The sequence below is a fragment of the Chitinophaga sp. RAB17 genome (assembly GCF_052114225.1).
Taxonomy (GTDB): Bacteria; Bacteroidota; Bacteroidia; order Chitinophagales; family Chitinophagaceae; genus Chitinophaga.
On the sequence record NZ_JBFREI010000002.1, the window covers coordinates 634,386 to 691,784 of the forward strand.

55 protein-coding genes and 3 tRNA genes (2 of these 58 running past the window's edge) are annotated in these 57,399 nt (G+C 43.6%); 28 read left to right on the forward strand and 30 right to left on the reverse strand.

Going from position 1 to position 57,399, the window contains the following annotated elements; genetic code table 11:
- Positions 1-291, forward strand: partial view of an NAD(P)H-dependent flavin oxidoreductase gene (locus AB4Z08_RS08590; protein ID WP_441573317.1) — the 3' portion only. The gene continues 648 nt to the left of window position 1, outside the view; 291 of the gene's 939 nt are visible here — the last part of the coding sequence; its start codon lies off the left edge, out of view; its stop codon occupies positions 289-291.
- A 120-nt stretch (positions 292-411) separates the two neighbouring features.
- On the opposite strand, the gene AB4Z08_RS08595 is transcribed toward AB4Z08_RS08590, so the two are convergent.
- The 4 genes from AB4Z08_RS08595 to AB4Z08_RS08610 all read right to left on the reverse strand — a co-directional run bounded on the left by AB4Z08_RS08595 (position 412) and on the right by AB4Z08_RS08610 (position 4,847).
- Entirely contained in the window at positions 412-1,722 is a 1,311-nt protein-coding gene (locus AB4Z08_RS08595) for an ABC transporter permease (protein WP_441573318.1), read from the reverse strand.
- A gap of 16 nt (positions 1,723-1,738) precedes the next feature.
- A complete protein-coding gene (locus AB4Z08_RS08600; protein ID WP_441573319.1) occupies positions 1,739-2,683 on the reverse strand; it encodes an ABC transporter ATP-binding protein in 945 nt (314 codons plus the stop codon).
- A gap of 56 nt (positions 2,684-2,739) precedes the next feature.
- Positions 2,740-4,299, reverse strand: coding sequence for an NAD(P)/FAD-dependent oxidoreductase (locus tag AB4Z08_RS08605; protein ID WP_441573320.1), 1,560 nt, complete (start codon positions 4,297-4,299; stop codon positions 2,740-2,742).
- Between the two features lie 161 nt (positions 4,300-4,460).
- The gene (locus tag AB4Z08_RS08610) at positions 4,461-4,847 is read right to left on the reverse strand and encodes a DUF3127 domain-containing protein (protein WP_079469647.1); all 387 of its coding nucleotides are present in this window, start codon (positions 4,845-4,847) and stop codon (positions 4,461-4,463) included.
- Between the two features lie 552 nt (positions 4,848-5,399).
- Between AB4Z08_RS08610 and dnaA the strand changes: the two genes are divergently transcribed.
- The 3 genes from dnaA (at position 5,400) to AB4Z08_RS08625 (ending at position 8,335) form a co-directional block, all read left to right on the forward strand.
- Positions 5,400-6,833, forward strand: coding sequence for a chromosomal replication initiator protein DnaA (gene dnaA / locus AB4Z08_RS08615; protein ID WP_079469646.1), 1,434 nt, complete (start codon positions 5,400-5,402; stop codon positions 6,831-6,833).
- Between the two features lie 388 nt (positions 6,834-7,221).
- Positions 7,222-7,310 (forward strand) — tRNA-Ser (locus AB4Z08_RS08620).
- A 575-nt stretch (positions 7,311-7,885) separates the two neighbouring features.
- A complete protein-coding gene (locus AB4Z08_RS08625; protein WP_441573321.1) occupies positions 7,886-8,335 on the forward strand; it encodes a hypothetical protein in 450 nt (149 codons plus the stop codon).
- A gap of 61 nt (positions 8,336-8,396) precedes the next feature.
- Here AB4Z08_RS08625 and chrA read toward each other — a convergent pair whose 3' ends face one another.
- Complete coding sequence (gene chrA, locus AB4Z08_RS08630; protein WP_441573322.1) at positions 8,397-9,728, reverse strand: chromate efflux transporter; 1,332 nt, start codon at positions 9,726-9,728, stop codon at positions 8,397-8,399.
- Between the two features lie 574 nt (positions 9,729-10,302).
- On the opposite strand from chrA, the gene AB4Z08_RS08635 reads away from it, so the two are divergent.
- From AB4Z08_RS08635 to AB4Z08_RS08670, 8 genes are all read left to right on the forward strand, one after another.
- Positions 10,303-10,692 (forward strand): hypothetical protein, encoded by a 390-nt coding sequence (locus AB4Z08_RS08635; protein ID WP_441573323.1) that lies wholly within the window; start codon positions 10,303-10,305, stop codon positions 10,690-10,692.
- A 188-nt stretch (positions 10,693-10,880) separates the two neighbouring features.
- Entirely contained in the window at positions 10,881-13,277 is a 2,397-nt protein-coding gene (locus tag AB4Z08_RS08640) for an ABC transporter permease (protein ID WP_441573324.1), read from the forward strand.
- A gap of 166 nt (positions 13,278-13,443) precedes the next feature.
- A tRNA-Pro gene (locus AB4Z08_RS08645) sits at positions 13,444-13,517 on the forward strand.
- A 97-nt stretch (positions 13,518-13,614) separates the two neighbouring features.
- On the forward strand, positions 13,615-14,097 hold the full coding sequence (locus AB4Z08_RS08650) for a hypothetical protein (RefSeq protein ID WP_441573325.1): 483 nt from the start codon (positions 13,615-13,617) through the stop codon (positions 14,095-14,097).
- Positions 14,098-14,416: 319 nt separating this feature from the next.
- A complete protein-coding gene (phnA, locus tag AB4Z08_RS08655; protein WP_441573326.1) occupies positions 14,417-15,664 on the forward strand; it encodes a phosphonoacetate hydrolase in 1,248 nt (415 codons plus the stop codon).
- Positions 15,665-15,758: 94 nt separating this feature from the next.
- The gene (phnY, locus tag AB4Z08_RS08660) at positions 15,759-17,234 is read left to right on the forward strand and encodes a phosphonoacetaldehyde dehydrogenase (protein ID WP_441573327.1); all 1,476 of its coding nucleotides are present in this window, start codon (positions 15,759-15,761) and stop codon (positions 17,232-17,234) included.
- Positions 17,235-17,375: 141 nt separating this feature from the next.
- Entirely contained in the window at positions 17,376-18,698 is a 1,323-nt protein-coding gene (locus AB4Z08_RS08665) for a DUF5690 family protein (protein ID WP_441573328.1), read from the forward strand.
- A gap of 5 nt (positions 18,699-18,703) precedes the next feature.
- Positions 18,704-19,822 (forward strand): 2-aminoethylphosphonate--pyruvate transaminase, encoded by a 1,119-nt coding sequence (locus AB4Z08_RS08670; RefSeq protein ID WP_441573329.1) that lies wholly within the window; start codon positions 18,704-18,706, stop codon positions 19,820-19,822.
- 93 nt (positions 19,823-19,915) lie between these two features.
- On the opposite strand, the gene gcvH is transcribed toward AB4Z08_RS08670, so the two are convergent.
- Positions 19,916-20,299, reverse strand: coding sequence for a glycine cleavage system protein GcvH (gene gcvH, locus AB4Z08_RS08675; protein ID WP_441573330.1), 384 nt, complete (start codon positions 20,297-20,299; stop codon positions 19,916-19,918).
- Positions 20,300-20,592: 293 nt separating this feature from the next.
- Between gcvH and AB4Z08_RS08680 the strand changes: the two genes are divergently transcribed.
- Complete coding sequence (locus AB4Z08_RS08680; protein WP_441573331.1) at positions 20,593-21,168, forward strand: hypothetical protein; 576 nt, start codon at positions 20,593-20,595, stop codon at positions 21,166-21,168.
- On the opposite strand, the gene AB4Z08_RS08685 is transcribed toward AB4Z08_RS08680, so the two are convergent.
- Genes AB4Z08_RS08685 through AB4Z08_RS08705 form a run of 5 tightly spaced genes read right to left on the reverse strand, consistent with a single transcriptional unit; the run spans position 21,169 to position 28,932 of the window.
- On the reverse strand, positions 21,169-21,927 hold the full coding sequence (locus AB4Z08_RS08685) for a LytR/AlgR family response regulator transcription factor (RefSeq protein ID WP_441573332.1): 759 nt from the start codon (positions 21,925-21,927) through the stop codon (positions 21,169-21,171).
- 12 nt (positions 21,928-21,939) lie between these two features.
- Complete coding sequence (locus AB4Z08_RS08690) at positions 21,940-23,046, reverse strand: sensor histidine kinase (RefSeq protein WP_441573333.1); 1,107 nt, start codon at positions 23,044-23,046, stop codon at positions 21,940-21,942.
- A 59-nt stretch (positions 23,047-23,105) separates the two neighbouring features.
- Positions 23,106-24,524, reverse strand: a complete 1,419-nt coding sequence (locus tag AB4Z08_RS08695) for an efflux transporter outer membrane subunit (RefSeq protein WP_441573334.1) — start codon at positions 24,522-24,524, stop codon at positions 23,106-23,108.
- A gap of 26 nt (positions 24,525-24,550) precedes the next feature.
- Positions 24,551-27,724, reverse strand: a complete 3,174-nt coding sequence (locus tag AB4Z08_RS08700; RefSeq protein ID WP_441573335.1) for an efflux RND transporter permease subunit — start codon at positions 27,722-27,724, stop codon at positions 24,551-24,553.
- Positions 27,725-27,759: 35 nt separating this feature from the next.
- The gene (locus AB4Z08_RS08705; protein ID WP_441573336.1) at positions 27,760-28,932 is read right to left on the reverse strand and encodes an efflux RND transporter periplasmic adaptor subunit; all 1,173 of its coding nucleotides are present in this window, start codon (positions 28,930-28,932) and stop codon (positions 27,760-27,762) included.
- A 521-nt stretch (positions 28,933-29,453) separates the two neighbouring features.
- Between AB4Z08_RS08705 and AB4Z08_RS08710 the strand changes: the two genes are divergently transcribed.
- Positions 29,454-30,896, forward strand: a complete 1,443-nt coding sequence (locus AB4Z08_RS08710) for an RICIN domain-containing protein (protein WP_441573337.1) — start codon at positions 29,454-29,456, stop codon at positions 30,894-30,896.
- A gap of 42 nt (positions 30,897-30,938) precedes the next feature.
- Here the strand turns inward: AB4Z08_RS08710 and AB4Z08_RS08715 are convergent, their stop codons facing one another.
- On the reverse strand, positions 30,939-31,445 hold the full coding sequence (locus tag AB4Z08_RS08715; protein ID WP_441573338.1) for a GNAT family N-acetyltransferase: 507 nt from the start codon (positions 31,443-31,445) through the stop codon (positions 30,939-30,941).
- Between the two features lie 158 nt (positions 31,446-31,603).
- Here AB4Z08_RS08715 and AB4Z08_RS08720 point away from each other — a divergent pair, with 158 nt between their 5' ends.
- The 3 genes from AB4Z08_RS08720 to AB4Z08_RS08730 all read left to right on the forward strand — a co-directional run bounded on the left by AB4Z08_RS08720 (position 31,604) and on the right by AB4Z08_RS08730 (position 32,944).
- The gene (locus AB4Z08_RS08720; protein ID WP_441573339.1) at positions 31,604-32,482 is read left to right on the forward strand and encodes an MBL fold metallo-hydrolase; all 879 of its coding nucleotides are present in this window, start codon (positions 31,604-31,606) and stop codon (positions 32,480-32,482) included.
- Between the two features lie 126 nt (positions 32,483-32,608).
- Positions 32,609-32,682, forward strand: a tRNA-Pro gene (locus AB4Z08_RS08725).
- A 73-nt stretch (positions 32,683-32,755) separates the two neighbouring features.
- Entirely contained in the window at positions 32,756-32,944 is a 189-nt protein-coding gene (locus AB4Z08_RS08730) for a GIY-YIG nuclease family protein (RefSeq protein WP_441573954.1), read from the forward strand.
- Positions 32,945-33,080: 136 nt separating this feature from the next.
- Here the strand turns inward: AB4Z08_RS08730 and AB4Z08_RS08735 are convergent, their stop codons facing one another.
- Both AB4Z08_RS08735 and AB4Z08_RS08740 read right to left on the reverse strand, forming a co-directional pair.
- A complete protein-coding gene (locus tag AB4Z08_RS08735; RefSeq protein WP_441573340.1) occupies positions 33,081-33,485 on the reverse strand; it encodes a hypothetical protein in 405 nt (134 codons plus the stop codon).
- A 347-nt stretch (positions 33,486-33,832) separates the two neighbouring features.
- Complete coding sequence (locus tag AB4Z08_RS08740) at positions 33,833-34,807, reverse strand: quinone oxidoreductase family protein (protein ID WP_441573341.1); 975 nt, start codon at positions 34,805-34,807, stop codon at positions 33,833-33,835.
- Positions 34,808-34,894: 87 nt separating this feature from the next.
- Here AB4Z08_RS08740 and AB4Z08_RS08745 point away from each other — a divergent pair, with 87 nt between their 5' ends.
- From AB4Z08_RS08745 to AB4Z08_RS08755, 3 genes are all read left to right on the forward strand, one after another.
- Positions 34,895-35,842, forward strand: a complete 948-nt coding sequence (locus tag AB4Z08_RS08745) for a GlxA family transcriptional regulator (protein WP_441573342.1) — start codon at positions 34,895-34,897, stop codon at positions 35,840-35,842.
- A gap of 234 nt (positions 35,843-36,076) precedes the next feature.
- The gene (locus AB4Z08_RS08750) at positions 36,077-36,649 is read left to right on the forward strand and encodes a Crp/Fnr family transcriptional regulator (protein WP_441573343.1); all 573 of its coding nucleotides are present in this window, start codon (positions 36,077-36,079) and stop codon (positions 36,647-36,649) included.
- Positions 36,650-36,732: 83 nt separating this feature from the next.
- Positions 36,733-37,923 carry an MFS transporter gene (locus tag AB4Z08_RS08755; RefSeq protein ID WP_441573344.1) on the forward strand — a complete coding sequence of 397 codons (1,191 nt, stop codon included), beginning with the start codon at positions 36,733-36,735 and terminating at the stop codon, positions 37,921-37,923.
- Positions 37,924-38,059: 136 nt separating this feature from the next.
- On the opposite strand, the gene AB4Z08_RS08760 is transcribed toward AB4Z08_RS08755, so the two are convergent.
- Together AB4Z08_RS08760 and AB4Z08_RS08765 are read right to left on the reverse strand one after the other, a co-directional pair.
- Positions 38,060-38,272 carry a helix-turn-helix domain-containing protein gene (locus AB4Z08_RS08760; RefSeq protein ID WP_441573345.1) on the reverse strand — a complete coding sequence of 71 codons (213 nt, stop codon included), beginning with the start codon at positions 38,270-38,272 and terminating at the stop codon, positions 38,060-38,062.
- Positions 38,273-38,275: 3 nt separating this feature from the next.
- Positions 38,276-38,755, reverse strand: coding sequence for a DUF2975 domain-containing protein (locus AB4Z08_RS08765; RefSeq protein WP_441573346.1), 480 nt, complete (start codon positions 38,753-38,755; stop codon positions 38,276-38,278).
- An 888-nt stretch (positions 38,756-39,643) separates the two neighbouring features.
- Here AB4Z08_RS08765 and AB4Z08_RS08770 point away from each other — a divergent pair.
- Positions 39,644-40,468 carry a hypothetical protein gene (locus AB4Z08_RS08770; protein ID WP_441573347.1) on the forward strand — a complete coding sequence of 275 codons (825 nt, stop codon included), beginning with the start codon at positions 39,644-39,646 and terminating at the stop codon, positions 40,466-40,468.
- A 337-nt stretch (positions 40,469-40,805) separates the two neighbouring features.
- Positions 40,806-42,854, forward strand: a complete 2,049-nt coding sequence (locus AB4Z08_RS08775; RefSeq protein WP_441573348.1) for a phage tailspike polysaccharide lyase family protein — start codon at positions 40,806-40,808, stop codon at positions 42,852-42,854.
- 352 nt (positions 42,855-43,206) lie between these two features.
- Here the strand turns inward: AB4Z08_RS08775 and AB4Z08_RS08780 are convergent, their stop codons facing one another.
- From AB4Z08_RS08780 to AB4Z08_RS08800, 5 genes are read right to left on the reverse strand one after another with little or no spacing between them, the layout of a single operon-like run.
- Positions 43,207-43,629 (reverse strand): organic hydroperoxide resistance protein, encoded by a 423-nt coding sequence (locus tag AB4Z08_RS08780; RefSeq protein ID WP_441573349.1) that lies wholly within the window; start codon positions 43,627-43,629, stop codon positions 43,207-43,209.
- 36 nt (positions 43,630-43,665) lie between these two features.
- Positions 43,666-44,700, reverse strand: a complete 1,035-nt coding sequence (locus AB4Z08_RS08785; RefSeq protein WP_441573350.1) for an alpha/beta fold hydrolase — start codon at positions 44,698-44,700, stop codon at positions 43,666-43,668.
- Positions 44,701-44,708: 8 nt separating this feature from the next.
- The gene (locus AB4Z08_RS08790; protein WP_441573351.1) at positions 44,709-45,503 is read right to left on the reverse strand and encodes a DUF1223 domain-containing protein; all 795 of its coding nucleotides are present in this window, start codon (positions 45,501-45,503) and stop codon (positions 44,709-44,711) included.
- An 11-nt stretch (positions 45,504-45,514) separates the two neighbouring features.
- A complete protein-coding gene (locus tag AB4Z08_RS08795; protein ID WP_441573352.1) occupies positions 45,515-45,985 on the reverse strand; it encodes a hypothetical protein in 471 nt (156 codons plus the stop codon).
- A 7-nt stretch (positions 45,986-45,992) separates the two neighbouring features.
- Positions 45,993-46,931 carry a heme-binding domain-containing protein gene (locus tag AB4Z08_RS08800; protein WP_441573353.1) on the reverse strand — a complete coding sequence of 313 codons (939 nt, stop codon included), beginning with the start codon at positions 46,929-46,931 and terminating at the stop codon, positions 45,993-45,995.
- A gap of 253 nt (positions 46,932-47,184) precedes the next feature.
- Between AB4Z08_RS08800 and AB4Z08_RS08805 the strand changes: the two genes are divergently transcribed.
- Both AB4Z08_RS08805 and AB4Z08_RS08810 read left to right on the forward strand, forming a co-directional pair.
- Entirely contained in the window at positions 47,185-48,207 is a 1,023-nt protein-coding gene (locus AB4Z08_RS08805) for a sensor histidine kinase (RefSeq protein WP_441573354.1), read from the forward strand.
- Entirely contained in the window at positions 48,188-48,949 is a 762-nt protein-coding gene (locus AB4Z08_RS08810) for a LytR/AlgR family response regulator transcription factor (protein WP_441573355.1), read from the forward strand. Before AB4Z08_RS08805 ends, AB4Z08_RS08810 begins: the two co-directional genes overlap by 20 nt.
- Before the next feature lie 21 nt (positions 48,950-48,970).
- On the opposite strand, the gene AB4Z08_RS08815 is transcribed toward AB4Z08_RS08810, so the two are convergent.
- The 4 genes from AB4Z08_RS08815 to AB4Z08_RS08830 all read right to left on the reverse strand — a co-directional run bounded on the left by AB4Z08_RS08815 (position 48,971) and on the right by AB4Z08_RS08830 (position 50,694).
- Positions 48,971-49,201 (reverse strand): hypothetical protein, encoded by a 231-nt coding sequence (locus tag AB4Z08_RS08815; RefSeq protein WP_441573356.1) that lies wholly within the window; start codon positions 49,199-49,201, stop codon positions 48,971-48,973.
- 33 nt (positions 49,202-49,234) lie between these two features.
- Positions 49,235-49,402, reverse strand: a complete 168-nt coding sequence (locus AB4Z08_RS08820; protein ID WP_441573357.1) for a hypothetical protein — start codon at positions 49,400-49,402, stop codon at positions 49,235-49,237.
- A gap of 122 nt (positions 49,403-49,524) precedes the next feature.
- Positions 49,525-50,088 (reverse strand): Crp/Fnr family transcriptional regulator, encoded by a 564-nt coding sequence (locus tag AB4Z08_RS08825; protein ID WP_441573358.1) that lies wholly within the window; start codon positions 50,086-50,088, stop codon positions 49,525-49,527.
- A 192-nt stretch (positions 50,089-50,280) separates the two neighbouring features.
- A complete protein-coding gene (locus tag AB4Z08_RS08830; protein ID WP_441573359.1) occupies positions 50,281-50,694 on the reverse strand; it encodes a BrxA/BrxB family bacilliredoxin in 414 nt (137 codons plus the stop codon).
- Positions 50,695-50,881: 187 nt separating this feature from the next.
- Between AB4Z08_RS08830 and AB4Z08_RS08835 the strand changes: the two genes are divergently transcribed.
- A complete protein-coding gene (locus AB4Z08_RS08835; protein WP_441573360.1) occupies positions 50,882-51,655 on the forward strand; it encodes a helix-turn-helix domain-containing protein in 774 nt (257 codons plus the stop codon).
- 40 nt (positions 51,656-51,695) lie between these two features.
- On the opposite strand, the gene AB4Z08_RS08840 is transcribed toward AB4Z08_RS08835, so the two are convergent.
- Complete coding sequence (locus tag AB4Z08_RS08840) at positions 51,696-52,157, reverse strand: YybH family protein (protein ID WP_441573361.1); 462 nt, start codon at positions 52,155-52,157, stop codon at positions 51,696-51,698.
- Positions 52,158-52,244: 87 nt separating this feature from the next.
- Positions 52,245-52,901: a GIY-YIG nuclease family protein gene (locus AB4Z08_RS08845; RefSeq protein WP_441573362.1), complete on the reverse strand. Its 657-nt coding sequence runs from the start codon at positions 52,899-52,901 to the stop codon at positions 52,245-52,247.
- A gap of 305 nt (positions 52,902-53,206) precedes the next feature.
- Here AB4Z08_RS08845 and AB4Z08_RS08850 point away from each other — a divergent pair, with 305 nt between their 5' ends.
- A complete protein-coding gene (locus AB4Z08_RS08850) occupies positions 53,207-53,674 on the forward strand; it encodes an ester cyclase (protein WP_441573363.1) in 468 nt (155 codons plus the stop codon).
- 97 nt (positions 53,675-53,771) lie between these two features.
- Here AB4Z08_RS08850 and AB4Z08_RS08855 read toward each other — a convergent pair whose 3' ends face one another.
- Positions 53,772-54,368, reverse strand: coding sequence for a thioredoxin fold domain-containing protein (locus AB4Z08_RS08855; protein WP_441573364.1), 597 nt, complete (start codon positions 54,366-54,368; stop codon positions 53,772-53,774).
- 85 nt (positions 54,369-54,453) lie between these two features.
- Here AB4Z08_RS08855 and AB4Z08_RS08860 point away from each other — a divergent pair, with 85 nt between their 5' ends.
- Positions 54,454-55,332 carry a LysR family transcriptional regulator gene (locus AB4Z08_RS08860; RefSeq protein ID WP_441573365.1) on the forward strand — a complete coding sequence of 293 codons (879 nt, stop codon included), beginning with the start codon at positions 54,454-54,456 and terminating at the stop codon, positions 55,330-55,332.
- Between the two features lie 5 nt (positions 55,333-55,337).
- On the opposite strand, the gene AB4Z08_RS08865 is transcribed toward AB4Z08_RS08860, so the two are convergent.
- Positions 55,338-55,754, reverse strand: coding sequence for a hypothetical protein (locus AB4Z08_RS08865; protein ID WP_441573366.1), 417 nt, complete (start codon positions 55,752-55,754; stop codon positions 55,338-55,340).
- 302 nt (positions 55,755-56,056) lie between these two features.
- Here AB4Z08_RS08865 and AB4Z08_RS08870 point away from each other — a divergent pair, with 302 nt between their 5' ends.
- A complete protein-coding gene (locus tag AB4Z08_RS08870) occupies positions 56,057-56,233 on the forward strand; it encodes a hypothetical protein (RefSeq protein ID WP_441573367.1) in 177 nt (58 codons plus the stop codon).
- 231 nt (positions 56,234-56,464) lie between these two features.
- Here the strand turns inward: AB4Z08_RS08870 and AB4Z08_RS08875 are convergent, their stop codons facing one another.
- Positions 56,465-57,399 carry the 3' portion of a phosphatidylinositol-specific phospholipase C gene (locus tag AB4Z08_RS08875; protein WP_441573368.1) on the reverse strand. The gene runs 31 nt beyond the window's last position, so 935 of the gene's 966 nt are visible here — the last part of the coding sequence; the start codon falls outside the window, past its right edge — the gene reads right to left on this strand; the stop codon is at positions 56,465-56,467.

A 57,399-nucleotide genomic window follows, 5' to 3' on the forward strand; every position in this document is an offset into this window, starting at 1 on the left:
GAAGGTGATACTATGCTTAGTTTAAAGAAACTCACCCCGGTACGTTTGATCAAAAACAATTTCTATCAGGCCATTAAAGAAGCCGAAGACAACGGGGCAGATGTAAATGCGCTGAAAGCACTGCTGGGGAGGGCGCGGGCCAAAACCGGTATGTTTGAAGGTAACCTCGAAGAAGGGGAACTGGAAATAGGCCAGGTGAGTGCACTGATACATGAAATAAAACCGGCTGCCCTTGTGCTGGAAGAGATATGGACAGAGTTCCAGGCAACGATAAAGCGATTAAGCTGTTAGCCATTAGCTTTTAGCTGTTAGCAAAATGCAGCGGAGATTTATGAGGAAGGAATACCAGTTGCTCTCCCCATAAATCTCCGCTGCATTTTGCTAACAGCTAAAAGCTAATGGCTAACAGCTCTACGGTTTCCTCACCACCCACTTCATCGCTTCTTTTAACGTGATTTTCTTGCCATACATCAATATACCGGTACGGTATATTCTGCCGGCTGCCCAGGTAGTGAGTATAAAGCCCCCTATCAGGCAGATAAAGGACAGCGCCAGTTGCCAGTAAGGTACGGTGCCCGGCACGCCATAAGGCAGCCTGGCCATCATCACCATGGGCGATGTGAAGGGGATAATGCTGCCCCATACTGCCAGCGGGCTACTGGGGTCCTGTACCGCCTTCATCATAATCATGATACCAATGATGATAGGTACAGTTACCGGAATAGTGAGTTGTTGTATATCGGTGGCGTCTTCATTAGCGAGACTGCCAATAGCGGCGTACAAAGAAGAATAAAACAGGTAGCCGCCCAGGAAATACAAAACAAAACAAGGAACGATCAGGCTCCACTGGATGCTGCCTACCACCTCTCTCATCTTGTGAATCATTTCTATCTGATCGGCCTGGCTGGCCTGGGCCATAGCGCCGCCCTGCGCTGCTGCCTGCATACTTTCCGGTGAGAAGAACAACGGAATGAGGGAATAAATGGCCGTAACAAGAACACCCCATATAAAGAACTGTAACAGTCCTACTGCAGCAATGCCGATAATTTTGCCCATCATGAGCTGAAAGGGTTTCACACTGGAAATCATGACTTCTGCAATACGACTTACCTTTTCTTCCATCACGCCCCGCATAACGGATGTACCAAACAACAACAGGACAATGTAGATAATGAAACCGCTGGCATAGCCTACGCCATAGGCCACCCAGGAATTACCTTTTTTCTCTTCCTTACCGTTTTTAAAGGTGACTTCCACATTAGACCGGATCCCATCCATTTTGGATTGATCAATCCCCTGCAGTTCCAGGCGTTTCTTTTCAATAATATCATTGATATCCTTGTTGATATTGCTTTCAATGGTAATGCTGGCCTGACCGCTGCTATAAAATTCGAAGCCGGAAGGACGGCCGATGTCAAACTGTGGAATGTACAGCAGGCCTTCATAGCCTTGTGCTTCGTAGTGCAGTTTGAGGCTGTCGATGTTTTGTTGTTGAAGATATTTGAAATACACCCCTTTTGTATCGGGGAATTTGTTTTCGAATAATCCGCTTTTATCCACTACAGCGATGCGTCTATGTTCGCTGGAAGAGGTGGCCAGGATGATGGGCACAATGATCATGGCCGCAAAGGCCACTGGTACGAGCAAAGTGGTGACGAGGAAAGATCTTTTACGGACGCGGGTAAAAAATTCTCGTTTTATGATGAGCCATATTTTTTCCATAAAGTAAGCAGAATAATCAGATCAGTGGAAGAGCAGCCACGTTGGCGGTGGCATTTTCAGTTTGCTGTACCTGGGTGATAAATACCTCGTTGATGGAGGGAAGGATTTCTTCGAAATAAGTGACAGGGATATCCTGGCGGATAAAATGCAACAGGATATCGTTGGTGGTGCTGTCTTCATTCATTTTCACCGTAAACGCCTTATCATGTGTTTGCACAATATTAAAGTGCCAGGTGGCCATTTGAGCCGGATTAGGCATGGTACCCAAACCTACTTTGAAGAGGCCTTGTTTAAAGTCCTGCTGTATTTGTTGCACGCCGCCATCCAGGATCTTACGGCCTTTGTTGAGCAGCATGATATGATCGCAGATTTCTTCCACCTGTTCCATACGGTGTGTAGAAAAGATGATGGTAGTACCTTGCTGGCTGAGATTGAATATTTCCTGTTTGATCAGGTTGGAATTAATGGGATCCAGGCCGGAAAAGGGTTCATCCAGTATCAGTAGTTTGGGTTGGTGCAGGATGGTAGAAATGAACTGAACCTTCTGTTGCATGCCTTTACTGAGTTCATCTACTTTTTTATTGTACCAGGAGTTGATATCGAACTTATCGAACCAGTATTTGATTTTCTCTACTGCTTCTTTTTTACTGAGTCCTTTCAGTCGGGCGAGGTAGAGGGTTTGTTCGCCTACCATCATTTTTTTATACAGCCCTCTTTCTTCCGGCATGTAGCCGATGTACTGTACATCGTTTTCAGGGTCGAATTTTTTGCCGTTAAAAAGTATCTGGCCTTCATCGGGGTAGAAGATGCCGGTAATCATGCGTAGTAGGGTTGTTTTACCGGCACCGTTGGGTCCCAGTAATCCGAAGATGCTGCCCTGTTGTATATCAAAGCTAACATCATCCACCGCTTTATGGGTTTGATAATGCTTTTTCAGGTGTTTAACTTCGAGTAGGTTCATGGTGAAAAATTAATGATTAATCCGCAATAATTAATCATAATATGCTACCCGGATATTTATCGTAGTTTATCGGCAATAATGGCGGCCACGCGTTCTCCGTCCATAGCGGCAGATACGATACCTCCGGCATACCCGGCGCCTTCTGCGCAGGGGTACAGGCCAGCTACCTGTGGATGTTCGAGTGTGTCGTTGTTGCGGGGAATACGTACCGGGGAAGAGGTACGTGATTCTGTTGCCACGAGTACTGCATTCTCTGTATAGTATCCTTTCATTTTACGGCCAAATGCTTTAAAGGCGCCTGCCAGGCGTTGGTGTACTACTTTGGGCAATACAGTACGCAGGTCGGTGCTTTGCAGGCCGGGTACATAAGAGCATGCGGGCAGAGTGGCTGATACTTTTTTGGCAACGAAGTCGGTCATTCTTTGTGCCGGCGCTATGAAGTTACCGCCACCGGCGATGTAGGCCTGTTTTTCAACTGCCTGTTGAAAATACATGGCAGCGAGTGGTCCGTGGTGTGCAAAGGGAGCAAAGTCAGATTCATCTACAGTAACCACCATACCGGAGTTGGCGAAGGGGTTATTACGTTTGGATGGCGACCATCCATTTACCACCAGTTCACCGGGATCTGTGGCTGCGGGGGCGATAATGCCACCGGGGCACATACAGAAAGAAAATACGCCGCGGCCATCTACCTGTTCTACCAGGCTATAGCTGGCGGGGGGCAGGAATTCGCCACGTACATCACAATGATACTGGGCGCTGTCGATCAGTTCCTGCGGGTGTTCTATCCGGACACCGAGGGCGAAGGGTTTTGCTTCCAGTAAAATGTTTTGTTGGTGCAGCATGATAAATATATCACGTGCGGAGTGGCCGGTGGCCAGGATTAATTGTTTGCCTTCGAAGATTTGTCCGGAGGCGGTTTGTACGCCGGTAACGGCGCCATCTTTCATTTGTATGGCGGTTACTTTTTGTTCGAAGTGTACTTCTCCTCCGCTGTTGATAATTTGCTCCCGCATGGCAGTGATGATATGTGGGAGTTTGTTGGTACCAATATGTGGATGCGCATCGATCATAATTTTATCTTCTGCGCCGAAGTGAACAAATATGTTGAGTATGCGGTTAATGTCACCACGCTTATTGGATCGGGTGTATAGTTTACCATCGGAGTAGGTACCGGCGCCACCTTCGCCGAAGCAGTAGTTGGAGTCGGGGTTTACGATACCGGTTTTATTAAGTGCGGCGAGGTCTCTTCTTCTTGCGCGTACATCTTTACCGCGTTCAATGATAACAGGCTTCAGGCCTGCTTCTATGAGCCGGAGTGCAGCAAAGAGACCTGCGGGGCCTGCGCCTGCAATCAATACCCGTGGGGCATTGGCTGGCAGGGAAGGATATACCGGATGGGTATGTTGCCTTTCGGTGAATGGTTCATTTACAAATACCTGTAGGGTAAGAACAAAGAAGGCTTGTCTGGAACGTGCGTCTATAGAGCGTTTCAGCAGGTTGAATCCTGTAATGTCTTTGGGTTTTACACTCAGAGCTGCAGCGGCGTGCTGTATGATATGTGTAGAAGAGGCGGCATCTGCCGGCAGTAATTTGAGAGATATTTGTTGTATCATATTAGCGGTTAGGTGGTTATCCTAAAACTGCTGCAAAGATAGCTAATAAGGTGAAAAGCGAAAGGCATAAAGCAAAAAGCTATTGAAGCGAAGACAGTAGCGATTTTACACGCTTCCATCTTCGCTTCAATAGCTTTTTGCTTTATGCTTTTCGCTTATGCTTAAAAAGGCAGATCATCACCACCATCACCTCCGCCAGCAGGCATCTGAGGTGTATTGTAGTTAGGCTGAGGATCTGTGCCCGGAGCAGGTGCTGCCATTACAGATTCCATACGCCATGCATCCAGGTTGGTGATGTAATTTACTTTACCATCTTTTTCCCATCTGGTGCCTTTGATATTGAAATAAACTTTAACGTTTTCACCTTCATTGAACCGGTCAACAATACCAGTGCGGTCTTGCACCGACTGAAACTTAATGTAGTTGTTGATAACACGGCCATTGATGTCATCGGACTTCTCTATAACGAACTCTCTTGTCTTAAAAGTTTCGCTACGTTGTACCGTGTTGTACTTCACAATCAGCTTTCCGGTAATTTCAAAACTCATAGAAAAATTATTTTAAATTCAGAAGGGTCAAAGATAAGGTATTCGCCTTAGTGCGTGCAAATATTTTTTATTAATCCGGTGCGCGCGGATATAAATAAATTGTTTCATAATAACTATCCCCGAATACATTTTTTTAAATGGAGATACTAACATAGTTTTGCACCCTCTCCGGAAAAAGTGTGAATATCTCGGCTTTTATCAGTGAACGATTTTTTTTGAGAGAAAGGATACAATATTATTTTATCAATTATATATCCATATTTATGATAAAAAGGAGAATGAAGAAGATAAAGGTGCTGTTAATCAATGGGGTTTATAGTATTGAAAACCTTGTCACGTCAGGGCTGTAAAGCCACGGCAGTAGTGGAAAGAGGAGTTTTGGTACTCTGTAATCAGGAGAATATAAACAAGGGTAGATAAATTTTTTTTTTCAACATTTTCTACAGATATTCGTCATCCTGTCTGAAAATTTTTCAACATCCTGCGTTGGGGAATTTCGAATTCGAGAACTAAGCATCCTTAATTAAGAAACAACTAATTTTTTTTATCTCAATGAATAAAACTTGCGAACAAGTTTGGGAAAAGTGTCTTAATATAATTAGGGATATAGTAGAATGGCAGCCGTTTAAGACATGGTTTGAACCTATTAAACCCATTAAACTTGAAAACAATGTTTTAACCATCCAGGTCCCCAGCCAATTCTTTTATGAATACCTTGAGGAGCATTACGTGGGATTGTTAGGAAAAACCATCAAAAGAGAATTAGGCAAAGAAGCCAGGTTGGAGTATCGCATTGTAGTCGAGAACGGTACACCACATCAGCATCCCAGGACAGTAAACATGCCTACGCAGTTTACAAAACCTCAAAAAGACAATGAAGTAGATTTTCCTTTAACGATTCACAACCCGGTTAAGAATCCCTTTGTTATTCCGGGTATTAAAAGGGTACAAATTGACTCGCAGCTAAATCCCAACTATACGTTTGATGCGTATGTAGAAGGAGACAGTAATCGTGTGGCAAGACGTGCAGGTAAAACGGTGGCTGAGAAGCCCGGTGGTACCTCTTTTAATCCGCTGGTAATATATGGCGGTGTAGGATTGGGAAAAACCCATCTTGCACAGGCAGTGGGCAATGATGTGAAACGTATACATCCTAATAAAGCGGTGTTGTATGTAAGTGCGGAGAAATTCATTAATCAGTTTATAGATCATTCCAAGAATAACATCATCAACGATTTTATTCACTTCTATCAGTTGATAGATGTGTTGATTGTAGATGATATCCAGTTCTTTGCCCGTGCAGAGAAAACACAGGATGCTTTCTTTGCTATCTTCAACCATTTACACCAGTCTGGCAAGCAGCTGATCTTAACGTCTGACAAGGCGCCCAAAGATCTGGATGGTGTACAGGAAAGGTTGCTGAGCCGCTTTCGCTGGGGCCTGAGTGCAGACATACAGATTCCTGATTTTGAAACCAGGATGGAAATCCTGGAAATGAAAATGCGGAATGATGGACTGGAAATGCCGAAGGAAGTAGTGAAGTATGTAGCATACAATATTCAGACAAATGTACGCGAACTGGAAGGCGCTCTCATTTCATTGCTGGCACAGTCATCTCTGAACCGCAAAGAAATAGACCTGGAGTTAGCGAAGCGCGTGCTGAAATCTTTTGTAAAAACTTCTTCCAAAGAAATTACCATCGAAAGCATACAAAAAATGGTGTGCGAATATTTTGATGTGCCTTATGATAAGCTGCTGCAAAAAACACGTAAACGTGAAATTGTACAGGCCAGACAGATTACTATGTATCTCGCTAAATCATTTACCAAAAATTCCTTGAAAACAATCGGTGAACATTTTGGTGGCCGTGATCACACTACCGTGATTCATAGCTGTCAGACAGTGAAAGACCTGATGGATACGGATAATAACTTCCGTGACAGCGTAATTGAATTGCAACAGAAAGTACAACTGGCCGCCATGTAAGGCCCCTCCCCATAAACCTATTTTACGGATGCCATTCTGAAAAGAATGGCATCCGTATTTTTATCCTGTACCACACTTGTTATATATTGTTTATTTTATATTCGATTGGCGCAACTCCTTTCGGTCATCACGCCCGGAGACGATATGTCTGAAGCAGCCGGTGAGCCGCTTTTTTAACGATCATTTATCTGTTTTATATACCAGCATTCGAAAATGAGAAATAGCTTCGTGTCGCTGAAAGTCCTATGGATAAAGGGATTGATAAACGCCATATTAGTGGGTAAGGTATCCCCATACCCAGCTTTTTGAAAAAAAAACAGAAAAAAATGAAAATGCTTTTGGAGAATATAAAACTTTTCCTATTTTTGCAACCCCTTCAGGGAAATACGGAGAGATGCCTGAGTGGCCGAAAGGAACGGTTTGCTAAACCGTCATACGGGTTAAACTGTATCGAGGGTTCGAATCCCTCTCTCTCCGCAGAGATTAAAAGCCTTCAAGTCGTAAGATTTGAAGGCTTTTTCCATTAGGGCTTTTTCTGCTGCGTACCCTCTCCCTTATGCCACTATCAATTTCATTGACTTTTCTTTTCACTCATGATTATTTGCGGATAATATCCTAAGATCCGGAGCTGGTATTTCGCGCCAGGAATTTTCCTTGGTTGATCTTTTATCTGATACAGTTTCGCGTCAGGAATTTTCCATGTAGATATTCAATGACCAGGTAGCTATTCTTATCCTCTTCAAAGTAGTCCGGTAGTTTAGCCATAGGAATATGATTACCTATTTTGGTAATATTTTCTTTTAGCACAATAGCGGATTCCTGTGCATCATCTACGGTATAGTGTTAACTAAAATGTGAACTGTTTTTTGCTGCTGGTCCGGCGAAATTTATCAACAAGGTGTGGAGCATTACCACCGGTTAAGTTTGTACTACTGTAGGACCTGTTGTGTCAGTTGTGTCGTCTGAAGATTAATGTCATGGCTGGTTTGGTAGGCCCAATGGATATGGCATTGTTTTCTATACAAGTACCGTAACCATAAAAAAGTAACCATATGAGTACGTTCAAAACAGCTATCCATCACTTTTTCAAAAATTATGAAAAGGGCTTTCAGGATGCTCTTAAAGGAGAAAGTGTGGATGCGGAAAAAGTAGCAGCTCAGTTCGCAGCATATTTTATAGAAGCCAGCCCCAAGGGAGTGATGAGCGCCCATAATGATAAAAAGTTTATAGCATCCATTCCGGAAGGATATGAACACTATCGACAAATCGGCACGCAATCCATGAAGATCGGAGAACAAACAATTACTTTGCTGGATACCTTTCATGCCATGGTAAAGATTCATTGGCTTTCTACCTATCTCCGGAAGGATGGTAAAAAGGTGGCTATTGATTTTGATGTGATTTATTTCCTGCAGAAAATAGGAGATGAACCCAAGATCTTTGCTTTTATTGCCGGAGATGAAGAAGGTTTGTTGAAGGAGAATGGTTTACTGCCGGAATAAAAAGCTGACAAGCCTTGCTGCCAGGCAATAGCAAGGCTTGTTGTTTAGTATCACTTATTCGCTACCATACTCCCCGTAGTAAATAATGCAGCAACCCATACCCCATACTTAATCCAATCAGGTATAAAATATTCAACTTGAATTGGTGCATCAATACCAGCGAAACCAGTATCCAGGCAAATGCCAGGGGATCCAGTTTGTTGATCATGATGCCATCCGGGAATAATACATCTTTACCCAGGTAAAGGGTAAGGTTCAGTATAACACCCACTACTGCAGCGGTGATTAGTCCCAGTGTACTTTCAATCATGGCATTGCCATGTGTTTTTTCAATTAAAGGCGCTCCTATGAAAACAAGCAGGAAACAGGGTAAAAACGTGAAGTAAGTTGTGACGAGCAATCCCACTGTTCCCATCCATAAAGACCCGCCAAAATGGTTGTATCCTGCCATAAAACCCACAAAAGACAATACGATGATCAACGGACCCGGTGTCGTTTCTGCCAGTGCAAATCCGTCCATCATTTGCAGTTTACTCAGCCAGTTCAGTTTCGTAACGCTGAATTGTGCCACGTAAGGTAGCACTGTATAGGAGCCGCCAATGGTCACGAAGGCCGTTTGTGTAAAGAAGAGACTCAGGTGTTTCCAGAAACTAAAATCGCTGAGGAACAAAAAGAACAGGAGAAAAGGGAATAACCAGAGAAGGAGGCCCGCCCCCAGCAGTTGCAATCCCGGCTTTATTTTTAATCCACTGTCGGCAGTCAGCGTATTTTTATTCAGCACATATCCGCTTTCATCAGCTGTTGCTTCGGCTTGCGATGGCTTTACCTGTAATGCAGCAGGACGTATCAGTCTGCAGCCGATAGCGAAAATGATAGTGCCTCCAATGATGGTAATGAGCGAGGTGTTGAAAAAGAAGATGCACACAAAAGCTACTACAGCCACAAAATAATGCAGCGGACCATGCAAAGCTTTCTGTGCTATTTTAAACATCGCCAGCACGATGATCGCAATCACTGCCGGCTTTAAACCTGCAAACAGGGCGGTTACCCAGGGGATGCTGCCAAATAATACATAAGTGATGCTAAGTGCCAGCAGTATAAACATAGACGGTAATACAAACAATATTCCGGCTGCCAGCCCTCCCCGCTTTCCATGTAACAGCCATCCAATGTAAATGGACAATTGTTGTGCTTCCGGCCCGGGCAGTATCATGCAATGATTGAGGGCGTGCAGGAATTTACTGTTGCTGATCCATTTTTTCTTATCCACCAGGTAGTCGTGCATAATGGCTATATGCCCTGCGGTGCCGCCAAAGCTGATCCATCCTAATTTGAACCAAAATTTCAACGCTTCTTTAAATCCCGGGTGAGGTGTTATTTTTTGTTTTTCCATATAAAATTAAATGCCTCCCTTCCTGCACAGTAAAAAGTACGGACATAGTATCGCCGTATTGAACACTATGCGTGGTCAGTTACCGTCAGATGTAAAAGGGGAAGGAATTATCCGGCAATAAGTGCCGGTTTTAAGATTGTTTTGATAATAAAAAATGTGCTGTCTTCCAGCGGTGATGATATGATGCAAAGATATGTTTAAAATGGCTTCTGTACAAGGTTTTAGACTGTTTATTTGTGGTGAAATGAGATGCTTTTTAGCCTGTAAAATGCATCTGGTGATCTCGGGGTAATCCTGGTTGGTGCGCGGCGAAATTTGAGGGCTCTTTTGCTTTTTTTGAATTGCAGGAGAGGGTGTGTTTAAATATTACTTCCTGTAGCAGGCGTGATACTAACATTGAATGGAACGCTGAGTAGCAGGGATCGGGGAAATATTGTTCCGGGAGTATCATGCGGAAGGTCGTTGTGAGAGAGGGTTTATTGCCTTTTAAGGAGATTTTAAGCTCCGAAGAGCGGCGTTATTGTTCGCTGGCAAGGAAATTGGTTTACTGCCGGTATTAAAACAATAAACACACATGAAAAAGTTAATTGCTGCAATCGCTATCCTGCTGGCGGTATCTCCGGCCTTCGCACAAACAGCTACGCCTAAACAAGCCCCTGCTCCAGCCGCCGCACCTGCACCCAAAGCATTGCCTGCTCCTGAAAAGCGCGCAGTTGCTTATACCGATGAGTTAAAGGCTAAATTACATCTCACCGATGATCAATACCAGAAAGTGCTGGCGGTAAATACAGAATGTATACGCCGGAAGGATGCCCTGAAAGCAAGTGGCCAGAAAGGCGGACCGGGTTCCAAAGAGATATCTGCCTACCGCAAACAGCAGTACCAGACAATCCTGACACCAGATCAGCTTACACAGCTGAAAGCTATTAATGCACAGAACAGCGGAAAGAAGAGCGCCGAATAATAGATTAGCATTATCGTTTTAAAGGGAGTAGTATATGCTGCTCCCTTTTTTGTGCGCCTTAAAACCGAACGATTTATGTATTGCAATCGGACATGTTATTTATATTTACATGTGTAAGGGCGTTATTTTTAATGTTTATATAACTGGCATTTTATTGGCCCCCGCGAAAAGGAATAATTCGTTATTGTATGTTCAGGAGCTATCTGAAATCAGCCTTCCGGAATCTTTTCCGGCATAAATTATTTTCCGGGCTTAACATTTTTGGGTTGGCCACAGGGATGACCTGTAGCATACTTATTTTTCTGTGGGTGCAGGATGAATTAAGCTATGATCAGTTTAATGTGAATGCCGGCAGTATTTACCGGTTAACCGGCCAGGTGTCTGGTATTAATGCGGCGGTGGTGCCCGTGCCAATTGGTACCGTCATTAATGAGGGCATTCCGGCTATTAAGCGCGCTTCCCGTATTTCAGCGTTGCAAAGCATGGTAACAATAGGCACCCGGAAATTTGAAGAGAAGAACATCTATTATGCTGATACCAACTTCCTGCGCATTTTCAGCTTCCCGGTATTGCAGGGCGATACCAGGAGTTTATTAGTGCGACCTGATGGTGTAGTACTAACGGAGAGTGGCGCGAGGAAATATTTTGGCAGTGCCGACCGGGCGATGGGACAAACCCTGCACATTGATAATGACTATAAAGGGAACGATTTACAGGTGACCGGTATATTAAAAGATATTCCCCATAATTCGCACCTGCAGTTTGATATGCTGGTGCCTATAGAGTTATATGGCAGGACCATTAATGCGCAGCAGGCCTGGGCTAATTTTGATGTGTATACCTATCTGGAAGTGAACGATCATTTTCATGCTACCCCAGCAGCATTGGCATCGCTGCAGCAACAGATCATGAATGTTTACCAGAAGAATGATCATTCCGGCACCAATGGGAAACTTTTCCTGCAACGTCTGTCAGATATACATCTGCACTCCAGTTATATGCTGGATGTAGCGGGGCAGGGTAGTTATGCGCATGTCAGCATCTTCTCGCTGATCGCCATTTTTATTCTGCTGATCGCAGGGATTAATTTTATGAACCTCTCTACCGCTTTATCCGGTCAACGTGCGAAAGAAGTGGGGCTGCGTAAAACAGTGGGTGCCCTTCGTTCTCAACTGGTGATGCAGTTTTTGAGTGAGGCGCTGTTGTTGTCGTTTATTTCCCTGCTGATTGGATTAATGATGGCGGTGGTATTGTTACCATTGTTTAATGATCTGGCAGCCAAATCTATTGCTATCCATCTGCTCAATGTAAAGATGCTGGCAGGGCTTGCGGGAATTGCTGTAGTTGTTGGCCTGCTTTCCGGAAGCTATCCTGCGTTATTTCTTTCGTCTTTTAACCCGGTGAAAGTGTTGAAAGGCGTGAAAATGCTGCATGGTCGTAAAACGTTTTTCAGAAACAGCCTGATTGTAGTGCAGTTTTCTATTGCCGTGATCCTGATCGTGAGCACTATTGTTGTTTATAAACAACTGCAGTTTATCCGTACCATGGATATCGGTTATAATAAAGAAAACCTGATGTATGTGCCTATCCCCCGCCTGGGTGACCTGCAGGGCAACCAACAGGCCATAAGAACAGCGATGAGTCAATACCCGGATATCACCCATTATTCTTTTATCAGTCACCTGCCCACTGATTTGGCCACAGGTACCAGGTCGGTGGAGTGGGAAGCCAAAACACCACAGGATGATCGTGTTTTCCCGCAACTCTGGGTAGATGATCAATTTGTGAACACCTTTGGTATGCACATAAAGACCGGCAGATTTTTTTCGAAGGCATTTAAGGGAGATGACGACAATTTTGTAGTGAATGAAGCAGCGTTGAAAGTAATGCACCTGGAAGAGGCAACTGCTGTTGGGAAGAAACTTGCCATGGATGGGAGAGCAGGGGTAATTGTGGGAGTAGTGAAAGACTTTAATTTTAAACCAATACAGCAACCGATAGAGGCCCTCATTATCAGAAATGGCAGTGCCGGGAATTTTAACGGGAATACCGGTTATATCGTTATCAGAACAACACCTGCAAACATGGATCATATGCTGGGTATCATGAAAAAAGTATTTCAACAGGTGTATTCGGATTTTCCTTTTTCCTTTGGGTTTATCAATGAAGATTTATCAAGGTTATATATAGCCGAACAGCGTATGGGCAAGTTGTTTAACATCTTCGCCATACTCTCCGTTATTGTTTCCTGTCTCGGGCTTTTTGGGCTCACTACTTTTGCTACGCAAAAACGTATTAAGGAAATAGGTGTCGGAAAGGTGCTGGGAGCGAGCGTAGCTGGTATTGTTGGGATGTTATCAAAAGATTTTATTAAGCTGGTGGCGTTTTCATTGATTATTGCCTTCCCTATCGCCTGGTGGGCCATGAATAAATGGCTGCAGAATTTCGCCTTTCATATTCATCTCGAATGGTGGTTTTTTGTCATTGCCGGCGCCATTGCCATTGTTATATCCTTTATGACGGTGAGTTACCAATCTATCCGTGCAGCAACAACTAATCCTGTAAAAAGTTTGCGATCTGAGTAATGGGAAATGCGCTGTGCTGGCATGTTTTGTCGTATTTCAGATTTTTTATCAAAAAAAATTTGTTTTTATGTGAAACATTTTCCTACATTTGCACTCCGCAATTGAAGCAATGGTAGCGCCACAAGGGCCGCCGATAAAGCAGAGAGAACGGACTAAGAAGGGATTTCGGGGCGTAGCGTAGCCCGGTATCGCGCCTGCTTTGGGAGCAGGAGGTCGCAGGTTCGAATCCTGCCGCCCCGACTTAGAAAATTGAAGCCTTACAGTGTAAACTGTAAGGCTTTTTTTATGTTTGCCGGAGCGTAAGCTTTACCCGAAATGATGCCTATAAAAATACCCTATGAAAAAGCAGCTATTCAATTTGCCTTATAGTTTGTTATTAATAACTGCATTAGTATTGGCTATTGTTCCTTTTTTCTTTGAAGGACAAAGTGAAGTCATACATTTATTTCATCATACTGTTTTCATTGTTTCGGAATTTCTGATGTGGATGGTTGCATTTATCTTTTTGCTTGGCTGGATCATTTATGTGATAACGAGAAAATTGCTGTTAACAGAGGCATTGACCTGGATTCACTTATTGATCACTATAATAATTTCTTGTTTTCTGCTAACAGTGCGAGTATGGGCATTTAAGTATCCATCAGATAACCTGGAAGTTATTCTTTACAAAGGAGTAGTAAGAAGTACCCCAAGAGAAATCAAAATATCCCTGCTTTTGAAGCTCCTGTTTGCAATAGGACAGATAACCTACGTTGTGAATATAATAGGTGGGATTGTTAAAAATAGAAAAGCAAAAGTTATCATTATGCCTTCAAAATAACATCTTATCATTTATCTCCTTTTCAGATATTATTGAATTTTTGTTCCCCTTTGTCGGCCTTTATTCATTATCACATTGGTTTTCAATCCTTGTCCATCCCCTCCTCCCCCTACACAAGCGTTTGCGTAAGTTTAGTATTTGTGAACTTTTAATCATAAATGTTTGTATATTTATACTATACTTTTATAAGTATAGCTAAACATTTGTCTTTCCGGGCGATAATAATGTGTTTACTAAAATAATTCTTTATTCAGGGAGCTAGCCATTGATGGCAGCTCCTTAAATGTTGTTTATAACATAATATAAAATAAAATCAGTGATGAGTAGTATTTCAACGCAGGCGTTTTCAGCAAATGGTATCCAATATACACCAGCTGCAAAACCTATTGTAGTAATCTGTATGGATGGGTCGGCAGATGAGTACCTGGACACCACCATGGCATTTGATCGTATGCCCAATCTGAAAAAAATGGCGTTAGCCGGTTACCGTGGCATGGTGCGTGGCGCCTTACCTTCTTTTACCAATGTAAATAACTCATCTATTGTAACCGGCGTTACACCGGCGGTACATGGTATCAGCGGTAACTTTTTCTATGATGCAGCGAAAGACCAGGAAGTGATGATGAACTCTGCAGAATACCTGAGAGCAGAGACTTTGCTGGCTGCTGCTGCTAATGCGGGAAGAAAAGTGGCGGTAGTTACTGCTAAAGAAAAACTGAGAGATATCCTTTCTCACAAAATGCAGGGCATTGCTATTTCCGCCGAAAAAGCAAACCAGGCAAAGAAAGAAACACATGGTGTAGACGGTGTGGAAGAAATTGTAGGACACCCTACTCCTGTTATTTATAGTGCTGATGCGAGTTTGTTTGTACTTCGTGCAGGCGTTGCCTTTATAGAGCATGGCCTGGCTGATTTTCTATACCTGTCGCTCACAGATTACATGCAGCACACATATGCACCCGATGCTGCTGCCTCACTGGATTTTTATGAAGCAATGGATGCGGAAATAGGAAAGCTGATAAAGCTGGGTGCCATTGTGGGCGCTACCGCAGATCATGGAATGAATGCAAAAGTAAAAGCCGATGGCAGCCCGAACGTATTGTTTGTGGAAGATATGCTGGAAGCGAAATTCGGAGAAAATGGTTTCCGCGTGATCTGCCCTATTACAGATCCTTATGTAAAGCACCACGGCGCTTTAGGGTCTTATGTAGTGGTACATGTAAATGATAAATCAAAGATCACTGAAATCAAAGACTGGCTGGCCATCCAACCAGGTATTACCGAAGTATATGACAAAGCCACTGCCGTACATGTGCTGGAGCAACCGGAAGACCGCATCGGTGATCTCGTAGTATTGTCCGGAAGAGATGTGGTAGTAGGCCGCCGTCCACAATACCACGACCTTTCCGCATTGGATGGTACTTTACGCTCCCACGGCGGACGCTATGAAGAAATGGTTCCGATGGTCATTTCCCATCCCCTGAATGAAACATACAAAATGAAAGCAGCTGGCGATCCAAGAAATTTTGACATTTTCGATTTCACCGTGAACGGAACAAATAATTAATACAGCAGCCACTTGCTACTTCAGTAAAACAGAGGAGGCATTGTAACCGTGCAGGTTCACAATGCCGCTTATCAAAAGCAAATAACTATTTATTATGAGCGAACCTCTCATTCCAACTATACAGGAAAAAGTCAGCAACCTGAACAACACATCTGTTATCACGCTGCCATGTTATGTTGCAGGAAAAGCTATTGAATCAGATAAAGTATTGGAAGTCCGCAGCCCCTATGATAATCGTTTAGTGGGTACCGTTACATTGGCGAATGCAACACATGCAGAACAAGCCATTGAAACGGCATTAAAAGGTGGACAAAAACTAACCAGGTACGAACGTTATGTGATCCTGGAAAAAACAAGACAACTGCTCACCGAGCGGAAGGAAGAATTTGCACAGGTTATCAGCGCAGAATCCGGTCTGGCTATCAGGGAAGCCCGCTATGAAACAGGCAGGGCACATGATGTGCTGATGTTTGCTGCCATTGAAGCGCTGAAGGATGATGGACAGATATTTTCCTGCGATATTTCACCCAGTGGTAAGGCGCGTAAAATTTTTACCCTGCGGGAACCCTTGTCACTGGCTGTTTGTATCACACCGTTTAATCACCCGCTTAACCAGGTAATACATAAAATTGCACCTGCTATTGCGGTAGGTACACCGGTGATCCTGAAGCCATCAGAAAAGACGCCACTCACTGCTGTGAAGCTGGTAGAACTCCTGTATGAGGCAGGATTGCCGCATTACATGCTGAGCGTACTGCTGGGACCTACCAAAGAAATAGCGGAGTCGCTGGTGAAAGACAGCCGTGTGGAAATAGTATCATTTACCGGCAGTGTAGCGGTAGGTAAACATATTGCTGCCACCGCAGGATACAAAAAAGTGATCCTGGAATTAGGGGGTAACGATCCATTGATTATTATGGAAGATGCAGACCTGGATAAAGCCGTATTCCTGGCTGCCGAAGGCGCATTCCGTAACAGTGGTCAGCGTTGCACTGCTGTAAAAAGAATACTGGTCCATGAAAAGATAAAAGATGCTTTTGTAGAAAAATTTGTGGCAAAAGCAAAAGAATATACCAGCGGTGATCCTGCCGACGAAAACACCAAAGTTGGTACCGTGATTGATGAAGCGGCGGCTATTTACCTGGAAACAGTGGTGAAGAAATCGGTGGAACAAGGCGCCAAAGTAGTACTGGACGGAAAAAGGAAAGGTGCATTACTGGGTCCCACCGTGATCATTGACGTGCCCAGAAACGCAGAAATGGTGGTGCATGAATCATTCGGTCCATTGGCTCCTGTGCTCACATTTACAGATATTGATGATGCAATTGCCTTAAGTAACAGTACGGCCTATGGTTTATCCAGCGGTATTGTTACCAATAATATGGAGTATGCGCTCCGCTTTGTAAAAGAATTAAAAGTAGGAACAGTGAACATTAATGAAGTACCTGGTTATCGCATCGAAAGCTCTCCTTTCGGCGGTATCAAGGATTCAGGGCTGGGGGTAAAGGAAGGCGTGATTGAAGCCATGAAATGCTTCACTTTTGTAAAAACATTTTCAATGCCATGGTGATGGTAAGAAAATAATCGATTCGTTTAAATAAAAGACGCTCCAGGATTACTTCCTTGCGGGGCTTTTTAGAATTGACTGGTGTAATAACTGGTTGTGCCGAAACTCAATACCATCTGTAAAAATTAGTAAAAATAATTTTCGATGAAATCAAAATCGAGTGTACTTAACAACCAACTTAACAGTTCAAAACCATTTTTTATTGCATGGTCTATGATAGCGGCTTTTGGCGCCTACTTTTGTATGTATGCCTTTCGTAAACCTTTTACTGCGGGTACTTATGCGGGGCATCATTTCCTGGAAATGGATTACAAAGCGGTATTGATTGTTGCACAGGCATTGGGATATATGACATCCAAGTTTATTGGCATTAAAATTATCTCCGAGCTGAAACCTAAAAATCGTCAGAAACTGATCATCAGCTTAATTCTTTTTGCAGAGGTGAGCCTTTTATTTTTTGGACTGGTACCTGCACCTTATAATTTCATTTTTCTTTTTTTTAATGGCCTGCCATTGGGAATGGTATGGGGTATTGTTTTTAATTACCTGGAAGGACGGCGATTTACAGAAGTATTAGGGATGGGATTGAGTATTAGCCTGATTGTATCATCCGGTATCTTAAAAACAGTTTACTTCACCATCCATGGCTGGTTGCCGGCTGTTCCTGAAATGTGGATGCCTTTTTTATTCGGTCTTTTCTTTTTGCCTTTATTTCTTTTTTTCTCCTGGATGCTTGCCAGGATTCCCGCACCTACGGAAACGGATAAACTTTTACGTGTGGAAAGAGTACCTATGACAAAAGAAGATAAGAAAGGCGTATTGAACGAAGTTGGAGCCGGTGTACTGTGCTTTGTGCTGATGTATGTCCTTTTGGCCACCATGCGTGATTTTCGTGATAATTTTTCTGTAGAAATATGGAATGAAATACAACCGTCCTGGGATAAATCGGTGTTTTCGCAAACAGAGATGATCAGCGGCCTGGTGGTATTGATTGCTGTAGGTTGTTTGTCGCTGATAAGAAATAATATCAAAGGATTTTGGGCCACGCAATGGCTGATTTTATTTGGGGTATTACTTTGCGGTGGGAGTACCCTGCTTTTTCAATTACACCAGCTTACACCGTTCTGGTGGATGCTACTAACGGGCATGGGCTTGTTTTTAGCCTATATCCCTATACAAGTAGCAGTTTTTGAGCGAATAATCGCACTATTTAAATTAAAAGCCAACGCCGGTTTTTTCATATATATCTGTGATGCATTAGGATATATGGGGAGTGTAGGGTTGCTTTTATACAAGGAGTTTTTCATGAGAGATATGAGTTGGTCTAAAGTACTGATGCATTTCAGTTACCTGCTCACCTTGACCTGCGTGGTACTACTATTGTTGGTTGCCTTATTTTTTAACCGTAAGATGGGGCGGAAAAACCCCACCATGAACAATCTGAAGAAACTACAACCTTTAATTTAATGAACATGAGTCAAAAGAAATTATTGTTTACACCTGGTCCGCTTTCCACCTCCCTCACCGTGAAAGAAGCGATGCTACGGGATATGGGGTCAAGAGATGATGAATTTGTAAATGCGGTGAAACAGATCCGTAGTGAATTATTAACACTGGCGCATGTTACAAAGGAAGATGGATATGAAACCGTATTGGTACAGGGCTCCGGTACGTTTGGTGTAGAAAGCGTAATTAGTAGTGTGGTGGGTAAAAATGATCACTTGCTCATCCTGGCTAATGGGGCTTATGGCGACAGGATTGCAAAAATGGCAGGGATTCATCAGCTGAACCACCAGGTAGTGAGATTTGCAGAAGATGAAATTGTAACAGCAGCAGCCACCAGGGAATTACTGAATGCCCATCCGGAAATAACACACGTAGCCTGTATCCATAGTGAAACAACCACCGGTTTATTTAATCCTATTGCTGAAATAGGTGCTGTTTGCCGGCAGTTTGGCAAAGTATTCATTGTGGATGCGATGAGTAGCTTTGGCGGTGTGGAAATGAATATGAAGGCGATGGAAATAGACTTCCTGGTGTCATCTTCCAATAAATGTATTGAAGGTGTGCCCGGCTTTGCTTTCGCCATCTGTAAAAAAAGTGAGCTGGAAAAAGCTAAAGGACAGGCACGCAGTCTGAGCCTCGATTTATACGAACAATGGGCAGGACTGGAAGGGAATGGACAATTCCGGTTTACACCTCCTACCCTGAGCCTGATGGCTTTCCGGCAGGCCATGCAGGAGCTGAAAGAAGAGGGCGGTATTGCTGCAAGAGAAAAAAGGTATAAAGAGAATAAGGCGGTATTGGACGAGGGGATGTCAGCTCTTGGATTCAAACAGTATCTCCGCCCCGAAATACAGGGACATATTATTTCTTCCTTCCTTTATCCGGAAGATCCTGCCTTTAACTTTGAACGCTTCTATGAGCTGCTGAATGACCGTGGATTTATCATCTATCCGGGAAAACTAGGCAAGGCCAATGCATTTCGTATCGGTAATATCGGACAGATATTTCCGGATGACGTGAGGGCATTGGTAGTGGCCATTGATGAGGTGTTGAAAGCAGAAAAGGTGGGTACAGTGGTAGCCTGATAGGGATGAATCTTTTTAACAATTCGGATTTTTTATTATATAAAAGGCTTACAGATTTTCTGTAAGCCTTTTATATAATACGTACCAGCCATGTTAGTTTTCTGCTGCACAGAAAGCATCATAAGCTTTGGCTGTCATCAGGTTTTTTACTTCATCAGGGGAACTCATTTTTATTTTGACCATCCAGCCTTCTCCATACGGATCTTCGTTCAGTATTTCCGGATCATCCTTTATGCTTTCATTTGTTTCCGTTACTTCTCCGCTTATAGGCGTAAAAAGATCAATAACGGCTTTCACCGATTCAACAGTGCCAAATGAGTCATTGGCCTCAACCTTATTAATGGATGAAAACAACTCTACAAACACGATATCGCTCAATTGCTTTTGGGCGAAAGCGGTGATGCCTATGGTCGCGATGTTGCCATTTACAAGCACCCACATATGGTCTTGTGAATAACGTAAATTGTCAGGTGTCACAGTGATGGAGGTTTAGTTATATTTGAGTTGGTATTACAACGTTTTTACCCGTTTTTTGTTTAGGAGGTTACTTTACAGTTAATAATTATTTAATGAGATACCAGCAAATAACCCCTATTTCTGCGCTTCAAAATTATATCCGGTTTTAATGGGTATAGCGATTCCGGAAATCATTAATTTACTGGTCAGCATGGCCGCGGGAATTTAAACAGGTGATTTTTCTCATGAAGACGATACACTCGAAATATTATTGCAACGGAAAAGGACATCCTTAATGGATTATCTCAAAACATATGCTGTTTAAACAAACACATCTTGACGGAATAAAATCCGGTGAAATATCCCTCGCCTTTCGCAGATGGAAGAAGCTCTCGGTGAAGGAAAACAGTGAAGTAAAGACCGCGGTGGGAGTTGTCCGCATAGGAAAAGTAAGCACCGTTAGCTTAACGGCCATCACGAAAAAAGAGGCAGTGGCAGCCGGATTTACGCAGTTGACCGACTTGCTGAAATTATTGCAATCTGTCCCCGAAGGAGATATTTACAGAATTGAGGTCCGTTATCATGCGGAAGATCCGCGCATATCTCTGCGGGAACAAACTGTATTGACTCCCGGGGCATTTGAGCTGCTACGCACTAAGCTGGCCAGGTTAGATCAGTACAGCAAACAGGGCGAATGGACCACTACATTATTAACTGTTATCCGCGATCATCCGAAATTAAAAGCGGCGGACCTCGCGGTTAAAACGGGAATGGAAAAGGATTGGCTGAAATTACATGTTAGAAAATTGAAGAACCTGGGATTAACAATCAGTCACGATCCCGGCTATACGCTTTCTCCATTGGGGACTGCATTTTTGGGCAGGTTGTAATCACTTATCCAGCCATTGTTTAAATAAGGGTACTTTTTCCTTACTCACCAGTACTTCTCTTTCCGGGTCGCGTTTGAGCTTGATTTTCAGCTTGCCACTGAAATAGTTTTGTATGTTATCGATGCTGCTGATATTGATAATATGCTGGCGGTTAGCGCGGAAAAACTGATTTGGATCCAGTTGCTCTTCCAGTTCATCCATGGTTTGTGTAAGGGCCACCTGGGTTTTATCTTTCAGTACCAGGTGAGTAACGTTGAAAGCATAAAATATAAAGTCAACATCATCTACCAATACTGTTTTATAGCCATCGCGGAACGGCAGCATAAACCGGGTACGGTAGGTAACTTCTTTTTGTTTGAAAAACTGAAGTAACTGTTCCACCATTTCCGTAGGACCGGGTTGTGGCGCGTGTTTTTTAATGCCTTCCAGCGCCTGTTGCAGATCATCTTTTTCAATAGGTTTCAGCAGGTAATCTACACTGTTCACTTTAAATGCGCGGATCGCGTATTCATCGTAGGCGGTGGTGAAGATAACAGGACAGGAAAGTTCAACTTGGGGGAAGATGTCAAACGACAAGCCATCTGCCAGGCGTATATCCATTAATGCTACATCGGGATGGGGGTGTTGCTTGAACCAGTCTACGCTGGCGGAAACAGTATCCAGGGTTGCTTCTATGATGATAGCAGGTGAAATATCCAGCAGGATATTTTTTAAACGGGTAGCGTTTGGTTTCTCATCTTCAATAATCACAACGCGCATGACAGTTAGTTTTTAAAAATCAAGTAAAGGCAGTATCACCATAAACTGTCCGTTTTCTTCTTTAATTGCTGTAGACAGATCAGACAGTAGTCGATACCGGTTCCGGATATTCTCCAGGCCCAGTTTGGTTGACGGAATGTTGGTCGGGATGAGCTGTATATTATTGCTGACAGTTAGTTTACCAGCGTCATCGAGGTAAATACGAATATGTAAAGGTTGTGCTGCGGATGCCACATTATGTTTGATTGCATTTTCGATCAGCAGTTGCAGCGTGATTGGCGGAATGCCTCTGGAATTAATGGCTTCCGGAATGTTGGTTTGTATATCTACATTTTCCCCGTGACGGATTTTTATGAGGAAAGCAAAGGCCTGTATAAACTTCAATTCTTCCCGCAGGGTAATGATATCGTTATTGAGGTTGATGATCATGTAGCGGTACACCCTCGATAGATTTTCGAGGAATGACAGGGCTGTACTTTTATCTTCCTCGATGAGCGCCGACAGTGTACTGAAATTATTGAACATGAAATGCGGGTCCAGCTGTAGTTTCAGCGATTGCAACTCCGCCTGCATGGCAATCTGTTTCAGTTCCGCCGCGTTGAGTTTTAATTCGGCGGCTTCCAGCATGGATGTTTTCCAGCGTTGCAGCAGGTAGTTCCCGGTTTGTACTGCGCTGATCAGAATTGACATCATCACACATACAAACACAAACTGCCATTCGTCCAGTTTATCCGGGCCGTTTTCTTTTAAATCGGGTGGCGGGCCAAATAAAAAGCTAAGTACTACTGTGAGGATGGTTAATAACAGGAAAACAGAAATGACCTGGCAAAACAACTGTGCAATGAATCGTTTTAATGGCCATTTTTCCCAGGGTATCCGTTTATCCATCCACCGGGCGGAGAGGAGGCTGAACTCCGTAATCAATCCACATACGAGCATCATTACCGACCATTCAATCAGCAGTTCCTTCCAGCTCCTGGTATGTATTACGGTCCAGTATTTACTGTATGGATTTACCAGGTAAGATAACAGGAAGTACAGGAGAAATATCATGGGAATGATGAATATCCTGTAATACCTGTTGAATAATTTTGTTTGTTTGGTTTGGTAGAGATTCATTGTTTGTGTTTAGTAAGCAGTACAGCCACGCTTAAATATAAATAATTCGGTGGTACTTCTTACTTCCAGCCTCCACCCAATGAGCGGTAGAGGTCAACTGTTGCACTCAGGCGGTCGCGCTGCAGGGCTGCCAGGTCGAGTTCACTTTGTAATACATTGCTTTGGGCTGTGATGACTTCCAGGTAGGTAGCCATACCACTTTGAAACAGCAGGCTGGCATTCCGGGTAGCGCTTTGCAGCTTTTCTACCCGCACCTGCGTGATAGCATGCTGCGATTGCAGCTTGTCTATTTTTACTAATGCGTCAGACACTTCTCCTACGGCTGCGAGCACTGATTTTTTAAATTCAAATGCTGATTTCTCCCATTCTATTTTCGCTGTTTCCCAGTCTGTTTTTAATTTCCTCCGTTGGAAGATGGGCTGTGTAAGACTGCCGCCTACTGTTTCAAAAAGGCTGCCTGGTATATTTAACCAATTACTTGCTTTAAATGAGTTGACGCCTGCGCTGGCAGTGATATTCAATGCCGGGTACATGCTGGCACGGGCAGCACCGGTGCGGGCATTGGCTGCCTGCACTGCCAGTTCTGCGGCATGTACGTCGGGCCGCTGTGTTAATATAGCTGCCGGAACGCCTGCTGATAAAGGCAAATCAAAACGTACGGTCTCCAGCCGGCTGCTGCGGGCAATGTTGCCCGGGAGGTTACCGGTGAGTATTTGCAGTGCATTTTCCTGCAGGATGATTTCCTGCTCTATTTTGGGTAGCAGGGCTGCAGCCACCTGCCGCTGGGCCTGTGTTTGTTCAATGGCCAGCGTATTGATTTGTCCGGAAGTAAATTGCAGCTGCATCATTTGTAGGGTGCTGTCTGTCAGGGCCAGGTTCTTAGCGGCGATATCTTTTTGTGTATCCAGCATGAGGAGGTTGTAGTATCCCTGTGCCACATCGCTCACAATGCGGGTTTGTACTGCTTTCGATGCTTCTGTCGTTTGCAGGTAGGCAGCCAGGGCTGCTTCTTTCAGCCGGCTGATTTTCCCCCAGGCTACTACTTCCCAGCTAAGTCCCAGGTTAGCGTTATAGTCGTCCATGTACTTGGTGCCCATGTACTGCTCCGATAAAGAGCCATTTAAGCTGTTTTTAGACGGCCAGTTACGATTAGCCTGCACCTGCAGGTTGAGCTCCGGTAAGGCGCCTGCGCGGGCTGCTTTGGCCGATTGCGCGGCAGCTGCCACGTTTTTCAGTGCCACCTGCAAATCAAAGTTGCGTGCCATGGCACTGTCGATCAGTGTTTGCAATACCGGGTCCGTGAAAAATGTTTTCACCGGCAGCAGACCAATATTGTTACTGTCAGCCGGCAACGTGGCATTGCGATATTGTTCCGGTAAAGTAGTAGCTGGTCTGCTGTAATCTTTGCCCACCCTGCAGGCCGTAACTATGCTGCCAAACATAGCTACGGTCAGGAAAAGTGATATATGCTTGTTCATTTTTTTTCTGTTTTGGGAGATGAGGATTAAACGGTAGTTGCTGCCATTGCCGGTTCATATGTCGTTACCTGTTTTTTACCGGAAACTTTCTCCTGTAAAAACTGGAAGATGACGAACAACACCGGGATGATGAATACACCGAGTATGACACCCGATAACATACCACCGGCGGTACCAATACTGATAGAGTGATTACCCAGTGCAGAAGGCCCTTTTACTGTCATCAGCGGAATCAGACCCGCCACAAAAGCCAGCGATGTCATGATGATAGGTCGCAATCTCAGTTTCGCGGCTTCCAGTGCAGCGGACAACAGCGGCTTACCGGCATGGCGGCGTTGTACCGCAAATTCCACGATCAGGATGGCATTTTTAGCCAGCAGACCTATCAGCATCACCAGTCCTACCTGGACATAAATATTGTTTTCTATGCCCGCCATCCGGATAGCCAGGAACACGCCCAGTATACCGGTAGGGATGGATAATAATACAGCCAGTGGCAACAGGTAGCTTTCGTATTGTGCTGCCAGCAGGAAGTATACAAAAACGATGGCCAGGGCAAATATCATTACCATCTGGTTGCCGGAAGTAGTTTCTTCCTTGCTCAATCCTGTCCACTCAAAACTGAATCCGGCAGGAAGTTTGGCGGCAGCTAACTTTTCTACCGCCTTGATGGCATCACCGGTACTATACCCTGGTTTAGGCATGGCATTAACGCTGATGGAGTTGAAGAGATTATAGCGGTTCATCATTTCCGGTCCATACATTTTCTTCAGCGTAATGATACTGTTTACAGGCACCATCTGCCCCTGGTCATTTTTTACAAAAATGCCTTCCAGGCTGGCGGCGTTATTGCGGGATTCAGGCGTAGCCTGCACCATTACCCGGTAGTACTTACCGAAGCGGTTAAAGTCATTTGCCTGGTTACTACCATAATAGGTTTGTAAAGTCATCATCAGTTCGCTGATGCTTACGCCCAGTTGTTTGGCTTTCACGGCATCCACTAATATTTCGTATTGCGGGAAATCTGCTTTGAACATGGTAAAGGCGACGCCTATCTCCGGTGTCTGCATCATTTCACCAATGAACTTGTTGGCGGTTTCACTGAATTTTTCCACTGATCCGCCGGTGCGGTCCTGTAATACAAGTTCAAGTCCGCTGAAGGTACCAAATCCGGGTACCGTAGGGAAGGTAAACACGCTGAAGGTACCTTCTTTGATAGTGCCCAGCTGTTGATTTAACAGCCCCACGATGTCGTCTATCTGCTGCACTTTACCACGTTCTTTAATAGGCTTTAGTTTCACGAAACCCATGGCATACGCGGGACTGGCGCCATTACTGAGAATATTATACCCGGAGATACTGGTAGTGGATGCTATCATGGGCATATCTTTCAGGACACTATCTGCCTTACGTAATACCTGTGTAGTACGATCCAGTCCTGCCCCGGCAGGAAGTGACAGGGAGAACGCCACAAAGCTGCCATCTTCATTCGGGATGAACCCTTTGGGAGTGGTCAGCATCATCCATGCCGTAGCAGCAGTGATCAGCGTTAGCGCGCCCATGCTCACCCATTTATGTGAGATCAACCATTTTACACCACGGGTATATTTATTGGTCATGGTTTGGAAACTGGTATTGAATGCGGTGAAGAACCTGCCCGCAAATCCCTGTTTGGCATGTTCGGAGCCATCTTCACCCGCATGGGTGTTTTTCAGGAACAGTGCACACAGCGCAGGGCTCAGTGTCAGCGCATTTAATGCGGATATCAGGATGGCGATGGCCAGTGTAAAGGCGAACTGCCGGTAGAATACGCCGGTAGGACCTTCCATGAAACCAACAGGCAGAAATACCGCTGCCATCACGAGTGTAATAGATACAATGGCGCCGGTGATTTCACTCATCGCCGACATGGTGGCTGCCTTTGCCGGCAGATGCGTGCGCTCCATTTTGCTATGCACTGCTTCCACTACCACAATCGCATCATCCACCACAATACCAATGGCCAGTACCAGGGCAAACAGGGTGAGCATGTTGATAGAGAAACCCATCATCAGCAGGAAGAAGAAAGTACCTACCAATGATACCGGAACGGCGATCGCCGGAATGAGGGTTGATCTGAAGTCCTGCAGGAACAGGAATACGATTACAAATACCAGGATGAATGCTTCCACCAGGGTAGACTTTACCTGGTTGATGGATACATCCAGCTGTTCCTTGGTACTCATCGTTACATCGTATTTTATTCCTTTGGGGAATGTTTTGGCCGCATTGTCCATCACCTTTTTAATAGCTGTTTGTATGGCGTTGGCGTTGGAACCATTGGTCTGAAAGATGGCCATCGTTACCGCATCCTTTCCGTTTACGCGGTTGTCTGTGGTATAGTTGGCAGACCCCAGTTCTATGCGGGCGACGTCTTTCAGGTATAGTACGGAACCATCGGGAGCTGCGCGGATCACTATTTTTTCAAACTGCTCGGGCAGGTTGAATTTTCCTTTGTAATTGATCACATAGGATAATGGTTCATTGGTGCCTTCTCCGAATTTACCCGGTGCAGCTTCTACGCTCTGGTCTCGGATGGCGGCCATGACTTCTGCTGGCGTAACGTTGTAAGCCGACAGCTGTGCGGGTTTCAGCCACACCCGCATGGCATAGTCTTTAGCACCAAAGATCTGCGCCTGGCCTACACCCGGGATACGTTTGATTTCCGGAATTACATTGATCTTGGTGAAGTTCTGGAGGAACGCCTCATCATATTTATTTTTATCCTCGCTGTAAACATCCAGGATCATGATCATACCACTCTGCTGTTTGGTGGTAGTGATGCCGGCCTGCACTACTTCTGTGGGAAGCTGGCTGGTTACCTGTGACACCCGGTTCTGCACATTTACGGCTGCCTGATCGGGGTCTGTTCCCAGTTTAAAGTAAACGGTGACGGAGCCTACGCCATCATTGCCTGCATTCGACTGGATATAAGTCATGTTCTCCACGCCGTTGATGGCCTCTTCCAGCGGGGTTACTACTGCACGCAATACCGTGGCGGCATTACCGCCGGGAAAGGAGGCACTTACCACTACGCTGGGTGGTGCAATGTCGGGGAACTGCGTAATCGGCAGGCGGGAAAGGCCTACCAGCCCCAGGATGACCAGGATAACGGATATCACCGTAGCGAGTACGGGACGTTGTATTATTTTATTCAGCATAACTCAGTATCTTTTTGTGCAGCGGAGCTGCGCACTTATTTTCTTTGTGTTTGTGCAGTGTCTGTCCTGGTACCGGCAGGTATTACCGGGGTGCCTTCCATCAGGGTTTCGATGCCGGCAGTAACTATTTTATCGCCACGTTTCAGGCCATCTTTTACGATGAATTGATCGCCATTGCTGCCTGCGAGCTGTATAATCCGGCGTTTGACAATGTTGCTGTCACCCAGTTCGTATACAAATACCTTGTCCTGCATTTCCAGGGTGGCAGATTGTGGTACCTGGATGATGCCAGTATAGAGTTGTTCTATTTTCACTTTCCCGGTATTGCCAGAACGTAGTGTGGCAGTGGGATTAGGGAATGTTGCCCGCAGGCTGATAGCCGCTGTGGATTTATTAAATTGGCCATCTACCATTTCAATACGTCCTTTCTGTTGGAATATATCGCCATTGGACAATATCAGTGTAACGGGGCGTAGCTGGTGTAGTTGCTGTTGCAGCGTACTGCCGGAAGCGCCTTTGCTGAAATTCATGAAGTCATTTTCGCTCATAGAGAAATAGGCATATACTTCACTGATATCAGACAAGGTGGTGAGCGGGGTGGCATCTGCTTTTCCAACAAGGTTACCTACTCTTTTGGGGATACGGCCAATGTAGCCGCTTACGGGGGCTTTCACCAATGTAAACCCAACATTGATTTGTGAGGCGGCAACGGCAGCCCTGGCCTGTTCTACATTGGCTTTGGCTGTCTGCAAAGTGGCCATGGCCGTTTTTAATTGCATTTCGGCCACTACTTTATTGGCTACCAGCGGTTTTACCTTGTCTACTTCCAGCTCTGCCGCCGTAACGGACGACTCCATGGCATGCAGGTTTGCCATATCCTTATTCAGCTGTTCCCGGTAGGGTCGGTCATTGATCTGGAAAAGGGATTGGCCGGCTTTTACGAAGCTGCCTTCGTCTACAAATATTTTATCAAGATAACCATCTACCTGTGTACGTATATCTACATTTACCTTGCCTTCCAGCATAGCGGAATATTCGCTGCTGGTGATGGCGCTGGTAGTATCCAGTGTGGTAACAGGTAGCTCTGGCGCCGCTGCTGCGGCGGCATCTGATCCGGCGCTGGCGCTGCAACCATAAAGTGCCGCTGATAGTAAGCCTGCTATCATCAGTCCGGGTAATATATTGCTGTAAGCTGTTTTATACTTCATTGCCATCTGATTATTTTTTGCGTAATGGAGAACAAATATCAATCGTGGAGGCAGGTGGGAGCAGGAGAAAGTAAATGAACCGGAAAAAAAGAGGGATGAACCGGAAAAAGAGCGGAATGAAAATAAACCGCCTTTTATTTTTAGCGATGATATAGAAACGGTTAGGATAAATACTATAAGTATTTTCTAAGGGCCCTTGTAAATTCAACACATTTAATGTAGATTTATAATCACATGAAAAGTGGGGAGCACTACAACGCAGCAATGAAGCGATATCCCCAGAGCAACCAAAATCGATGAAAGGCCCGGTGAACAACAAAAAGGCACTATCCAAACCAGCACTCATGAATCAGTTTTCCCGTTTACATTAACCGTTCAAACCAGTACAATGAGAAATTATTGTGCCCGTATCTTTTTGCTATTTAATTAACCAACCAATAACTATGACCCTGTTATCAATAGCGCATTAATCATGCTGGCTACCAGCATTTATTTATTGTAAAAACCAAAAATTCCAGACAATGAAAAAAAATCAATTGTTCCGGCTGGCAGCCGCCACGCTGAGTATTGCCTGTATCATGGCTTCCTGCAAAAAAGATCAAACCAGCTCCAGCAACAATGAAAAGATGACGGCTCCGCCGGACAAAATGGTACGAACTCCTTATGGTATGGTATCTGCCGACCATGTATTTGAAGTGGATAATAAAACCACTGCCAGGATAACAGACGGGCGGCTGCAAAAGGTGGAAATAGCCTCCGGAAAAGTGATCCAGGACATTGGCGCATTGTCAAAGGAGGAGTTGGCTGCCACTAATCCTTATAAGTATGCGATGAAATTTAAAAGCCAGGTCAGCACCGGCACAGAACGCATTGCATCGGCAGCAGCCGCTGACGGGACTAACTATCCCGGCTATACGGTAGTGGCAGCAGCCAGCAACATCAAATCTTTTTCTACCAACTGGATTGTGCCCGGTATACCACAACAAGCCAGCAGCACTGCCACCACCTTTTTGTGGAATGGTATTGATGGTGGTGCGCTGCAACCAGTGCTGATGTGGGGCGGGACTGCAGGTGGTGCATTTTATGCCATTGCCAACTGGTATTTTTTAGCAGGTAATTATTTCCATGGCCAATACGTAAATGTATCCCCAGGTACTGCACTGCAAGGCGTTATTACCTACATTTCCAACGATGGCACCAACTGGGTGTATAAGGAATCATTTACGGGGTATCCCGCAGCAGATGTAACAGTAACACGTCCTACAGAAGCCACCGGTGTAATAGAATGCTGGGAAGCATATACCAATGATATTACCCAGTGGCCCAATGATCCGTTTGTAAGCATGAACAACATAAAACTAACTACGCGTACAGGCACACCACCAGCTACTTTTAACTGGTCAGTTTCCGGTGGACCTATTACCACACCTTCCGGTAATAACACCGTAATTGTAAACAGCAGCACCAGCAACGGAGAAATTGATTTCTATTTTGGAGGTAGTACAAGTGGTGGTGGTATTATTTCGGGAGCCACCTATAAAATTATTTCCGCTACCAATAATACCAGCTTACTGGATGTAACTGCAAGCGGCACCGCCGATGGAACCAAAGTAGAATTATGGAGTAATAATTCGCCATCTACCAATAATCAACAATGGAAAGTAACGAGCATTGGCGGTGGCAATTACAAATTACAACCGCTGCATGCGCTTACCAAAGCATTGAATGTAAATGGCGGCGGAACTGCCAATGGTACACAGGTAGATATTGCTACTGATAACGGCAGCACTGCGCAACAATGGCAAATCATTAGTGCCGGTGGTGGATACTATAATGTAAAACCCATAGTAGCAACGGGGTCTTCGCTTGATGTATACAGCAACAATACTGCAAATGGTACCAAGATAGAGATCTGGAGCAGCAACACTTCCAATGCACAGAAATTTAAATTTGTGCAGCAATAAAGAAATAATAAACCGGAGGCAATAACAGGCACCTCCGGTTTATTACAATGGTATTTCAAATAAGCTGGAAGTGCCGCCCCTGTAGTGCGCTGGTAATTCCGGTGCATCGCCGGTAGCGATAATGCCCAGGTAATTGAATCCACAGCTTACATAGTAATCATTCAGTTTGTCGTTGCCACTTCCTGTATCCATCCTGACAAACTCTTTCCCATTTTCTGTTGCATAAACTTTAGCCCAGACTACTATACTTTTTACATAACCATTACCCCGGAAATCCGGATGGGTGGCTATACGGTGAATATAAATGGCCGGATCTTTATCCTTCTCTTTCCAGATAAAGGGATCTTCAAAAGCAATGGAAAAAACGCATACGATCTGGTTGTCCGCTACTATCTTCCACAATCTTTTTTCGCGGATTTCATTTTCTATCAGTGTCCTGTCAAATCCCAGCCAGTGCTTCTGGGCAACTTTTTTCTGGAGGATGGTGCCCGCATCATACAAGCTGAATATGATGTCAATGTCTTCGATAGTGCCGTTGATAATTTTCATGATAAAGTATGAATTTAGCGAGGGTAAAATTCAAACTTTAATATGAATTAAAACAGATGCAGTTTTGTTTATTTTTACCAGATCAGATTTGAGATAAGTCTTTATAGAAAAGGTTTGCTGTAATATATCTATCTTTATAATATAACAATAGCTGACAGATGAAATTAACAATATCAGGATACTCTACTGCATTGTTTGCTACCTGGTACCTTTTGGAAGAACTGGGTATTTTAATGGATGCAGGTGATGGACTTACAGCCGCATTATTACAGAAGAGCAGGAAAATTAATTATGTATTTATTTCGCATGCCGATCGGGATCACCTGACCGGATTATTGCAACTTAACCAGTTAAATGCAAGGGAAGGTTTTCCCGTGATCTGCTATCCACGCGATAGCAAATCGTTTCCGGCCATGGAAGAATTCCTGAAAAAATTTGATCCAAATACAACAGGTGTACAATGGAAGGCCGTTGCCCCCGGTGATGAAATATGGGTGAAAGAAGACCTGGTGGTGGTGCCTATCCGCAATGAACATGTAACAACCGACAAAAATATAATCAGAAGTCTGAGTTATAAAGTGATGCAGGTAAAGCAGAAAGTAAAACCGGAGCTGGCTGGTTTGCCGGCATCAGCACTTAAGCAGATCATCATGGACAAAGGCAAGGAAAGCACTACCATGGAAGTAAGGACTAACCTGGTCGGGTATTCCGGTGATACGCCCGTAGCAGATCTGCAACGATGGGATCAGTCGGGCATACTGATTCATGAAGCCACTTTTTTAGCCAGTGAAGGAGATGTGAAAATGATTGCCCATAAAAATAAGCATAGTAAACTGGAAGAAGTAATGGAAATGATCAGTCAGATTTCCGTGCAACAACTCATACTGGGGCACTTCTCCTCGCGATATTCAGCGGAACAGATAGATCGCAGCATCAAAGATTTATGCGGGAAATATGCGATAAATATCCCCGTATTCCGGTTGTTACCCGGACTAACAGTGAAGGATATATTATCCGGTGATCCGGTTAATAAGTAACGTGGTGGCTGGTTTTAGAGATGCGTATTTGTTGGCCGGAATTTATTTTACGAAAATTTTTTCGCAGGATTTGTTTTTGTGAACTTTTATTTCCTACATTTGCATCCCGCTACAAAAGGTCGGAGACGGGGCGTAGCGTAGCCCGGTATCGCGCCTGCTTTGGGAGCAGGAGGTCGCAGGTTCGAATCCTGCCGCCCCGACTAGAAACAAAAAAGCTTCACAGTGTAAACTGTGAAGCTTTTTTGTTTCTAGTCGAGCTTTCACTTTGTTTATATACTTCAAAGCGAAACAACTCACAGATATTACGTGGACGAATCCTCAGACGTTTCAACGCGTTTACTCCGGCACAATGCAAAATCAACAACAAGTACAAGGCATGGAGTGCCGTGGAAAATAGTTCATATCATCACTTGCGTAGACAGAACTGCCGCTTTATTGTTAGAGAAGAAGATCAAAGGGTGAGGAATCGGGCGTTGCACCGATGGCCTTTCTTTCTTGTGACAAACTTAGAAAATAAACCACCGTCATGATGATTACGAAAACGGGGAGCTAAATAAGGGTAGTTGTTGCGCTTAAATGTCAGGGCAATTGCTTTATACTATGTGTTATACAGCAAATAATAGGAAAAGACTAAATTACCTATTACTGAAAGTACTGCGCCGAAAACAATCCATCCACCAAGCCTGTTCTCCTTTTCTGGTAATTGGTCAAACTCATTCACAATATTTCTCCATTGGTCCCTGCTATTAAAAATAAAATAATTAGGAAGCACTATCAGCAAAAGACCTGCACCAGGAATAATTAGTCTCAGATTTTCAATATTCATGGTCAAATTCCGACCGAAAAAGGTCAGATAATATACCAAAACAGACAAAGGAATAAATAAAACCAATACGTCAAGTGACAAAGCGGCCTTCCAATCAGTTAACCATACGGATGGACCTCTCTGATAATACTTGTACAGCTTATAGAATAAATAATAGTAGGCTTTTTTTATACTCATCTCCTATACTTTTATACTTCATACAGAGCAGTTATATTTTTAACTGTTTCCCTTGGGTTTGAGTTCATATCAGCTATTGTGAAGTTACACATTTTCTCTTTATCTGATGTTAAAGGAGCTCATGTAGATTTGAACAACAAAACGAAAAAAAAGCTTCAATTTTAAAACCCTGCTACCTACAACTCCGTAAATAGTTTCGGTTTATCGTCACGCCAAATGGAGGGGTAATACCCCCAGGATTTATTCGCGCATTCTCTCTTTGCAATGATTCATAATCATTAGCATATCCCTGCCGCCCCGACTGGAAAAAGCCATACAGTTTATGCTGTATGGCTTTTTTTATTTGACTACATGATGAAAATATGCTTCCCTTTTTCCGAAAAGTGAATACTCTCTTTGATGGCTGTTTTAAAGTCTTCCAGTGCATGCCCCGCGGAAACATTTGAAGTAAACCCGGCAGTCATTTCTGCAATTTCCTTCAGCATAGCCATATCTTCCGGAAGTGGTGGCGTGAAAAAGTAGCGGTATACATGCGGTTGAACCTGGAGACCCTTTAATAGAATGTCGAAATTATGAAGTGTGTATTTTTCCGCACTCATACCGCCATTGATAATTAGTTTGCCGCCAAAGGCAGTGCACCGGATCAACTCCCCGGTAACCGGACCTCCCACATTATCAATAATGCCATTTACGCCTTTATTGCCGGTAATATCCATGATGCGTTGTGTGATATTTCCCTGCTCTGCCGAAAGGTCTATTACTACTGTGGCACCCAGTGATTCCAGTAGATGTACTTGTTTAACATGACGTACAATGGAAATAACGGGTACTCCTTGTTGTTTCGCCAGTTGAGACACCAATGTTGATATGGTAGAATTACCAGCAGTCAACACCAGCCACTGGCCTGGCTTAACGTCCGACTGCTTCAACAGGTCCCATGCAGTAATCAGATTTACGAACTGGCAGCTTAGTTCAGGAGGATAATCGGCAGGTAAAGGGATCAGCCATTCCGCTGGAACCGCTACATATTCCGCCCAGGAGTTGTAATAGCTGAATGCTGCGTGGCCGCCCGGTTGCAGTGATACTCCTTTCCCTACTTTTTCAATAATACCAGCGCCGTGATTGCCGGCTACCTGTTGAGGGAATACTGGTTTTTTGGGTTCCGGGTACAGGTTCTGAATAAATAGAAAATCACCCGGGTTAATAGAGGCTGCGGTTGTCCTGATCAATACTTCGTTATCTTTTATAACCGGTACTGGCACTTCAGATAATTGGAGTACTTCTTCCGGTGCGCCGATGCGGCTAAATGTTATTGCTTTCATTGCTTTGTTTGTTTGAATAGCAATATTACCGGGCATTTCTTATCTTCGATATGTCTTATCTGACAATTACTATGCAAAAATAGACACATGCATTTCGTTATCTATTTACCTGCCGGTTTTTATGCAGCGATTGCCTCCAGTGTAGTAGAAATACTGCAGGCGATGAATACAGTGAATGAATCGGAAGTTTTTACTTTTGAGTTTGTGTCTAAACATGCACACGCTGTTTCACGTTCTGCTATTTCTTTTAATGCGGGAACAAAACCTTCCAAAAAAGCCGATGTGTTGATTTTATTAGCAGGGGCTGGAGCACAGGCTACCCCAGAACACCGTTTATTGGCACTGGAAGCAAAACTGGCGGCTCCATTTATTAAGGCCGCACAACGGCACGGCGCCATTATTGCGGCCACCTGCGGAGCCTCTTATCTCCTGGCGGCCAATGGTGTGCTGGATGGGAAGCGGGCTACTATCTCCTGGTGGTTGAAAAGAGAGGTACAACAGCGGTTTCCTGCAGTACGCTGGGAGCCTTCCCGAATTGTAGTGAAACAGGAAAATATTTATACTTCCGGCGGAGGCTTTGCTGGGTTGGAATTGATTAGTAGCCTGCTAACAGACCTCGGTTTTGCAAAGGAGCTAAAACGTGTACGGAAAATAATGGTACTCCCGCCTGCGCGCGAATATCAAAGCCCTTATGAGATTCCGGCTACCGAGATGATTGGCAGCTTTGAAAAACAACTCACCAAACTGCTAAAAGATAATATGGAAATCCTGAGCCTGGATTTTCTATCCCGGCAAATGGGGATGTCTTCCCGGACGTTATCACGCAAGTTCCGGGAAGAATTGGATACAAGTCCGGGTAAATGGATCCAGGAAAAACGAATGGAAATAGCGAAGAAATTATTGGGAGAAACTAAACTCAGTATTTCCGAAATCTGCTACCGGGTAGGGTATGAGGATTTGGCATCCTTCTCACGCCTGTTTTCTAATATCACCGGCATGCCGCCAGGGGAATTCCGCAGGGAAACAGGGAGATGAGTGATAGCTGAGTTGTTGCCAAAACATTAATTCCAATTAAATCCTTTTAGAACAAGTTCGAAATGTGTCCAGTCATCCCGATTAAAGTGATCTTTTGTTTAAATTTAGGAGTGAGATAATTTTACCCTTTTCTGATAAGTCCGTCACGCTGACTTACCGGTAGCTAAATAATGATGCGTAAATCATCGTTGGGGGAAAGTCTGACGAAAGCACTGAAAACAAATTAAGCGTTAAATGAGCCAACAACTAAGAGCACATATTGAAGAAATAGTACAGCTGACGAACGAAGAGTTTGAGTATGTTCTGTCGCACTTTGCGTATAGGAAGTTTCTGAAAAATCAGTATGTCATACAGAATGGCGACTACGCCAGATATGATTATTTTGTGATAAGCGGCTTGTTGAAATCCTGGGATATTGACGATAAAGGAAAAACCCATATTGTACTTTTTGCAACGGAAAATTGGTGGATTTCAGATACTTCAGCTTTTCATGGCCAAACCCTGGCCACTTTGAATGTGGACTGTCTTGAAAACAGCGAAACACTTTATATCTCTTTGGAAAACAAGGAAAAGCTTTGCCTGGAAATGCGGAAAATGGAATATTTCTTTCGTAAAAAAACAACTTCAGGGTATATCGCTTTGCAAAAACGCATCTTGTCGCTCATAAGCTTCAATGCAAAGCAACGCTTTGAGTACCTGATACAGCAATATCCGGACCTTTTACAACGGGTTCCCAAAAATTTGATCGCCTCTTATTTAGGTATTTCGAGAGAAACCCTGAGCAGGCTAACATCCCCAAGCGCGTGATATTTATCACGCTCGTTTTGTGATCTACTTCCTTTAATGCTTCTTCTTCCAAACTGAATTTTGTAGAAATAAAATTCAGATTAATGATAGAGCAAGCAACATCAAAAAAGATTCCTTCGGCTATTTGGGCTTTAACTTTTTGCATATTCGGATTTGGAACAGCAGAATTTGTTGTTGTAGGGTTATTACCCTCCATCGCATCCGATTTATCCGTCCCTCTTTCTTCAACGGGTTTATTGGTTACCATGTACGCATTGGGTATTGCCATAGGAGGCCCGCTATTTACGGCACTTACAGGTAGCATAGAACGTAAAAAGCTGCTGATACTAACGCTCCTTTCCTTTGTTTTGGGAAATATGATTGCTTTTTTTGCAAAAGACATTTCAATGCTACTCATGAGCAGGGTAATCACTGGTGCTGCTAATGGTTTGTTTTTAGCACACGCAGTGGTGGTGGCCAGCAATATGGTTGCAGACAACAAGAAAGCAACCGCCATATCATTGGTTTTTTCGGGGTTGATGATTTCTACTGTTGTGGGTGCGCCCTTAGGAACTTACATTGGTACTCATTATGGGTGGAGCAACACTTTTTTGGCAATTATCATTTGGGCTATGGTAGGGTTGGTAACGCTTGGCATTGTATTACCACAACAGCCTAAACCAACAGCAGCCTTAAGGTTAAGGGACATTCCAGATGTATTCAGAAGTTCCTCCGTCCTGATCGTATTGTTGTCTAATATTTTTGCCTATACAGGGACTTTTGTTTTGTTCACTTACTTATCTCCTATATTAAAAAATATTACGGGCTTCTCCGGGAACGCCATTAATCTTGTTTTATTGATATTTGGAGTTGGGGTAGCGATAGGAAATTTTGCGGGAGGGCGCTTATCTGATCGTAAGCCATCGAGAACTTTGGTGTACCTGTTCCTTTTCCACGCTATTGTGTTATTCCTTTTATCATTTGTATTGGATAGTAAGCCTTTTGTTATTGCTCTTGTATTGATGTTGGGATTTCTGGCATACGGAAATGTGCCTGCATTGCAGCTGCTGGTAGTGCAGCTATCGGAAAAGGACAAGCCGGGAAGTGGTGGCATTGCATCTGCTGTAAACGTGTCTGCATTTAATATTGGAGTGACTTTTGGATCACTGGTAGGAGGAATCGTTGTGAACAGATTCTCCCTACATGCCATGCCCTGGGTGGGCGGCGTTTTTGTATTGGTAGCGTTGCTTTTGGGAATCTGGAATTATCGGAGAAACAAGATGACTGAACGCTGATTAAGTCTGTGATAAGAAAGCTCGAAATGTGGCCAGTTGCCACGACTGGACAGGGTAGCACGAAGTGCTATCCTGTCCTTTTTATTTCCGCTTGTAATGCTGACTGCAGCCCAACCGTTTGTTAGCGGTTCGTTCTTCATTTTTCTTCATTTACATATTCCAGAATGTCGCCCGGTTGGCAGTCTAATGCTTTACAAATTGCGTCTAATGTGCTAAAACGAATTGCTTTTGCCTTCCCTGTCTTTAAGATGGAAAGGTTAGATAATGTCAAATCAACTCTTTCAGAAAGTTCATTTAGAGAAATTTTTCGCTTTGCCATCATCACGTCCAGGTTTACAATAATTGGCATAGCTTAAATTGTTAGGTCATTTTCAGATTTCATATCTATGGCATTTTGCAATATTTTTTCAAATATTGCCGCAGCAGTTGCAATTACTACAGAAACAAAGGTAGTCACGATACAAATGGCAAGAAAACCCGCAGGGTCGTCCTCTTTATTATGGGATATCCTTATGAATAGTCCTGCTATCACAATTAAAACACTTACCACGATTGCACAATACTTTATGCTCTTTAAAGCCTTAACAGCGTTTGATGAGAATACTTTATTCTGTCCGATATATCCAAGTAATTTGAAGGCCTTGTATAGCGCAACAAAAAAAGCAATGGATGTTGCATATCCATATAAGATGAACGGGTCAGCGTAAATGCTAAACAAGTCTAAGTCTTTGGCTCTTCCTTCGGTTAAGGGAAGTCRAATCAAAATGATAAGTGCCACAATACCGATGAGTACGATGACTGCCTGAAGAAATATTATTGAAATTCTTTTCATAAGGATTTTATGAATTTTAGATGCTGGTGTAAAAATAATAAATATTTATTGATAAACAATAAATATTTAGCGTTTTTGGAAATATTGGGAAAATCATCTTCGCTGTTTCTACATACACTTTTAAGATATAGTGCATTAAGCACCCCCATCATTATAGTCAGTATTGCCTTTTCATTATGTAGATGCTGGCGATGCTATGCCTGGCCCAGGCATAGGAAATATAGAAGCCGTGCAGCAGAGGTGGACTTGATGCGGGGATGACGTTCAGAACTGGCCATAGTAGCCCTATCATAGCAGACTCTGGCTGAAAAAAAAGATGTACTATTTAAAGGAAGCAGGTATAAAGGGTTTATTCATTAAAATGGGGCAAAATAGCTTTATTCCAGTTGAATGATAGATGGATATACTTGTGGATATGTAAATTTGGAAGGCAATGTATAAATCCGTCAACACTTAACATCAACAGCATCACTCCAGGTGATAGATTTTTTTTCGGGAGGATTTGATATAAAAGACAAGCCTTACAGTTTGTTTGGAAAGATGGTTTTTGTTAAACCATTTTAAAGCTTGTCAAATAAAATATTTCTACTTCTTCTTTTGCATTTTACTTTACAAGGGTGGCTTCCTGTTCTGCTGTCAATGTTGCAAAAAGTCCTTTTACTTCAAGCAGAGTGATAGCTTGCCCGATAACGCGCTTTTTAATGAAAGGAATATAAGTGTCTATACAGGTAGTAAAAAAATCCTGTGTAGAAGTAGTATAAGCTGGTGAGTCGTTTTGTATCGTTATCGTTCTTTTTTTTGTTTGATTGTTATTTGTTTATATTGTATTTAGATGCCAGGAAAAAGCATTGTTAAACAATGTCATGTTATCCAGATGAAAAGAAAAATATGAAAAGAACCCCAGTTTCAATCTTTCAGGTAGTTGTTTGTTTGGTGTTTTTAATGGGAACGTTGTTAGCGTGTAACCCATTTCCCAAAAAGGATACACATCCCGAAGTTCCTTTTCTTGCTGATCTTGTAAAAGATACAACGAAATTTATCAAAGTGCTGGGTACGGAACGGCTCTCGGAGTTGTTTTTCTTAAAGGACGACAGGATATTATTGAAGCCAGACGACAGTCATCTTCCATTTAAAATTATCGACATTCACGGGACAGTGATCATTGAGAAGGTTTTTGACTGGAAATTGCCATTTTATCTTGATAAGCAGGGAAATTTGTACTTCAATAGAGAAAAATACGATTATCCGGACTATAAAAAACATGACTATTTTAAAACGGTTGTTTTTAAAGATAGTATTGATAAAAAATCATTGGATTTGGGTTCACAGTTTGCAGACAGCATAAAGTTTAAAATGCTTGATGACTATGAAATTAAGTTGTTAGAACCTTACGGGTTGAAGCCATGTGAGTACCAGGTGGTACACAGAGAAAGATGTGATGTTTTTGAAGTAAAGGATAACGCATTGCTCGTAAGACAAGATGACCTGTATAAAAATGACTTTGCTAAATTACCAGTAACGCCGGAAACATTCGATGACGATATATTGGTCCGTTGGCAAAATGGGAGGATAGCTTCTCCCGTTTACCTGGTATATTATCAGGTTGCTAAGTATAAGTTTAAGTGTGAGGATATGACGATGCCTACAGTGATTAAGTTAAACGGTCAAAATTATTTGTTCAGCTATTCCCTGGGACTTTTTTTAATCAAATAGTATGGTGGAAAGACTGGCGATCAGGTATTAAAGGTAAGTTACACCTGTAATGCAGATCCAAATTTCATGATGTATCTGTGTATAACTGTTGATTTTGCTATGAAAATGTGATACCTGTAATAGTTTCTCCATCCGTTATAAAAAGATTCGAATTTGATGCTATTGCTTCCCCATCAGGGGGAGTTTTTCCGATTTACTCCAATATCAACGGCCTTTTGAGGCAGTACAAAGCTTGATTAAATATATGGTTTAKAATATTTAGGACAACGTACTTCCATTGCGTAGCCAAGGGGTATTTTAGAAATGCAATGTTGCAGTTAACCTCAAACAGTTTCAAATGACAATCGTGAATATTAATGCATTGAGAAGTATTGCTGTCCCACAATTAAATGAAGCTTACAATGTATTAGGACACAGTGTAGCCGGCGATGGTGGCGGTGGTGTATTCTATTGGGATAGTACGGATGTGTCATCTCCAGATAATGATGGTACAATAATTTCCTCGATCAATACTAATGGACGTTGGAAAAGGATTTTTGACGGTTCAGTCGTAAATGCAAAATGGTTTGGGGCCAGGGGGGACGGCATTTCAGATGATACCGGCGCTTTATCCCGGGCTTTTAAATATAATGTCTTTATTCCCGAAGGGAGGTATAAAATTACGTCTACTATTATTGTTACCAATAATATTATTCTTAATTGTGCTAAAGGTGCAATAATTGATATCAGCGCCATTACTAATACCTATGCCATCGTATGCAGGGGTGAAGCTTCATCACCGACGCCACTGCTTGCTGACCTGAAGCAGAATGACACGGTGATAAACTTTAGCGGTACGTGCAGTAAAGGAGATCTTATAAGGTTGCAATCATCAGCATTGTGGAACCCTGCGCGTCCTGAATACATAAAAGGAGAGCTCTGTGAAGTAGATAACGATATGGGAGCAGGCATTCGGGTAACAAATGCTATTTACGATAATTATACTGCCTCATTAACTACCGTATCTATCATCAATTATATCCGGGTGGAAATAAATAACCTCTCGTTGTATCATACAGGTGGTAATTGTTCCGGTTTGAGTGTCAGTCTTGGCAAAAATATCTTATTAAGAAATTGTACTGTTACAGGTAGTAATGAGCGAGCCATTGAAGTCAGTGAATGCTTTGGCGTTGATGTAGTAGACTGTTATACTAATGGTGATTTTTATACTGATGGACACACTAATTATGGGCTTGTAATCCTGAGTAGCCAGCATGTAATAATAAATGGGGGCTTTTATAAGGGGGGCCGTCATGGTATTGCTACTGGTGGTACTTATCCCTGCAGAGATATTAAACATCTTGGTTTAACAGTGGACAATGATAAATCTTCCGAGAGCAACGCATTGGATGCCCATGGCAATGGAGATTATTTTGAATACAGCCAGGTGAATTGTTTGAATTCGGCATTACTTCAAGCGAGAAACATTAAAGTAAGTGACAGCTTTTTTAAGACCATTAGCTATAAGCGATGCCTGGAATTTCTGCCAGAAGTTACCGGAGGATATTATATAATGGATAATCTTTCGTTCGAAAATGTAAAGGATAACTGTGCGGTTGGGATGTTCTCTGCTTCGGTTGGTAATTCTATTGATATGGTATCAATGACAAATTTAAAAGCAACGGTAGCTGGGGATGGCGCAGAAGAACCTTCAGTATACAGGGTAGATCAAGGTGCCGGGTTGCTTACTATAAAACAGTTATATGTAGCTAATCTTTCGGCTACGGTACAAAAGGACGCTGCAATAGCAAGACATATCTTCTCAATAGGAACTGTTTCACCAGCTGTATCTGTTAATGCTATGACATTAACATCATGTAACTTCGATTGTAATAAAGCGTTTTGGGCTTCCTTCTATATCCGTGTTACAGGAGGAGATTTTAATATTTCCCAATGTCTGGTGAAAACGTCAAATATTCCATTTGGGGCACAGATATTGGCATCGCCGGCTTGCAATGTAACATTGAAGGAGAATATATTTGATAGTAACCAGTCTGCATCTTTTTGTTACTTCTATAATGTTGGTGTACTACGAATCACTGAAAATACGATCCGGAATAGTAGCCGCCCCGGTGTTAGAGTGCAGGAGGTGCCTCTCTGCATTTATGCGAACAATAATATTGCAAATGTGAGTTTTCCAATTGAATTGATAAATGTGGGTAAGTTTGTTAATGGCATTAATCAATGGGGTAATTATTTAGTATACGATGATAAAAAGCCATTAACAGGTGCATGGACAGTCGGCGATCATATTATTGCAAAAACACCTGTAGTAGGAATGCCCAAAGGCTGGAGATGTATTGCTTCCGGTACACCCGGTACCTGGGTTAGCGAAGGCAATTTATAACTCACTTGCGTTTGATTCGGACCAGGGTATAAGATTATTTTTTAACGCAGTATCATTCTGTTATGGGAATTAAAAAGGAATATCCACATTTTTTGCAGAAGACATTAATTCCTGTCTGATGGACTATTGAAAAGGTTGAAATTACCAACTAGAAAGGGCAAGCAGGGTAAAACCTGTTTGCCTTTTTTATTCCCCTCCAGCGTATCATGCTGAATTGCGATATAATATAGGGAAATACATTTTTCTTTTCAGGAACTTAGCAGTAGTACTTACTTTGTTTTTACGCAAAAAATGCACTAAAAACGGGCAGCCCAAAGACCATCCGTCAACTTACCGCATACCATGGTTGGTTTTATGACACTACTATTTCAACCGGGATATTATTCCGGATGGCCTTTGAATACGGGCAGGTAGCATGTGCTGTTGTAACGATCTGCCGGGCTATTTCTTCTTCTATTCCTGGTAATTCAACGTATAGGCGTGCCTGTAAGCTATAAGCTCCATCTGTATTCAAGAGATCTACTTCAGCATTTACAGCGGTATTTTCTGGTAATTTAATTCCCTGTGTATGCGCTGCAAGACCCATGGCACCTATGAAACAGGCGGACCATCCTGCAGCAAACAGCTGTTCCGGATTCGTGCCTTTTCCGCTGCCAGGTGCCCCCAGTTTAATATTGAGCTGATTGTCGGTACTGCTGGAACTGCCCTCGCGGCCGCCTGTAGTACGGGTTTTGCCGGTGTATAGTATTTTCGTGGCGGTGGTATTGGTATTCATAATAAATGTTTTTTTATTTATAAAATGGATTAATTACTAAAGTGACGCTGCTTCGATGATAGCCTGGGTAAAACGTTCCGGTGCTTCGCCAGGAAGATTATGCCCCGCTCCTGGTATTACGTAATGGCGATGTATACCCACGAATTTCTTTTTATATGCCTGGCCATCGGTGGCTTTGGCGATGCCGTCTGCATCTCCGTCCAGCGTAATGGTGGGGACGCTGATAACAGGACCTTCCGCGAGCCTGACTTCCAGCGCATCATATGCAGGGTCGCCATCAGCAACACCGAGTCGCCAGCGGTAGTTGTGGATCACCACATTTGTATAGTCCGCATTGCTGAAAGAGGCGGCATATTCCTTGAAAGTGCTGTCGTCGAATTTCCATGCCGGAGAGTTGAATTTCCAGATAAGCCTGGCGAGTTCTTCCCGGTTTTGTTCCAGTCCTTCCCTGCCTCTTTCGGTAGCGAAATAGAATTGATACCACCAGCTCCATTCTGCCTGCGGAGGTAATGGGTGCTTATTTTTCTCGCGGTTATTGATCAGGTATCCATTTACGCATACCATCGCCTGTACTCTTTCCGGCCATAAAGCGGCCATGATGTTGGCGGTGCGAGTGCCCCAGTCGTATCCGCCCAGTATTGCTTTTTTAAAGTGCAGGGCATCCATCAGTGCGATGATATCGAGAGCTACTACCGCCTGTTGGCCATTCCGCATGGTGTCCGGAGAAAGGAATGTAGTGGTGCCGTGGCCACGCAGATGCGGTACGATGACGCGAAATCCTTTCGCTGCCAGTTGCGGCGCCACAGCTTCATAGCTGTGTATGTCGTAAGGCCAGCCATGGAGAAGTATTACCGGCGTACCATCTGATGGCCCCATCTCCACATAACCTATGTTGAGTACGCCGGCATTGATCTGTTTTATCGGTTTAAACGGAATACTACCAGGGATGCTTTTGCTTTTTTCTGTGGCAGTCATAGCGCCAAGAGAACGAAGGGGTAAACCCAGTGCGCCTAATGCCAGTGTGCCCATGCCCAGGAAGTGACGGCGATCGTATGTTTTGGATGGTTTCATGGAGGTAATTATTTATTAGTAGAGAAGTGTTGAAGATCTGCTCTGGTAGCTGCGATGATCTGGCCGTTGCTTTCTTTTTGTACAAACCCGATCAGCTCCCAGTTTTGCGTATTAAAATCAGCCGGAACAGGCAGCAATGCCGTGGTTGTTTTCCTGATATCTACCGTTGTCAGCGATTGCACTATCTGCACATGAGAAAGCTTTCTGCCAGCGTTTTCACCGGCTCTTACATGGCTCTGTCCATTCTTTTGTACAAGTGCGAGTAGTAACCTGGTATTTTTTTGTGGAGAAGATAATTGCCAGGTAACTTCCATTTGTTGCGCCACCATCTTCGTTTGCAGGGAAAAGTTATCGGGAGTTTCCTGTGTAAAAGCTTTGTTGATAGCTTGTGTTACGCCGCCAACATCAGAGCCTACAAATTCGCTGCCGCCATTGATGACCATCTGCGGGGTGTATATGTTGGAGAGGTGCAGCCAGCTGGCATATTGCTGTTGTCTTTCAGAAAAGATATGCTGACTGAAGCTGTCGCGCCATCCCTGGTGATCCCAGTAATCTACATGGAAGGCAAGGAGATAGAGCGGTTTGCCCTGACTTTCTTTTTCAAGTCTTGCCAGCAATTCATCTGCAGGCGGACAGCTGGAGCAACCTTCAGAGGTAAAGAGTTCTACTACTGCAAATCCTTTGGTGCTGTCGGTATTTACCAGCAGAGTGGAATTGTTTCCGTATAAAGTATTACAGGAGCCTATCAATGTGCTGAAACAAAGCATTCCTATGCTGAAGGCGGATACGATCAATGATTTCATATGTGATGATTTTAGATGGATGATGGAAGATCACCCGGATACCATGCCGGATCCTGGGTTGTAATGAAGGTAGTTCTGGACGCAGCGTTGTTTTTCGTAGCTTCGTTCCCGTTATATGTCTGTATTGAATACGCAGGCTGTTGTCCGTTTACCAGTGGATGCATATCTACTGTTTCCACGCTGAGCAGTTCCCCATTGATATAGCTGCCAAACCAGTATTTGTTATCCTGTTCACGGTAGGTAACCAGTGTATATTGTTCTGCCGGTTGGTGTATGGACAGGTGATTGGTATGATAGCCCACAGCTGCATTGTTACCGTACAGTATGGCGACAGATCCCACTTTTTCATTGATGATGGTAGTGATCACATGCAGACCGCTATCATTGAATACATAAGGCCTGATGGCAGGGAGGTCTTTTTTAGTGGTGGAGCATCCGGTGAATGCGGTGGCCGCAATGATCATGAAGAGTATAACGCGCATGGCTATATTAGTTTAAGGTAGACAGATCGAAAATGCCACCGGTTTTGTTGGCTGCGCGGTGGCAGGAAGCGCAGGACTTGAAGGTCATCAGGGTACCATATGGCTTAAGGTTAGGTGTTTCAAACTTAGCATAGCCCCAGCCATCGGTTTCTTTATACAGTGCCTTGTTTCTGACCATGTACTGTATATTCAGGAATTTGCCCGGGTGTATATTACCTTCATTATCTATGTTTTTATCCCATACTACTTTAGCGATAACGGCACCATCAGGCCACGGGTGGATGTTATTTTCCTTTATAGCCTGCATGGCGACCGGGTTGGCGAACATCACGCGCATGGTGGTATTGTCGAACCGGGAAGTGGTACTCATTACCTGCCACTGGCGGAATTCCGGCATATAGCGGATGCCGTTTGCCGACACTGGAAGTTGGGGTGTGGATACAGCCGGTTTATCCCATTGTTGCGCCGCTGCAGCGGTTTTAAGGGTATCTGGAACAACCTTTGCCCGCCTGGTGTTGAGATAGTTGCGCAGGCCGGAGAGTTCCGCCGGGGTGACTTTAGCGTTGCTATGCAGCGCGGCATAGGAAGGCAAAGGCATGTTACCGGAGTTGATCATATTATATGCTTCCCAGAGTGCAGATTCCTGTTCTGTTTTTGATAATTTATCCCACTCGGAAAAGTTCAGATGTTTGCGGGCGGTGAGTATATCTTCTTTTACCAACCCGGCTACAACAGGTAATCTATCGAACCATTTCAGGTTGGAGGTGTTGGAATGGCAGTCGTAGCAGGCGCGTTGCAGCATTTGTTTCACCTCTGCAGGTACCTGTATTTCCCCGGTTACCGGAGGGTTGTCTGCCACAGGAGTGGTGAAGGAGGCCACCGCAACTACTACAGCAAGTACTACTGCGGAGATGGTGATTGTTTTTAGCCGGTTTGATAATTTCATGTTTTGAAGTATTATGACACAAAGAGACAGTATCCCGGGTGCCTCTGAAAACGGAATACCCTGTAATCGGCAAAATCGGGGGTGACCCGGACAGATCGGAACCTGAACAGCATTCGCTTTATTGGGGCTTAAAAGTGGGTATTTCCCGGGTTGACTATCTCAGGGTGGATTATGCCCGGTTCAGGGTGTTAAACGCCGGATACGGTCTTGTTTTTTGCCCTTGTTGTCCAAATACTTTTATCTTTGGTCTGCTATGAAAAAAAGACAATCCTTTAAGATTTCAGGCCGTATTATATGGTTAAGCTCTCTCTTCTTAGGGGTGATTGTATCATTGCCCAACCTGATACAGCATCAGTATAACATTTATGAGGTGATCGCCAATTCGCTGATTACATTCGTATTCTCCCTGTTTGTGTGGTACTATAATATGCTGACGTTACCGGTATATACTTCACATGAAGTGGCCAGGGGATTTTCACTCTATCCATTGATTAAAAATTTGCTGGTCGGTCTGGTGGTGATGTTCCTGCTGTCGTATATACAGCAGCTGATATTGACGCACATTAACTTTGGTCCGGTAATGCTGATGTTTGAAGTGAGAGGAGTATTGATTAACCTGACCTTTTATATGTTTATTCATATGCTGTATCAGACCTATCAGAACCAGCGGGTGAGCATAGAGCTGGAGCGCACCAGGATGGATAACCTGGCGGCTCAGTATGAACTATTGCGGCAACAGGTAAATCCGCATTTTTTATTTAATACACTCAATACACTCAAATATATGGTGGAGAGTGAGGATGAACATAGTGTTGATTTTATCCTGAAGCTGTCTGATTTTTACCGTTTCACGCTGGAAAACAGGAAGCTGGACCTGATACACCTATCTGAGGAAATGAAAATCCTGGAAGCTTATATTTTTTTGCTCAAAGCGCGTTTTGAAGAAGGGTTTGAAGTGAATATCCAGGTGGAAGAAAGCCTGCAAAAATCCATGATCCCTCCTTTTACGCTGCAGCTGCTGGTGGAGAATTGTATCAAACATAATGTGGTAGCCCCTGATAAGCCGTTGTATGTAGAGATCTATTCAGAAAAGGATTTTATTGTGGTGAAGAATAATGTGCAACCTAAAATCACGCCTGAAGCATCTACGGGTATTGGGCTGGAGAATATTAATGAACGGTATAATCATCTCTTAAACAGGAATATTGACATCTGTCCTGAATCATCCACCTTTACTGTAAAATTACCGGTAATCAATGAAGATAATCATTATTGAAGATGAAGTTAAAGCGGCCAAATCGTTATCAGGACTGATTGCCAAAATCAAACCTGATGCGAGTGTGGATGCTATGTTGAACAGTATTGAGCAGGCTGTGGCCTATTTGTCTGCGAATGAACCGCCGGACCTGATATTTATGGATGTGCAGTTATCGGATGGTTTGTGTTTTGAGATATTCAAGATGGTGAAGATTTCTTCTCCTGTGATTTTCTGTACAGCTTTTGGGGAATATTCTATGGATGCCATTAAATCAAACGGTGTGGATTATCTGCTGAAGCCCTTTTCGGCTGGTGATTTGGAAGCTGCTTTTAAAAAGATGGATAATTTCAGGAATTTCTTTCAGGAACGTAAGCAGTCTGACTGGGAAGAACTGATTAAGAGACTGGATAGGAATGAAGGTAAAACCAGTTTCCTGGTATTTCACAATAACAAGTATATCACCGTACGTACAGATCAGATCGCGTATTTGTACATCAAGTATGATTCACCTTACATGGTTACCTTCCAGCAGCAGAAATACATTATTCCTCAAACGCTGGAGCAGATACAGTCACAGCTTTCTTCCAAACAGTTTTACCGGCTGAACAGGCAGTACCTGGTGAACTTTGATGCCATTAAAGAGGTGGAACATTATTCCGCGCGGAAGCTAGCGTTGCATCTTAGTGTGCCTACCGATGAGCCGCTGGTGGTAGGAAAAGAAAAAATTACTCATTTTCTGCAATGGATGGAGAATCGTTGAGGGGAAGATATCGGGTTATGACTATATGAGGACATGGCTTTTGAGAAACCCGAAATATTTTTCATGTTCGATTTTTAAAATCTCAGGACCTTCCAGCTCATATGCTCTGAGTAAGTGATCCATGGCTTTATCCGGGATATCCATCTCGTAAAATATCTCGCCCAACCTTAAATGTATAAAAGCATTTTTATGTCCATCGGGAGCATGTAATGCTTTGGAAAAGTTTTCACCGGCTACTTTAAATGCTTTCATTAAAAAGTAGATATCTCCGATACTGGCATACAGTCATAACGATACAGCCCAATCTGTTTTAGGAAATGGTACCAGGTCAAGTGCCATTTTGAACTTTTTTAACGCGCCTTCATAATCATTCGCATCTGAAAGCAGATCTCCTGCAGTGGATAAGGCAGTAATTTCCCCATAAAGTACATCATCCATTCTAACGTCCTCCATAAATCATATTTGATGTAGTAATGAATTTTGTCCGGCGTCATTTATCGCTGCCGATTGTTTTTGCAAGACAAAAATCCGGATATTATGGATGCCCGTTTTTAACAAAAGCTAAAAAATGGTATTTAGATGTTGCTTCTTATACGGCTAAGTGTAATCTGTGACATGCCAAGGAAAGAGGCTATTTGTCCCAGGGAGGCCCTCTGCAGGATATCGGGCTGGTTGGTTATTAACTTCTGGTATCTTTCCAAAGCGCTGTCAAATTGCAGGGAGAGTGTTCTTTCTTCCAGTTCAACAAAGTATTTCTCCAGCAGGATTCTGCCGAGCCGGTTTATGTTTGGATAGGTCTTGTACAGCACTTGTAGTTCAGCGTAGCTAATTCTAAGTAGGGCAGCATCTTCTAAGATCTCAATAGTTTCGTTGCTTTTTCTTTTGGTGATTAAAGAATACATAGAAGTAATGATATCATTTTCCCTGGCGAATAAAGTAGTGGCATCTTTTCCATCCCTCGTGTAAAAGGCTCTGGCAAATCCTTTTTCAATGAAATAAATATATTCGCAGCTATGCCCTTGTTTGAGGAGAATAGTATTTTTTCTGCATGGAAGCGGGATCAGTTTACTGTTAATGGCTTGAGCCTCTTCGTCAGTTAAGTCGGCGACCTCTTTAAGCCAGGCCTGTACTTCTTGCATAGCGGGTACTTATTTTTATCTTGCCGGCCATGGCAGGCAATTTAGTCGGCGTTTCGAGTTAAATGTACATCCGAAGATAATACTAAAGAGGGAAGAAAACTCCTGTTACACGCAATCAGAAAAGGTCTGCCTATGGCAGACCTTTTCTGATTGCGTGTTTTTTATTGTCGTGTGTCAGATAAAATACAGGAATTAACAAAACTCGTCAAATACGGATTTTAAGTCATTGGCAAGCGCAGTTGCATCCCGCCCTTCAATCCTGTGTTTAGGAACGAAATAAACCAGTTCCTGGTCTTTAAAAAGGGCAATAGAAGGAGAGGATGGTGGAATATCGGCTATGTGACTGCGGAATCGTGCAGTGGCCTCCAGGTCTTGTCCGGCAAATACACTGGCAACCCTGTTGGGCTTCTTGTCATGTTCCATTGCCTGTTTGACGGCCGGGCGGGCTGATCCTGCCGCGCATCCGCAAACGCTGTTGACTACAATCATGGTAACACCGTTCTCTTTCAATATTTCATCCACACTTTCAGGGGTAGTTAGCTCCTTGACACCTACCACTGTTAATTCGTCTCTGAAGGGTTTTACTAATAAAGGGGAATAAGGCATGATATATTATTTTGAGGTGATTAAATACGACTGAAAACTTCCCATTTAACAACATGCCAAAGAAAAGGTTCGAAATTTGTTGGCGGGTCTTTTCCGCGATTTTATATCCCCTTGTAACAGGCTACATTTTTTTCCCGGAGTAGTATATTTTTCTTACATTCATCTGACCAATGATCACGTCACCCCTATGCAGTTTTCTCCTTCCCATATATTGAAACCCTACGTGCAAGGCTATTGGGTGTTTAGTACGGAAACGGATATGACCGATCAGACATTTTTTCCCAGTGGCTACATCGACTTTGCCGTCAATATTTCAGGCGGCAGCGCCAGTACCATTATTAACGGCCGGCCCATTGATATGCCCAAAGTAGAGGTGCTGGGGCAACTGACTGTCCCTACCCGGCTTTCGGTCACCAGGGGTACGGAGGTGCTCATTGCCAGGATTCACCCCCACGCCAACGCACTCTTTTTCCCTAACCCCATTGCGGAGTTTACCAATGATTCCGTTGACCTGGAAGGTCTTCTCGGAAAGGAGTCGGGCGAATTCTATGACCGGTTAATTCATGCGGGGAGCCTGGAGCAAAAAGTACGGGAGCTGGATCTTTTCCTGTTTCAACGATTACAGAAAAGCAGGAAGTTGAGCAATAAGATTACGATGCTTGAGCGGATATGCAGTCATATCAGCGCAGAAGGGGAATTATTTAATATTAAATACTTATCTGATAAATACGGCTTTTCCGAACGATATATTCAGAAGCTGTTTCTCGATAATGTGGGCCTTACCCCGAGGGCATTTTTCCAGATTCAGCGGTTCAATAAAAGTCTGCAGCTGATTCAGTCCGGGAATATCCCGCTTACCACCATTGCCTACGATTGTGGCTATTTCGACCAGGCGCATTTTATAAAGGAGTTCAAAAGATTTACAGGGCTCACACCTTCGGCCATTCGTGCCGGTGGGTGATAGAACCCTGCCAAACAAGCACGTTTGGCAGGAGGTCAAACTATTTAGGCTGACTGCTGTTAAACATGTCTCTGAACATCTTCCAGCCGTCTTTCGTCTTTTTCCAGATCACGATATATTTGCCTTCCCCCAGCATTTTTCCATTGGCGTCAAATACCTGTGTAAGGCCTTCTTCTGTTACATATTCTTCTCCATCGCCATAAACATCAAGGGTAATAATTTTTCCGTCTCTGGAGCCGGCGGCATAAACACCATCAAAGAATTTTGAAAGTCCTTCCCTTCCGCAGAAGGCAGGTGCACCGGGCATTAATAAACAGGCATCTTCTGTATACAGGCTCAGAATAGATCCATCATTTTTAGCAAACAGGCTGAAGTGAACAGCATTGGCCTTTGCAATGGCTTTTTTTGCATCATCCAGGCTGGTATGCTGCAGCGACTGTGCCATACCGTTAAGAGAGCATATGGCCATCATAAACAGGAGCACGGGGAGGGCTGATTTCATAAGTTAGTTTGTTTCTTACAAAGATCATAACTGCCAGACACCTGGAATTGTAAGAAAACGAACAAAATAGTAAATGTTGAAAATGAATCAGTACAGCTGATTATGCAATATTCTTTTGATCATTTGTATGGTAGAGCGACTCACCTGCCCTTTGTATTTTTGAAGAATGCTGGTCTCGCTGACGTTGCTGCTTAGTTCGCTGGCCACCCGCAGCCATTTGCCCAGGAATTCAGAATTGGGGGTACGGTACCGCATCAGTCTCCGGACGGTTTCAATAATAACTTTGCTGACAGTACCTTCGTGTAACTCAAAAACTTCATTGTTATTAAGTCCCAGTTTGATATCATCTACAATCCGGGAGTAATCCTGCAGGTATTTTTCATTGGCTTCCATCACCTGCAACATGGGGTTGTTGCTAAAAGTGATATCGTTATACTTACGTGGTTGTTTTTGTAGCCCTTGCAGGGCATAGTTTCTGGCCACATTATCGCAGATGATCAGGTCGTCTTTACTTAATTCAAACCATTCTCCTTTTACACGTTTATGCTGAAACAGGATATGCAGACTTTCTTCGAGGTCGGTCATATTCAATGCAGCATATTGCCGGATAACACGGAACATAACGGGCAAGTGTGTATGATAAGCCGCTAACCGCTTATGCAGGTCCTGCGTCTTGCCAATCTTATACAGGTTCTTTCCTGTATTCAGAATGTACACACATTTACCGACTTGTACTTGCTCCATGAGGTGATTTTCGCGCTTGTTAAATGAGAATTAAGATATCAATTTACGACTATGATTATTATATACAAAATTGAAGAATGACGATTTGGGTCAGGACAGCTATTAATGACTGGCTGTTATGGCAGTGTTGGCATCATCTGCAATGATAGGATGATTGGCTACTTTACACAACCCGGAACTTGCTGAAATCAAGAATATCCGCTTTATTTTAAAACCGCAAGAACCGGGTTACTATCCGTTATAGCTGCCCGTAATTTTGAATCTGTTAGTGAATAAAAACAATTGAAAAACTAAACATTCAAATTATGGGAACGCTCGAAAAAACAAAAGAAGAAATCAACAAAGCGATTGTAGGACGTTGGTTTACCAGTTTCTGGGGTGACACCTGTGACCTGTCAATCGTAGACGAACTGGCCGCGCCAGATATGCTGTTGCAGTATTCACTGCACGAACCCAGGAAAGGACATGAAGATATCAAAGCTTTCATGACTGATTTCCGTGCTGCTTTCCCGGATCTTAATTTTTGGGGGGCAGCCGACCTTATTGCTGAAGGCGATTACGTAGTGGGTCGCTGGGAAGGCGGAGGAACGCATACAGGGCCGGCTTTCAGTGATTTTTTAGCAGGATCTTTACCTGCGGCTACCGGGAAAAAGATGCACTTTACAGGAACCACTGTGCTTAAAATTGAGAACGGTAAAATTGTAGCAGAAATAGGGCTGGATGATGGTGTTACTGCCTTACAGCAACTAGGGCTGCTTAAAACAGTTAAATAACACAATGCAGGTGTCTCCCAGGAAATGGAGGCACCTGCTCTTGTTAGATGGATTTTGTTTACCCATTGCCGGATAATACCGGGGGCTCAAATATTTTTTATATTTCTGCAGGTAAAATATCTGCCTTCTCTGCCCACGTAGAACCAGGATAAGTGGCTATCAGCTTGTTCCAATAAGGCACTATATCCCTGAAATCTTTCCGGTTGGCAAAGAACGATGCCACGCCGGCCCAGTACATGACTTCCTGATCCAGCGCCGGGTACTCCGCTGCGATGGTGAGATGACCCAATAACTCCAATGCTTCTGCATGTTTTCCCTTGCGCATTAACATGGCTCCATGGCCGATAGATAGTTCTATGATAAACTGTTTGGGTGAATGATATCCTGCTACGTTACGCACGACTGCACCATCCGGTGAGTATATGTATAGTGCCGGCGTCCATTGCAGCGCATTAGGCAGATAGGCTTTGGAAAATTCCCTGGTTATTTTGCTGGCGTGATATTTCACCAGCACATAGTTTTGATCCAGGTATTCCTGTACAGATGCATCTTCATAGGTGATCGCATCCATCCGCTCACAACCTTTACAATTGGTATTCCAGAAATCTATCAACACCGGCTTTTGTGTGGCCCGCGCCAGTTCAAAAGCACTGTCTACATCTGTTTCGGTAAATTTTTTTATGACTGTTTCCATGGCATATTTTTTTATTTGTCAAAGGTAGGTTGTCGTGATTCATGAGTAAAATGAATAGTTTTCGTACTTTTAATTAAAAATATTCATGATTATAAGCAACGATCTGCTCCTGGTGCAACGTATTGTAGAACATGGATCTCTTACCAAAGCCGCCGACAGCCTGTTTCTTACACAATCAGCCTTAAGTCACCAGCTAAAAGACCTGGAGAACAGAACTGGCCTGCCTGTTTTTGAACGGGTAAATAAGAAGCTCCTGCTCACACATGCCGGAAGACGCATTATGGAAAGTGCCGGCGCGATCCTGCCACAACTGTCCCGCTTAAATGAGGATATACACGCCTTTAAAAAAGGCAAGGTCTCCAGCCTGCGCATCAGCACAGAATGCTATACTTGTTATCATTGGTTGCCGGAAATTATTACCCGCTTAAAATCCCGGATAGAACAGGTGGAAATATCGATCGTAGTGGGAGCTACACAAAGGCCACTGGAATACCTGTTGAACGGAGAACTGGATCTGGCGATTGTTTCAGAGAAACCGGATCATCCGGCTATCTATACCACCAATTTATTTTCAGATAACCTGGTGGTGGTGTTACCACGCAATCATCCCTATGCGCGTACAAAAACAGCGCTTACCGCTGCTGATTTTGTTACGGAGGATCTGCTGATATACGATGGTTATGGCACGCATAATCATTTTTCGAAAGAGTTTTTCCGGGAAACGAAACCGAAAACCACCACGCGTATTCAACTGACGGAAGCCATCGTTGAAATGATCAATGCGGGTATGGGGATTGGCATTTTCGCCACCTGGGTAATTGCTCCCTACCTGAAAAGTAAGGATATCGTGACCCTGCCGTTGAAGTCACCTCTCAAAAAGAGGGTGTGGAGAGCGGCCAGCCTGAATAAGAGCCACCCGTTGATACCTTTGTTTGTATCTGCTGTGAAGGAGTATTTTCAATAAGTTGCTTAACTATTATCCGACTGAGAAAGCTTTTTATCTTTTGCTTTAAAAGTATCGTTGAAATAGATCCGTGTGAAGGTCACCAGGTAAATAAAGACAAAAAGTGAAAGTAGCAACGGCATAGCCTCAAATACGCAGATCTTTAACAGTAAAGCTTCCAGCAGCAGCAGGCCAACCAGGTACCAGTTACAGGAGGCACGTTTCGGCGCTTCTTCGCAACGCTTCAGCAGGTAGGCACATGGCCACACAAACAGTATGGCATCGATGATAATAAGCGGGATGCAATAAAAAATAATCATTCCGAAAAAGCCGGCTAAGGCCTGCAGGCGGTCGTGGGACATAAAAATAGCTACCATTAGCAGGATAGGGATATTTCTTAAAAGGAAATAGAAGAGGAACTTTTTTATGACGGCTTTACTCATCTGGGAAACGCAGACTGTTTTCAGGAACAGGAAATAGGCACAGTCTTACACACTAATATACAGATATATTTAATTTATTTCCTTGAAAATGCCACAGCGCCGATCATCAGATCGGCGCTGTATAACGCGTGCTTCGTGAACAGGGCAGGATTCGAACCTACAATACTATACAATCATTGCCAGTGTGCTCGTCAGGTTAGCCACCTGTGTGGGTAGAAATGCAGGAAAATCGCCACACCACTGGATAATTGGATCTGCATTAACTATATAGTGCGGTCCCAGTCCGCAACCTGTTCATCATATTGAGTTTGGATCCCCGTGAGCTGGCATGGATACCATCTGTTTCCGGTACTCATAGTACCGGCATACACGCAGGTATGTGTCAGAGGAATGCTGCCAACCAGGTGCAGGAGCAGGAAAGGGTTTTCACTAACTCCACTATTGATATCGGGGCATATATTATTGCATCGGCTATTTAAAGTTATTTTGAGTCAAAGGATATGTTATTTTATTTTGGAGGCCTTCTGATTTAACAAATCTGTTATAAAAAGGTTCGAAATATATATTGTCATTATGGAAAAAAAAGTCCTCTTGTAAGGACGAGGTTTTTTATAATTAGGATGCCTTATAAATGTAGCATGTTAACTACAAAAAAAATATAGCCATCTGCAGATGGCCATATTTTTTAAAATAGCAAATTATTTTCTACTCTAGAAATTCGTATTAATAATCAACGTATTCCTATCGGCTGCGGCGAAATCCATTGGAAGAATCCCATACCTGCCATGCGTATTAGTGGTAAAGTAAGTATTGATCCGTGGATTAATATTATTTGAAACGGTGGTAATACTTGGAATACCAAAGATCAACGATTTATATCCACTGGTGAAGTTGATGTACAATACTGACTGGCTGCCGTTTTTGGCTTCTGTTAATAAATTGGTGATACCAGTCCACTTTGCATTGTTATCAGGAACTACATATTGATCCTGTACACGTAAACTGGAGTTGGCGTTGTTAATAGAGAAGGTAGTATTATCGGACCAGTTAGTCGCTTCAATGCCCTTAGGTGTATTGGAAGCGCCGAATCTTCTCAGCAGTACAATTTTACCTCTTACCTGGCCAAGGTTGGGTACCGCATCACCTAGGTACCATTTTGATGGTTGCAGTGCGGTGTAGCTGTCAAATGTTTGTTCAAATGAACGGGTGTTGTTGGTAGGATCATATTCCTCTTTCACGCACATCACGATGGTTTCTGTGGGATTGGTGGCGAGGAAGTCATAACAGGCGGTTAATACATCTGTGAAGTTTAGGTTCTGATAAATAGAACCGTGGTGGATAGCAAAAGCATCTCCAATGTGACGGCATCTGATGTCGAGGAAACGGGTACCTGCATCCAGTTGTTCACGGATGCTGAGATTCTGACATTTGGCAGTACCGCCAATGGGCTCATTTCGGGCGCCGCTATCATGTGTACCTGGAATAGATAAATTGCTGATATTGGTATTGTCGGCAATAGATCCCATCCATGCGGTGAGCGATACGGTGAGCGTGTTGGCAGTGAGGCTGTTTTTTCCTGTTTCAATGCCGGTATTGGCAGTTGGGTTTACCAGGTCTTTTTTACAACCAAAAAGGGAGAACGCGG

Excerpts from the sequence above, each read along its gene's own strand:
- AB4Z08_RS08825 (WP_441573358.1), bottom strand. The coding sequence starts at position 50,088 with ATGCAAGAAGTACAGGCCTGGCTTAAAGAGGTCGCCGACTTAACTGAC.
- AB4Z08_RS08705 (WP_441573336.1), bottom strand. The coding sequence starts at position 28,932 with ATGAAGTATAAAACAGCTTACAGCAATATATTACCCGGACTGATGATA.
- AB4Z08_RS08750 (WP_441573343.1), top strand. The coding sequence starts at position 36,077 with ATGAGCCAACAACTAAGAGCACATATTGAAGAAATAGTACAGCTGACG.
- AB4Z08_RS08595 (WP_441573318.1), bottom strand. The coding sequence starts at position 1,722 with ATGGAAAAAATATGGCTCATCATAAAACGAGAATTTTTTACCCGCGTC.
- AB4Z08_RS08710 (WP_441573337.1), top strand. The coding sequence starts at position 29,454 with ATGAAAAAAAATCAATTGTTCCGGCTGGCAGCCGCCACGCTGAGTATT.
- AB4Z08_RS08860 (WP_441573365.1), top strand. The coding sequence starts at position 54,454 with ATGATTATAAGCAACGATCTGCTCCTGGTGCAACGTATTGTAGAACAT.
- AB4Z08_RS08760 (WP_441573345.1), bottom strand. The coding sequence starts at position 38,272 with ATGCCAATTATTGTAAACCTGGACGTGATGATGGCAAAGCGAAAAATT.
- AB4Z08_RS08850 (WP_441573363.1), top strand. The coding sequence starts at position 53,207 with ATGGGAACGCTCGAAAAAACAAAAGAAGAAATCAACAAAGCGATTGTA.
- AB4Z08_RS08840 (WP_441573361.1), bottom strand. The coding sequence starts at position 52,157 with ATGAAATCAGCCCTCCCCGTGCTCCTGTTTATGATGGCCATATGCTCT.
- AB4Z08_RS08780 (WP_441573349.1), bottom strand. The coding sequence starts at position 43,629 with ATGAATACCAATACCACCGCCACGAAAATACTATACACCGGCAAAACC.
- AB4Z08_RS08695 (WP_441573334.1), bottom strand. The coding sequence starts at position 24,524 with ATGAACAAGCATATATCACTTTTCCTGACCGTAGCTATGTTTGGCAGC.
- AB4Z08_RS08815 (WP_441573356.1), bottom strand. The coding sequence starts at position 49,201 with ATGAAAGCATTTAAAGTAGCCGGTGAAAACTTTTCCAAAGCATTACAT.
- AB4Z08_RS08700 (WP_441573335.1), bottom strand. The coding sequence starts at position 27,724 with ATGCTGAATAAAATAATACAACGTCCCGTACTCGCTACGGTGATATCC.
- AB4Z08_RS08790 (WP_441573351.1), bottom strand. The coding sequence starts at position 45,503 with ATGAAATCATTGATCGTATCCGCCTTCAGCATAGGAATGCTTTGTTTC.
- AB4Z08_RS08810 (WP_441573355.1), top strand. The coding sequence starts at position 48,188 with ATGAAGATAATCATTATTGAAGATGAAGTTAAAGCGGCCAAATCGTTA.
- AB4Z08_RS08720 (WP_441573339.1), top strand. The coding sequence starts at position 31,604 with ATGAAATTAACAATATCAGGATACTCTACTGCATTGTTTGCTACCTGG.
- AB4Z08_RS08605 (WP_441573320.1), bottom strand. The coding sequence starts at position 4,299 with ATGATACAACAAATATCTCTCAAATTACTGCCGGCAGATGCCGCCTCT.
- AB4Z08_RS08865 (WP_441573366.1), bottom strand. The coding sequence starts at position 55,754 with ATGAGTAAAGCCGTCATAAAAAAGTTCCTCTTCTATTTCCTTTTAAGA.
- AB4Z08_RS08735 (WP_441573340.1), bottom strand. The coding sequence starts at position 33,485 with ATGAGTATAAAAAAAGCCTACTATTATTTATTCTATAAGCTGTACAAG.
- AB4Z08_RS08855 (WP_441573364.1), bottom strand. The coding sequence starts at position 54,368 with ATGGAAACAGTCATAAAAAAATTTACCGAAACAGATGTAGACAGTGCT.
- chrA (WP_441573322.1), bottom strand. The coding sequence starts at position 9,728 with ATGGAAAAACAAAAAATAACACCTCACCCGGGATTTAAAGAAGCGTTG.
- AB4Z08_RS08610 (WP_079469647.1), bottom strand. The coding sequence starts at position 4,847 with ATGAGTTTTGAAATTACCGGAAAGCTGATTGTGAAGTACAACACGGTA.
- AB4Z08_RS08820 (WP_441573357.1), bottom strand. The coding sequence starts at position 49,402 with ATGGAGGACGTTAGAATGGATGATGTACTTTATGGGGAAATTACTGCC.
- AB4Z08_RS08715 (WP_441573338.1), bottom strand. The coding sequence starts at position 31,445 with ATGAAAATTATCAACGGCACTATCGAAGACATTGACATCATATTCAGC.
- AB4Z08_RS08680 (WP_441573331.1), top strand. The coding sequence starts at position 20,593 with ATGCTGTTTAAACAAACACATCTTGACGGAATAAAATCCGGTGAAATA.
- AB4Z08_RS08635 (WP_441573323.1), top strand. The coding sequence starts at position 10,303 with ATGAAAAAGTTAATTGCTGCAATCGCTATCCTGCTGGCGGTATCTCCG.
- AB4Z08_RS08775 (WP_441573348.1), top strand. The coding sequence starts at position 40,806 with ATGACAATCGTGAATATTAATGCATTGAGAAGTATTGCTGTCCCACAA.
- AB4Z08_RS08800 (WP_441573353.1), bottom strand. The coding sequence starts at position 46,931 with ATGAAATTATCAAACCGGCTAAAAACAATCACCATCTCCGCAGTAGTA.
- phnA (WP_441573326.1), top strand. The coding sequence starts at position 14,417 with ATGAGTAGTATTTCAACGCAGGCGTTTTCAGCAAATGGTATCCAATAT.
- AB4Z08_RS08650 (WP_441573325.1), top strand. The coding sequence starts at position 13,615 with ATGAAAAAGCAGCTATTCAATTTGCCTTATAGTTTGTTATTAATAACT.
- AB4Z08_RS08670 (WP_441573329.1), top strand. The coding sequence starts at position 18,704 with ATGAGTCAAAAGAAATTATTGTTTACACCTGGTCCGCTTTCCACCTCC.
- dnaA (WP_079469646.1), top strand. The coding sequence starts at position 5,400 with ATGAATAAAACTTGCGAACAAGTTTGGGAAAAGTGTCTTAATATAATT.
- AB4Z08_RS08685 (WP_441573332.1), bottom strand. The coding sequence starts at position 21,927 with ATGCGCGTTGTGATTATTGAAGATGAGAAACCAAACGCTACCCGTTTA.
- AB4Z08_RS08740 (WP_441573341.1), bottom strand. The coding sequence starts at position 34,807 with ATGAAAGCAATAACATTTAGCCGCATCGGCGCACCGGAAGAAGTACTC.
- AB4Z08_RS08665 (WP_441573328.1), top strand. The coding sequence starts at position 17,376 with ATGAAATCAAAATCGAGTGTACTTAACAACCAACTTAACAGTTCAAAA.
- phnY (WP_441573327.1), top strand. The coding sequence starts at position 15,759 with ATGAGCGAACCTCTCATTCCAACTATACAGGAAAAAGTCAGCAACCTG.
- AB4Z08_RS08845 (WP_441573362.1), bottom strand. The coding sequence starts at position 52,901 with ATGGAGCAAGTACAAGTCGGTAAATGTGTGTACATTCTGAATACAGGA.
- AB4Z08_RS08805 (WP_441573354.1), top strand. The coding sequence starts at position 47,185 with ATGAAAAAAAGACAATCCTTTAAGATTTCAGGCCGTATTATATGGTTA.
- AB4Z08_RS08600 (WP_441573319.1), bottom strand. The coding sequence starts at position 2,683 with ATGAACCTACTCGAAGTTAAACACCTGAAAAAGCATTATCAAACCCAT.
- AB4Z08_RS08745 (WP_441573342.1), top strand. The coding sequence starts at position 34,895 with ATGCATTTCGTTATCTATTTACCTGCCGGTTTTTATGCAGCGATTGCC.
- AB4Z08_RS08835 (WP_441573360.1), top strand. The coding sequence starts at position 50,882 with ATGCAGTTTTCTCCTTCCCATATATTGAAACCCTACGTGCAAGGCTAT.
- AB4Z08_RS08785 (WP_441573350.1), bottom strand. The coding sequence starts at position 44,700 with ATGAAACCATCCAAAACATACGATCGCCGTCACTTCCTGGGCATGGGC.
- AB4Z08_RS08690 (WP_441573333.1), bottom strand. The coding sequence starts at position 23,046 with ATGAATCTCTACCAAACCAAACAAACAAAATTATTCAACAGGTATTAC.
- AB4Z08_RS08830 (WP_441573359.1), bottom strand. The coding sequence starts at position 50,694 with ATGCCTTATTCCCCTTTATTAGTAAAACCCTTCAGAGACGAATTAACA.
- AB4Z08_RS08640 (WP_441573324.1), top strand. The coding sequence starts at position 10,881 with ATGTTCAGGAGCTATCTGAAATCAGCCTTCCGGAATCTTTTCCGGCAT.
- AB4Z08_RS08755 (WP_441573344.1), top strand. The coding sequence starts at position 36,733 with ATGATAGAGCAAGCAACATCAAAAAAGATTCCTTCGGCTATTTGGGCT.
- AB4Z08_RS08770 (WP_441573347.1), top strand. The coding sequence starts at position 39,644 with ATGAAAAGAACCCCAGTTTCAATCTTTCAGGTAGTTGTTTGTTTGGTG.
- AB4Z08_RS08795 (WP_441573352.1), bottom strand. The coding sequence starts at position 45,985 with ATGCGCGTTATACTCTTCATGATCATTGCGGCCACCGCATTCACCGGA.
- AB4Z08_RS08625 (WP_441573321.1), top strand. The coding sequence starts at position 7,886 with ATGAGTACGTTCAAAACAGCTATCCATCACTTTTTCAAAAATTATGAA.